Annotated in this window: 49 protein-coding genes (1 of these 49 running past the window's edge); 37 read left to right on the forward strand and 12 right to left on the reverse strand. The window is 64.6% G+C overall.

Annotated elements, in window-relative coordinates; translation table 11 throughout:
• Window positions 1–85 precede the first annotated feature (85 nt).
• From G7045_RS01145 to G7045_RS01190, 10 genes are all read left to right on the forward strand, one after another.
• Window positions 86–964 carry an HlyC/CorC family transporter gene (locus tag G7045_RS01145; protein ID WP_166156127.1) on the forward strand — a complete coding sequence of 293 codons (879 nt, stop codon included), beginning with the start codon at window positions 86–88 and terminating at the stop codon, window positions 962–964.
• Complete coding sequence (gene lnt / locus G7045_RS01150) at window positions 964–2,544, forward strand: apolipoprotein N-acyltransferase (RefSeq protein WP_166156130.1); 1,581 nt, start codon at window positions 964–966, stop codon at window positions 2,542–2,544. Before G7045_RS01145 ends, lnt begins: the two co-directional genes overlap by 1 nt.
• A gap of 98 nt (window positions 2,545–2,642) precedes the next feature.
• The gene (fabA, locus tag G7045_RS01155) at window positions 2,643–3,167 is read left to right on the forward strand and encodes a bifunctional 3-hydroxydecanoyl-ACP dehydratase/trans-2-decenoyl-ACP isomerase (protein ID WP_166156133.1); all 525 of its coding nucleotides are present in this window, start codon (window positions 2,643–2,645) and stop codon (window positions 3,165–3,167) included.
• On the forward strand, window positions 3,164–4,387 hold the full coding sequence (fabB, locus tag G7045_RS01160; protein ID WP_166156136.1) for a beta-ketoacyl-ACP synthase I: 1,224 nt from the start codon (window positions 3,164–3,166) through the stop codon (window positions 4,385–4,387). The genes fabA and fabB overlap by 4 nt, the downstream gene beginning before the upstream one ends.
• 172 nt (window positions 4,388–4,559) lie before the next feature.
• A complete protein-coding gene (locus tag G7045_RS01165) occupies window positions 4,560–5,795 on the forward strand; it encodes a 3-methyl-2-oxobutanoate dehydrogenase (2-methylpropanoyl-transferring) subunit alpha (protein ID WP_166156138.1) in 1,236 nt (411 codons plus the stop codon).
• Window positions 5,796–5,798: 3 nt separating this feature from the next.
• Window positions 5,799–6,833, forward strand: a complete 1,035-nt coding sequence (locus tag G7045_RS01170; protein WP_240919247.1) for an alpha-ketoacid dehydrogenase subunit beta — start codon at window positions 5,799–5,801, stop codon at window positions 6,831–6,833.
• Window positions 6,834–6,837: 4 nt separating this feature from the next.
• Window positions 6,838–8,145, forward strand: a complete 1,308-nt coding sequence (locus G7045_RS01175) for a dihydrolipoamide acetyltransferase family protein (RefSeq protein WP_166156141.1) — start codon at window positions 6,838–6,840, stop codon at window positions 8,143–8,145.
• Window positions 8,146–8,161: 16 nt separating this feature from the next.
• Window positions 8,162–9,559: a dihydrolipoyl dehydrogenase gene (lpdA, locus tag G7045_RS01180; protein WP_166156144.1), complete on the forward strand. Its 1,398-nt coding sequence runs from the start codon at window positions 8,162–8,164 to the stop codon at window positions 9,557–9,559.
• A 191-nt stretch (window positions 9,560–9,750) separates the two neighbouring features.
• Entirely contained in the window at window positions 9,751–10,686 is a 936-nt protein-coding gene (locus G7045_RS01185; RefSeq protein ID WP_166156147.1) for a triacylglycerol lipase, read from the forward strand.
• The gene (locus tag G7045_RS01190; protein ID WP_166156150.1) at window positions 10,686–11,609 is read left to right on the forward strand and encodes a lipase secretion chaperone; all 924 of its coding nucleotides are present in this window, start codon (window positions 10,686–10,688) and stop codon (window positions 11,607–11,609) included. Before G7045_RS01185 ends, G7045_RS01190 begins: the two co-directional genes overlap by 1 nt.
• 95 nt (window positions 11,610–11,704) lie before the next feature.
• Here the strand turns inward: G7045_RS01190 and G7045_RS01195 are convergent, their stop codons facing one another.
• Entirely contained in the window at window positions 11,705–12,799 is a 1,095-nt protein-coding gene (locus G7045_RS01195) for a DUF3592 domain-containing protein (RefSeq protein WP_166156153.1), read from the reverse strand.
• Window positions 12,800–12,937: 138 nt separating this feature from the next.
• On the opposite strand from G7045_RS01195, the gene glyQ reads away from it, so the two are divergent.
• The 9 genes from glyQ (at window position 12,938) to G7045_RS01240 (ending at window position 21,799) form a co-directional block, all read left to right on the forward strand.
• On the forward strand, window positions 12,938–13,891 hold the full coding sequence (gene glyQ / locus G7045_RS01200; protein ID WP_166156156.1) for a glycine--tRNA ligase subunit alpha: 954 nt from the start codon (window positions 12,938–12,940) through the stop codon (window positions 13,889–13,891).
• Between the two features lie 15 nt (window positions 13,892–13,906).
• Window positions 13,907–16,075, forward strand: a complete 2,169-nt coding sequence (gene glyS / locus G7045_RS01205; RefSeq protein ID WP_166156159.1) for a glycine--tRNA ligase subunit beta — start codon at window positions 13,907–13,909, stop codon at window positions 16,073–16,075.
• A gap of 5 nt (window positions 16,076–16,080) precedes the next feature.
• The gene (locus G7045_RS01210; RefSeq protein WP_166156162.1) at window positions 16,081–16,698 is read left to right on the forward strand and encodes a hypothetical protein; all 618 of its coding nucleotides are present in this window, start codon (window positions 16,081–16,083) and stop codon (window positions 16,696–16,698) included.
• 13 nt (window positions 16,699–16,711) lie between these two features.
• The gene (gene gmhB, locus G7045_RS01215) at window positions 16,712–17,278 is read left to right on the forward strand and encodes a D-glycero-beta-D-manno-heptose 1,7-bisphosphate 7-phosphatase (RefSeq protein ID WP_166156164.1); all 567 of its coding nucleotides are present in this window, start codon (window positions 16,712–16,714) and stop codon (window positions 17,276–17,278) included.
• A gap of 85 nt (window positions 17,279–17,363) precedes the next feature.
• Window positions 17,364–18,104 carry a 1-acyl-sn-glycerol-3-phosphate acyltransferase gene (locus G7045_RS01220; RefSeq protein WP_166156167.1) on the forward strand — a complete coding sequence of 247 codons (741 nt, stop codon included), beginning with the start codon at window positions 17,364–17,366 and terminating at the stop codon, window positions 18,102–18,104.
• 1 nt (window position 18,105) lies between these two features.
• Window positions 18,106–18,918: a M48 family metallopeptidase gene (locus G7045_RS01225; protein WP_166156170.1), complete on the forward strand. Its 813-nt coding sequence runs from the start codon at window positions 18,106–18,108 to the stop codon at window positions 18,916–18,918.
• Window positions 18,919–18,939: 21 nt separating this feature from the next.
• Entirely contained in the window at window positions 18,940–19,347 is a 408-nt protein-coding gene (locus tag G7045_RS01230) for a rhodanese-like domain-containing protein (protein WP_166156173.1), read from the forward strand.
• Between the two features lie 108 nt (window positions 19,348–19,455).
• Window positions 19,456–20,910 (forward strand): hypothetical protein, encoded by a 1,455-nt coding sequence (locus G7045_RS01235; RefSeq protein WP_166156176.1) that lies wholly within the window; start codon window positions 19,456–19,458, stop codon window positions 20,908–20,910.
• 106 nt (window positions 20,911–21,016) lie between these two features.
• The gene (locus G7045_RS01240) at window positions 21,017–21,799 is read left to right on the forward strand and encodes a type III pantothenate kinase (RefSeq protein ID WP_166156179.1); all 783 of its coding nucleotides are present in this window, start codon (window positions 21,017–21,019) and stop codon (window positions 21,797–21,799) included.
• 8 nt (window positions 21,800–21,807) lie between these two features.
• Here the strand turns inward: G7045_RS01240 and G7045_RS01245 are convergent, their stop codons facing one another.
• The 3 genes from G7045_RS01245 to G7045_RS01255 form a co-directional block, all read right to left on the reverse strand.
• On the reverse strand, window positions 21,808–22,584 hold the full coding sequence (locus G7045_RS01245; RefSeq protein WP_166156182.1) for a hypothetical protein: 777 nt from the start codon (window positions 22,582–22,584) through the stop codon (window positions 21,808–21,810).
• A gap of 25 nt (window positions 22,585–22,609) precedes the next feature.
• Window positions 22,610–23,272, reverse strand: a complete 663-nt coding sequence (locus G7045_RS01250) for a TetR/AcrR family transcriptional regulator (RefSeq protein WP_166156185.1) — start codon at window positions 23,270–23,272, stop codon at window positions 22,610–22,612.
• 141 nt (window positions 23,273–23,413) lie between these two features.
• Window positions 23,414–24,118 carry a phasin family protein gene (locus G7045_RS01255; RefSeq protein ID WP_166156188.1) on the reverse strand — a complete coding sequence of 235 codons (705 nt, stop codon included), beginning with the start codon at window positions 24,116–24,118 and terminating at the stop codon, window positions 23,414–23,416.
• A 236-nt stretch (window positions 24,119–24,354) separates the two neighbouring features.
• Here G7045_RS01255 and G7045_RS01260 point away from each other — a divergent pair, with 236 nt between their 5' ends.
• The 5 genes from G7045_RS01260 to rfbC all read left to right on the forward strand — a co-directional run bounded on the left by G7045_RS01260 (window position 24,355) and on the right by rfbC (window position 29,806).
• A complete protein-coding gene (locus tag G7045_RS01260) occupies window positions 24,355–26,340 on the forward strand; it encodes an SDR family oxidoreductase (protein WP_166156191.1) in 1,986 nt (661 codons plus the stop codon).
• Window positions 26,341–26,403: 63 nt separating this feature from the next.
• A complete protein-coding gene (gene rfbB, locus G7045_RS01265) occupies window positions 26,404–27,480 on the forward strand; it encodes a dTDP-glucose 4,6-dehydratase (protein WP_166156194.1) in 1,077 nt (358 codons plus the stop codon).
• Window positions 27,477–28,367, forward strand: coding sequence for a dTDP-4-dehydrorhamnose reductase (gene rfbD / locus G7045_RS01270; RefSeq protein WP_166156196.1), 891 nt, complete (start codon window positions 27,477–27,479; stop codon window positions 28,365–28,367). Before rfbB ends, rfbD begins: the two co-directional genes overlap by 4 nt.
• 6 nt (window positions 28,368–28,373) lie before the next feature.
• Window positions 28,374–29,261, forward strand: coding sequence for a glucose-1-phosphate thymidylyltransferase RfbA (rfbA, locus tag G7045_RS01275; RefSeq protein ID WP_166156199.1), 888 nt, complete (start codon window positions 28,374–28,376; stop codon window positions 29,259–29,261).
• Window positions 29,261–29,806, forward strand: coding sequence for a dTDP-4-dehydrorhamnose 3,5-epimerase (rfbC, locus tag G7045_RS01280; protein ID WP_166156202.1), 546 nt, complete (start codon window positions 29,261–29,263; stop codon window positions 29,804–29,806). Before rfbA ends, rfbC begins: the two co-directional genes overlap by 1 nt.
• Before the next feature lie 24 nt (window positions 29,807–29,830).
• Here the strand turns inward: rfbC and G7045_RS01285 are convergent, their stop codons facing one another.
• Window positions 29,831–31,558, reverse strand: coding sequence for a hypothetical protein (locus G7045_RS01285; RefSeq protein ID WP_240919248.1), 1,728 nt, complete (start codon window positions 31,556–31,558; stop codon window positions 29,831–29,833).
• A gap of 292 nt (window positions 31,559–31,850) precedes the next feature.
• Between G7045_RS01285 and G7045_RS01290 the strand changes: the two genes are divergently transcribed.
• The 13 genes from G7045_RS01290 to G7045_RS01350 all read left to right on the forward strand — a co-directional run bounded on the left by G7045_RS01290 (window position 31,851) and on the right by G7045_RS01350 (window position 45,539).
• Window positions 31,851–33,584, forward strand: a complete 1,734-nt coding sequence (locus tag G7045_RS01290; RefSeq protein WP_166156208.1) for a GspE/PulE family protein — start codon at window positions 31,851–31,853, stop codon at window positions 33,582–33,584.
• Entirely contained in the window at window positions 33,577–34,848 is a 1,272-nt protein-coding gene (locus G7045_RS01295; RefSeq protein WP_166156211.1) for a type II secretion system F family protein, read from the forward strand. The genes G7045_RS01290 and G7045_RS01295 overlap by 8 nt, the downstream gene beginning before the upstream one ends.
• A 28-nt stretch (window positions 34,849–34,876) precedes the next feature.
• Entirely contained in the window at window positions 34,877–35,299 is a 423-nt protein-coding gene (gspG, locus tag G7045_RS01300; protein WP_166156214.1) for a type II secretion system major pseudopilin GspG, read from the forward strand.
• Window positions 35,300–35,358: 59 nt separating this feature from the next.
• Window positions 35,359–35,808, forward strand: coding sequence for a GspH/FimT family pseudopilin (locus tag G7045_RS01305; protein ID WP_166156217.1), 450 nt, complete (start codon window positions 35,359–35,361; stop codon window positions 35,806–35,808).
• Window positions 35,808–36,224: a type II secretion system protein J gene (locus G7045_RS01310; RefSeq protein WP_166160311.1), complete on the forward strand. Its 417-nt coding sequence runs from the start codon at window positions 35,808–35,810 to the stop codon at window positions 36,222–36,224. Before G7045_RS01305 ends, G7045_RS01310 begins: the two co-directional genes overlap by 1 nt.
• On the forward strand, window positions 36,221–36,877 hold the full coding sequence (locus G7045_RS01315; protein WP_166156220.1) for a prepilin-type N-terminal cleavage/methylation domain-containing protein: 657 nt from the start codon (window positions 36,221–36,223) through the stop codon (window positions 36,875–36,877). Before G7045_RS01310 ends, G7045_RS01315 begins: the two co-directional genes overlap by 4 nt.
• Window positions 36,878–36,935: 58 nt before the next feature.
• A complete protein-coding gene (locus G7045_RS01320) occupies window positions 36,936–37,739 on the forward strand; it encodes a type II secretion system protein GspK (RefSeq protein WP_166156223.1) in 804 nt (267 codons plus the stop codon).
• Window positions 37,740–37,772: 33 nt separating this feature from the next.
• A complete protein-coding gene (locus tag G7045_RS01325; RefSeq protein WP_166156227.1) occupies window positions 37,773–38,840 on the forward strand; it encodes a PilN domain-containing protein in 1,068 nt (355 codons plus the stop codon).
• A complete protein-coding gene (gene gspM / locus G7045_RS01330; RefSeq protein WP_166156229.1) occupies window positions 38,837–39,391 on the forward strand; it encodes a type II secretion system protein GspM in 555 nt (184 codons plus the stop codon). The genes G7045_RS01325 and gspM overlap by 4 nt, the downstream gene beginning before the upstream one ends.
• 8 nt (window positions 39,392–39,399) lie before the next feature.
• Window positions 39,400–40,023: a hypothetical protein gene (locus G7045_RS01335; protein ID WP_166156232.1), complete on the forward strand. Its 624-nt coding sequence runs from the start codon at window positions 39,400–39,402 to the stop codon at window positions 40,021–40,023.
• Window positions 40,024–40,086: 63 nt separating this feature from the next.
• Window positions 40,087–42,522 (forward strand): type II secretion system secretin GspD, encoded by a 2,436-nt coding sequence (gene gspD / locus G7045_RS01340; RefSeq protein ID WP_166156234.1) that lies wholly within the window; start codon window positions 40,087–40,089, stop codon window positions 42,520–42,522.
• 66 nt (window positions 42,523–42,588) lie between these two features.
• A complete protein-coding gene (locus G7045_RS01345; RefSeq protein WP_166156237.1) occupies window positions 42,589–43,008 on the forward strand; it encodes a nuclear transport factor 2 family protein in 420 nt (139 codons plus the stop codon).
• Between the two features lie 170 nt (window positions 43,009–43,178).
• Window positions 43,179–45,539 (forward strand): hypothetical protein, encoded by a 2,361-nt coding sequence (locus G7045_RS01350; protein WP_166156240.1) that lies wholly within the window; start codon window positions 43,179–43,181, stop codon window positions 45,537–45,539.
• A 65-nt stretch (window positions 45,540–45,604) separates the two neighbouring features.
• On the opposite strand, the gene G7045_RS01355 is transcribed toward G7045_RS01350, so the two are convergent.
• The 7 genes from G7045_RS01355 to G7045_RS01385 all read right to left on the reverse strand — a co-directional run.
• The gene (locus G7045_RS01355; protein WP_166156243.1) at window positions 45,605–47,812 is read right to left on the reverse strand and encodes a hypothetical protein; all 2,208 of its coding nucleotides are present in this window, start codon (window positions 47,810–47,812) and stop codon (window positions 45,605–45,607) included.
• Between the two features lie 350 nt (window positions 47,813–48,162).
• Window positions 48,163–49,056 carry a hypothetical protein gene (locus tag G7045_RS01360; protein WP_166156246.1) on the reverse strand — a complete coding sequence of 298 codons (894 nt, stop codon included), beginning with the start codon at window positions 49,054–49,056 and terminating at the stop codon, window positions 48,163–48,165.
• 2 nt (window positions 49,057–49,058) lie between these two features.
• A complete protein-coding gene (locus G7045_RS01365) occupies window positions 49,059–50,297 on the reverse strand; it encodes an ABC transporter ATP-binding protein (RefSeq protein ID WP_166156249.1) in 1,239 nt (412 codons plus the stop codon).
• Entirely contained in the window at window positions 50,294–51,109 is an 816-nt protein-coding gene (locus tag G7045_RS01370; RefSeq protein WP_370521683.1) for an ABC transporter permease, read from the reverse strand. The genes G7045_RS01365 and G7045_RS01370 overlap by 4 nt, the downstream gene beginning before the upstream one ends.
• 98 nt (window positions 51,110–51,207) lie before the next feature.
• The gene (locus tag G7045_RS01375; RefSeq protein WP_166156252.1) at window positions 51,208–52,128 is read right to left on the reverse strand and encodes a peptidylprolyl isomerase; all 921 of its coding nucleotides are present in this window, start codon (window positions 52,126–52,128) and stop codon (window positions 51,208–51,210) included.
• A gap of 103 nt (window positions 52,129–52,231) precedes the next feature.
• Window positions 52,232–53,767, reverse strand: coding sequence for a cell surface protein (locus G7045_RS01380; protein ID WP_166156255.1), 1,536 nt, complete (start codon window positions 53,765–53,767; stop codon window positions 52,232–52,234).
• A 44-nt stretch (window positions 53,768–53,811) separates the two neighbouring features.
• Window positions 53,812–57,257, reverse strand: the 3' portion of a protein-coding gene (locus G7045_RS01385; protein ID WP_240919250.1) for a methyltransferase domain-containing protein. 445 nt of this gene lie beyond the right edge of the window; 3,446 of the gene's 3,891 nt are visible here — the last part of the coding sequence; its start codon lies beyond the right edge, outside the window; its stop codon occupies window positions 53,812–53,814.

Raw genomic sequence — 57,257 nt, forward strand, 5'->3', positions numbered from 1 at the left:
CCGCTGTGCGCGGCAGGGGGCGCAACACGACGCCACTACACTAGCGGGCTTGTTCCACAACCTGCATGTCCTGCACCCTGTCGCAGTGTCTGAACCCTCTTCTGCGCGTCTTCCAGAAAAAGAAGACAAGCGCTCGTTCTTCCAGCGCGTAGCCGAATTCATCCATCCCGGCCCGGATTCCAAGGACGAGCTGATCGAAACCCTGGCCGACGCCGAGGACAACGAGATCATCGGCGCCGACGCCCGCGTCATGCTCGAACGCGTGATCCGCATGGCCGACATGACGGCGGGTGACGTCATGGTGGCTGCACCGCGCATGGACTGCGTCAACATCGACGCGCCGTTCGACGACATCTTGCAGCTCGTCATCCGCACCGCGCATTCGCGCTTTCCGGTGTACCAGGACGAGCGTGAAAACATCATTGGCACGCTGCTGGCCAAAGACCTGCTCAAGCTGCAGCGATCTCCCGCCCTGAACCTGCGCGCGCTGCTGCGCCCGGCGGTGTTCGTGCCCGAGAGCAAGGGCCTGAACGACCTGCTGCGCGAGTTTCGCGGCACGCGCAACCACCAGGCCATCGTCATCGACGAGTTTGGCCGCGTCGCCGGCCTGGTCACCATCGAGGACGTGATCGAGCAGATCGTGGGCGAGATCGAGGACGAATTCGACATTGCCGAGGACGAGGGCGACATCTTTGCCCTGGCCGACCATACCTTTCGCGTCTCCGGCGACACGCCGGTGGCGCGCGTCGCCGAAGCCTTTGGCGTTGCCATCCGCAGCAGCGACCCGGAGGAAGACTTCGACACCATCGGTGGCCTGATTGCGCACGAGATTGGCCACGTGCCCAAGCGCGGCGAGCAGGTGGACATGGCTGGCCTGCGCTTTGTCGTGCTGCACACCAAGGGCGGGGCCGTGCGCTGGTTCAAGGTGGCGCCGGTGGCGGGTGAGCCTGCGGGCAGTGCCTGATGTGGCGCTCGGTGGCGGGGCGCGGGGCACGCAACTGGCTCTGGCCCCTGGGAGCGGGCTTGCTGCAAGCCTGGTCGATCGCCTGGCCCGGCAGCGGCACGCCGCTGTGGTGGCTGCAAATTGCCTCGCTTGCCGTATGCGCCTGGCTGCTGTGCGACAGCCGCAGCGCCTGGCAGGCTGCAGCGCGCGGTGGCCTGTTTGCCACTGCCTGGCTGGTGGGCAGCTTCTGGTGGCTGTTTATCTCCCTGCACGAATACGGCGGCCTGGCCGCGCCGCTGGCCGCGCTGGCGGTGTTGGCACTGGCGGCATTTTTGGCCACCTACTACGCCCTCGTTTCAGGGTGTTTTTGGGCTCTAAGGCGCACTGGTAAAGCGCAAGCAGCTATTATTTTTGCAGCGCTTTGGCTGCTCGCCGAACTGGCGCGGGGGTGGCTCTGGACGGGTTTCCCTTGGGGCGCAGGCGGCTACGCTCATTTGGATGGGCCGCTGGCGCCGCTGGCGCGCGCGGTGGGGGTGTATGGCATTGGCTTTGTGGCGGCGTTGTTGGCCATGGCGCTGGCGCAGCTGCGCGGGGCCGATTTGCGCCGCCCTGGCGCCTGGGCGGCAGCGCTGGCGCTGGTGCTGGTGTTGGCGGCGGCGGCGCAGCAGCGCCAGGCGGCATGGGCGCAGCCGCAGGCCGTGGGTGCGCCCCTGAGCGTGGCGCTGCTGCAGGGCAACATCGCCCAGGATCGCAAGTTCGAGCCCGGCAGCGGCGTACCCGAGGCCCTGGCCTGGTACGGCCAGCAGCTGCGCGCGCAAGACGCGCAGCTGGTGGTGGCACCCGAGACGGCCATCCCCATGCTGGCGCAGCAGCTGCCGCCCGGTTACCTGGAGGCGCTGCAGGCGCGCTACGAGCGCCCGGACCACCGCCAGGCGGCGCTGGTGGGCATTCCGCTGGGCAGCTTCGCCCAGGGCTACACCAATTCGGTGCTCGGCTGGTCGCCGCAGCAGCTGCAAACGTACCGCTACGACAAGCACCACCTGGTGCCGTTTGGCGAGTTCATTCCGCCGCTGTTTCGCTGGTTTACCGAGCGCATGAACATTCCGTTGGGCGACTTTCGCCGGGGCGGCCTGGGCCAGCCGTCCATGGCCTGGCTGGACCAGCGCCTGGCGCCCAACATCTGCTACGAAGACCTGTTTGGCGAGGAGCTGGCGGCGCGCTTTGCCGACCCGGCGCAGGCGCCGACGATTTTTGTCAACCTCAGCAACATCGCCTGGTTTGGCGACAGCCTGGCGGTTGCGCAGCACCTGGCGATCAGCCAGATGCGCGCGCTCGAATTCGAGCGCCCCATGCTGCGCGCCACCAACACCGGCGCCACCGCCATCATCGACCACCGGGGCCAGGTGCAGGCGCTGCTGCCCGCGCACACCCGCGCCGTGCTGCAGGGCCAGGTGCAGGGCCAGGGCGGCCTCACGCCGTACGCGCGCTGGGCGGCGCGCTGGGGGCTGGCGCCGCTGTGGGCGCTGGCGCTGGGCGTGCCGCTGTGGGCCTGCTGCGGACGTGCGCGGCGCAATTGTGGGCAGGGCCTGCACTTGCTTTGATAATAGGGGGCTGCGCTGCAGGTTCGGCCTGCGGCACACTTGGACAGTTTTTTAGGCAACCGGGGTGCTCCCACCACCCCTTTGGAGCGCGACTGACAATGGCTGAATCCTTTTCGTACGAACAACTGATTGCTTCCGGTGAGGGCCGGTTGTTCACCCCCGACAGCGGGCGCCTGCCCCTGCCGCCGATGCTGATGTTCGATCGCATCACGCACATCGACGCCGATGGCGGCGCGCACGGCCTGGGGAAAATCGTCGCTGAGCTCGACGTCAAGCCTGATCTGTGGTTTTTTGCCTGCCATTTCCAGGGCGACCCGGTCATGCCCGGCTGCCTGGGGCTGGACGCCATGTGGCAGCTCATCGGCTTTTACCTCACCTGGCTGCGCCTGCCGGGCCGGGGCCGCGCCCTGGGTGCAGGCGAGGTCAAGTTCACCGGCGAGGTCGGGCCCGACGTGAAGCTCGTCACCTACGAGATCGACATCAAGCGCGTCATCAAGCGCAAGCTCAACATGGCCATTGGCGACGCGCGCCTCTTGGCCGATGGCAAGGAAATTTACGTCGCCAACGATTTGCGCGTGGGCCTGTTCCTGCGCGAGGGCGATCCAGCGAAGGAAGCAGCATGAACACCCGGCGCGTCGTCATCACAGGCGCAGGCATCGTCTCCTGCATTGGCAACGACCTGGCCACGGTGGAGGCCGCGCTGCGTGCCGGCACCAGCGGCATCAAGGCCGTAGAAAAAATGACCGAGATGGGGCTGCGCAGCCAGGTGGCGGGCGTGCCGGACATCGACATCGAGGCGCGCATCGACCGCAAGCAACTGCGCTTCATGGGCGACGCTGCCGCCTACGCGCAGATTGCGCTGGAAGACGCCATCGCGCAATCGGGCCTCACGCCCGAACAGGTCAGTCACCCGCGCACCGGCCTCATCATGGGCTCGGGCGGCGGCTCGCCGGCCAACCAGATCGAGGCCGCCGACACCCTGCGCGAAAAAGGCATACGCCGCGTCGGCCCCTACCAGGTCACGCGCTGCATGAGCAGCACCGTGTCGGCCTGCCTGGCGACCAACTTCAAGGTCAAGGGCATCAACTACTCCATCACCTCGGCCTGCTCCACGTCGGCGCACTGCATTGGCGCGGCGGCGCAGCAGATCGCCTGGGGAATGCAGGACGTGATGTTCGCCGGCGGCGGCGAGGAACTCTCCTGGGGCATGAGCCTGCTGTTTGACGGCATGGGCGCCATGTCCAGCAAGTACAACGCCACGCCCGAGAAGGCCGCGCGCGCCTACGACGAAAACCGCGACGGTTTTGTCATCGCCGGCGGCGGCGGCGCCGTGGTGCTCGAAAGCCTGGAGCACGCCCAGGCACGCGGCGCCACCATCCTGGCCGAAGTGGTCGGCTTTGGCGCCACCAGCGACGGCGAGGACATGGTCGCACCCTCGGGCGAGGGCGCCATCGCCTGTATGCAGCAGGCCATGGCGGGCCTGGCCGGGCCGATCGACTACATCAACACCCACGGCACCTCCACGCCCGTGGGCGACATGCAGGAAGTGCGCGCCATGCGCGCGGTGTTTGGCGATGCCGTGCCGCCGTTCTCCAGCACCAAGTCGCTCACCGGCCACTCGCTGGGCGCCACCGGCGTGCAGGAGGCGATCTACTGCCTCATCATGCTGAACAAGGGCTTCATCGCCGGTTCGGTCAACGTCGAGACGCCCGACCCGGCGCTGGGCGACATGCCCCTGGTCACGCAAACCCGCGACGCACAGCTCACGCAGGTGCTCTCCAACAGCTTTGGCTTTGGCGGCACCAACGCCAGCCTGGTGCTGCGCCGCTGGCAGGGCGCCTGAGGCCACTGCCGCCCCGGGTTTCCCCGGGGCAAATCCGGGGGTGGCGCGGCAGCCCCCGCTTCTAGAATCCACGGCAGCGCATTGGCGCACCGGGACAGTGCGCCATGATCTGGCGCGTCCTGTCCTGTTCCTAGCACCGCGTCCGACACGATCGGATGCAAGGAGACCGTGGATGACCCCGCATACCCCGTTGCGGCTGCACGTACCCGAGCCTACTGGCAGGCCGGGCTGCAAGACCGACTTCTCGTACCTCAGCATCTCCCCCGCTGGCAGCGTACGCAAACCCCCCACCGACACCGCCCCCGCCGACACCGCCGACCTGGCCACCAGCCTGGTGCGCGTGCTCGATGATGACGGCAAGGCCGTTGGCCCCTGGGCCCCCGCCATCCACCCCGAGCGTCTGCGCCGGGGCCTGCGGGCGATGATGAAAACGCGCCTTTTCGATGCCCGCATGGTGCTGGCGCAGCGGCAGAAAAAGCTCTCGTTCTACATGCAGTGCCTGGGCGAGGAGGCCATTGCCGTGGCGCACTCGCTGGCGCTGCAGGACGGCGACATGTGCTTTCCCACCTACCGCCAGCAGGGGCTGCTGCTGGCGCGCGACGACATCTCCATGGTCGAGATGATGTGCCAGCTCATGAGCAATGTGCGCGACCCGAACAAGGGCCGCCAGTTGCCGGTGATGTACTCGTACAAGCGCGCGGGCTTTTTCTCCATCTCCGGCAACCTGGCCACGCAGGTGCCGCAGGCCGTGGGCTGGGCCATGGCGTCGGCCATCAAGGGCGATACCAAAATTGCCTCAGCCTGGATTGGCGATGGTTCGACGGCGGAGAGCGACTTTCACACCGCGCTCACCTTTGCCCACGTGTACCGCGCGCCGGTCATCATCAACGTGGTCAACAACCAGTGGGCGATTTCGAGCTTCCAGTCCATCGCCGGTGGCGAGGGCACGACCTTTGCCCAGCGCGGCGTGGGCGTGGGCATTGCCTCGCTGCGCGTCGATGGCAACGACTTTCTGGCCGTGTACGCCGCCTCGCAATGGGCGGCCGAGCGTGCGCGCAGCAACAACGGCCCGACGCTGATCGAGTGGGAAACCTACCGCGCCGGGCCCCATTCCACCTCCGACGACCCGAGCAAATACCGCCCTGCCGACGACTGGCAGCGCTTCCCGCTGGGCGACCCGATCGAGCGCCTGAAACAGCACCTGATCGCCATTGGCGAGTGGAGCGAGGCGCAGCACGAAGCGGCGCACAAGGAGCTGGAGGCCGAAATTCTGGCCGCGCAAAAAGAAGCCGAGAGCTACGGCAGCCTGCTCGATGGCCGCGTGCCCAGCGCCGCGACCATCTTCGACGATGTGTACAAAGAGCTGCCGGAGCACCTGCGCCGCCAGCGCCAGCAGATGGGGGTGTAAGCCATGGCAGAACACAAGGACAACCAGGTTCCCATGAGCATGATTGCCGCCCTGCGCTCGGGGCTGGACGTGATGATGGCCAAGGACGACAACGTCATCGTCTATGGCGAAGACGTGGGCTATTTCGGCGGCGTGTTCCGCGTCACCGAAGGGCTGCAGGCCAAGTACGGCAAGACGCGTTGCTTTGACGCACCGATTTCCGAGGCCGGCATCGTCGGCACCGCCATCGGCATGGCCGCCTACGGCCTGCGCCCGGCGGTGGAAATCCAGTTTGCCGATTACGTCTATCCGGCCTACGACCAGATCGTCTCCGAGCTGGCGCGCCTGCGCCACCGCTCGGCGGGCGATTTTTTTGCCCCCATCACCATCCGTATGCCCTGCGGCGGCGGCATTTACGGCGGGCAAACGCACAGCCAAAGCCCCGAGGCGGTGTTCACCCACGTCAGCGGCCTGCGCACGGTCATGCCCAGCAACCCCTACGACGCCAAGGGCCTGCTCATTGCCTCCATGGAATGCGACGACCCGGTCATCTTCCTGGAGCCCAAGCGCCTGTACAACGGCCCGTTCGACGGCCACCACGACAAACCCGTCGTGCCCTGGTCCAAGCACGACATGGGCCGCGTGTCCGAGGGCTACTACCAGGTGCCGCTCGATAAGGCGGCGGTGTTCCGCCCCGGCAAGGCCGTGACGGTGCTGGCCTACGGCACCATGGTCTGGGTGGCCGAGGCGGCGGCGCGCGAATCCGGTATCGACGCCGAAATCATCGACCTGCGCAGCCTCTGGCCGCTGGACCTGGACGCCATCGTCACCTCGGTGCAAAAAACCGGTCGCTGCGTCGTGGTGCACGAGGCCACGCGCACCAGCGGTTTTGGTGCTGAACTGGTGGCGTTGGTGCAAGAGCACTGCTTCTACCAGCTCGAAGCCCCCATCGAGCGCGTGACCGGCTGGGACACCCCCTACCCGCACGCCCAGGAATGGGCTTACTTCCCCGGCCCGGCCCGCGTGGCCGAGGCCCTCAAGCGCACTGTGGAGGCCTGACACCATGGGTATTTACGTGATCCGCGTGCCCGATATTGGCGAGGGCATTGCCGAAGTGGAACTGGTGGGCTGGAACGTGCAGGTGGGCGACAGCGTTGCCGAAGACCAGCACCTGGCCGATGTGATGACGGACAAGGCCACCGTCGAAGTGCCCTCGCCCGTCACGGGCAAGGTGCTGGCGCTGGGCTGCCAGGTCGGCCAGGTCATCGCCGTGGGCGCTGAACTGGTGCGGCTGGAGGTGGAAGGCGCTGGAAACTTCAAGGAAAATTCGGCTCCAGCGCCCGTCCATACAGCGCAAGCAGCTATCAATACAGTAGCAAAACAGCAGGCCGCGCCTGCCGCTGCACCCGTGCCCGCCACAGCGCCTGTGCCCGTGCCCGTGCCAGCGCCCCGCCCGGCCAGCGCCCTGCGCCCCACGGCCAGCGCGCGCAAAGAGGGCGAACGCCCCCTGGCCTCGCCCGCCGTGCGCCGCCGTGCGCAGGACATGGGGATCGACCTGCGCTACGTGCACGGTAGCGGCCCGGCCGGGCGCATTGCCCATGCCGACCTGGACGCCTACGCCGCCCACGGCGGCCAGCCCCAGGGCGTGGGCCGCACGCAGTACGCCGAGCGCCACGGCGAGGAGCACATCCCCGTCATCGGCCTGCGCCGCAAGATTGCGCAAAAAATGCAGGAGGCCAAGCGCCGTATCCCGCATTTCAGCTACGTCGAAGAAGTGGATGTGACCGAGCTCGAAGCCTTGCGCCAGCGGCTCAACCAGATGCACGGCGCGCAGCGCGGCAAGCTCACGCTGCTGCCCCTGCTGGCGCGCGCCATGGTGTGCTGCTTGCGCGATTTTCCGCAGATCAACGTCCGCTACGACGACGACGCGGGGCAGATCACGCGCTACGAGGCCGTGCACCTGGGCATTGCCGCGCAGACCGACGCCGGCCTGATGGTGCCCGTGCTGCGCCACGCCGAAAGCCTGGACCTGTGGCAATGCGCCGCCGGCATCGCCCGCCTGGCCGAGGGGGCCAAGAACGGCAAGCTGGCGCGCGAGGAGCTTTCGGGCTCCACCATCACCCTCACCAGCCTGGGGGCGCTGGGCGGCATCGTTTCCACACCCGTCATCAACCACCCCGAGGTGGCCATCGTCGGCGTGAACCGCATGATCGAGCGCCCCATGCTGCGCGGTGGCCAGGTGGTGGCGCGCCAGCTCATGAACCTGTCGTCCTCGTTTGACCACCGCGTGGTCGATGGCATGGACGCGGCGCGCTTCATCCAGGCCGTGCGCGCCCTGCTGGAAACCCCGGCGCTGCTGTTTGTGGACTGAACCGGGAGGCAAGAACATGAAAGAAATCACCACCAAGCTGCTCATCCTCGGCGGCGGCCCCGGCGGCTACGTGGCCGGTATCCGCGCCGGTCAGTTGGGCATTCCGACCGTGCTGGTCGAAGGCGCGAGCCTGGGCGGCACGTGCCTCAATATCGGCTGCATTCCGTCCAAGGCGCTGATCCACGCCGCGCACGAGTTTGCGCATGCCCGCCAGCAGGCGGGCGGCTCCAAAACCGGCATCCGCGTGCAGGAGCCGCAGATCGACATCGCGCAAACCGTGCGCTGGAAGGACGGCATCGTGCAGCGCCTGACCGGCGGTGTCGGCGGCCTGCTGCGCAAGGCGGGCGTGCAGGTGCAGAGGGGCTGGGCGCAGATAGAGGACGGCAAGACCGTCACCGTCACCCTGGCCGACGGCCAGACCCAGCGCGTGCACTGCGAGCACCTGCTGCTGGCCACCGGCTCCACGCCGGTGGAGCTGCCGTCCATGCCGTTTGGCGGCGCGATCTGGTCATCGACCGACGCGCTCTCGCCCGACGCCATCCCCAAACGCCTGGTCGTCGTCGGTGCGGGCTACATCGGGCTCGAACTGGGCATGGCCTACCGCAAGCTGGGCGCGGAAGTCACCGTGGTCGAAGCCGCGCAGCGCGTGCTGCCGAGCTACGACGAGGAGCTGACCCAGCCCGTGCTGGACGCGCTGCAAAAAAGCGGCGTCGTGCTGCACCTGGGCTGCAGCGTGGCGGGCTGGGACGCGCAGCACGGCGTGCACGTGCGTATCGACGCCCGCGCCGAGGACTTTGCCCTGCCCGCCGACCGCGTGCTCGTCGCCGTCGGCCGCAGGCCGCGCACCACGGGCTTTGGGCTGGAAGGTTTGCAGCTGGACATGGCCGGGCGCCACATCGCCATCGACGCGCACTGCAAAACCTCCATGCGCAACGTCTGGGCCATTGGCGACGTGACGGGCGAGCCCATGCTGGCGCACCGCGCCATGGCGCAGGGCGAATGCGTGGCCGAGCAGATCGCCGGGCAAAACCGGCGCTTCGAGCCCATGGCCATTCCCGCCGTGTGCTTTACCGACCCGGAGGTCGTCGTCGTCGGCAAAACCCCGGGCGAGGCCCGTGCCGCTGGCATCGCCTGCATCGATGCCGCCTTCCCCTTCGCCGCCAATGGCCGCGCCATGACGCTCGAAGCCACCGGCGGCTTTGTGCGCGTGGTGGCACGCGAGAGCGACCACCTCATCCTCGGCTGGCAGGCCGTGGGGCAGGGCGTGGCCGAACTCGCCGCCGCCTTTGGCCAGTCCATCGAGATGGGCGCGCGCCTGGAGGACGTGGCCCACACCATCCACGCCCACCCCACGCTGGGCGAGGCGGTGCAGGAGGCGGCGCTCAAGGCGCTGGGCCATGCGCTGCACATCTGATTTGCAGTGAAATCGGGCTCTAAGGCCCGCCCATCAAGCGCAAGCAGCTATAAAAAGTATAGCTGCTTGCGCTTTTTTGTGTGCCGACAAGCCGGGGTTTCACTAGTTTTGGGCGGTTTTTGTGTTCGTAATAATGAATTGGCGAAACGAACGTTCGTTCTTTTTTGCGCTTACAACACAAGGAGGCTTTCATGACCCGATTTCTGCGCCGCGCCCTGCGTGGCCTGGCCTTGGCCGCTGCCTGCCTGGCGCTGTGGCCCGTTGCCCAAGCCGGCAACAACTACACGCAAACGCGCAACCCCATCGTGCTGGTGCACGGCCTGTTTGGTTTTGACACCATCTTGGGCGTGGACTATTTCTACGGCATCCCCCAGGCGCTGCGCCAAGGCGGTGCCCAGGTTTATGTGGCCCAGGTCTCGGCAGACAACAGCACCGAAGTGCGCGGCGAGCAGCTGCTGGCCCAGGTCAAAACCATTTTGGCCCTCACTGGCGCACAAAAAGTCAACCTGATTGGCCACTCGCACGGCGGCCCGACCGTGCGCTACGTGGCCGGCGTGGCGCCGCAGCTGGTGGCCTCCATCACGTCGGTGGCCGGCCCCAACCGGGGCACGCGCCTGGTCGATGTGATCTTGGGCCTGGCCCCCCATGGCAGCGTGCAGGAAAAAGTCGTCACCGGTGCCATGAGCGCCTTGACGGGCTTGGTCAACCTGGGCACGGGCAATAAAAACCTGCCCCAAAACCACGTGGCGGCGCTTGAATCTTTGAGCACCGCCGGCTCCCTGCGCTTTAACCAGCGCTTTAACGCCGGCGTGCCCACCAGTGGCTGCGGCGATGGCGCCGAGCTGGTCGATGGCGTGCGCTATTACTCCTGGACGGGCAACAAGCCCAGCACCAACTTGCTCGATCCCAGCGACGCCATGCTGACGGCCACGAGCCTGCTGTTCAGCGAGCCCAACGACGGCCAGGTGCCGGTGTGCTCCTCGCGCCTGGGCAAAACGATTGGCACTTACGCCCACAACCACTTTGACGAAGTCAACCAGGTGCTGGGGCTGCGCGGCCTGTTCTCGCCCGACCCCGTGGTGCTGTACCGCGAGCACGCCCATCGCCTGCAAGCCCAGGGGCTGTGATGGCGATCCAGCGACTGTGGCGGTATGGCGCCGCCGGCCTTGTCGGGGCCGCCGTGCTGTGGTGGTGGCTGGCGCCGCAGGCGCTGCCCGATGTGTATTCAGGGCTGGGCGGCGCTGCGGCGCCCGCCTCTGGCGCTGCAGAGCAGGCGCGGGCGCAGCGCTCACCGGTAGAGCAGCAGGCCCATGAGGCGCTGCTGCGCCGCCCCGGCCTGCGCTACGCCCTCGAAGCCTGGCTGCTCGCTGCCGACCCCAGCGGCGACCGCGCCACCTTGCGGCAGCGGCTGCAAGCGCTGGCGGCGCAGCACTTTCCACCGCCGTACACCGAAGCCGCCCAGGCGCTGATGGTGCGTTACCTGGACTACCGCGAAGGCTTGCAGCAGGTTGAGCCGCCCAAGGACTTGCAAGACCCCGACGCCCTGCGCCAATCCCTGGCCAAGCTGCGCCAGGTGCAGCTCAAGCACTTTGACGCCGAGGAGTACGACGTCTTGTTTAGCGACCAGCAGCAGCTCGACGACTACACCCTCGCGCGCCTGGACATTGCCGGCAATCCCGACTTGTCTCCGGCGCAAAAGCAGCAAGCCTTGCAAGAGGCCCAAGCCCTGCTCGCCCCCGCCGAGCGCGCTGCCCGCGCCCAGGCCCAGGCGGCTTTGGATGCGGTCACCCAAACCGCCGCTTTTGAGCAACAAGGCACTGACGACGCCACGCGCCTGGCCCAGCGCAGCAGCGCCTACGGTGACGAAGCCGCCCAGCGCCTGGCCCAGCTCGACCAGCAAGAGCGCGCTTGGCAGGCCCGCGTGGCGCAATACGCCCAGGCCCAGGGTCAAGACAGCGCCAGTCTGGCGCAGCTGCGCGAACGCCTGTTCACCCCCCAGGAGCAGCTGCGCCTGGACGCAGCGCTGCGAATGCGCAAAGAGGCAAAGTAGGCAAAGCAGGCAAAGAAGAAAAATAGTAAATAAGGGCTCTATCCCTTTGTTGGTCAGCGCAAGCAGCTATCAAAAATATAGTGCTTGCGCTGTTTTTATTTCCGCTGGGGGGCGATGGGGTAGCCCGTTTCCTGCACCAACCGGCGCAGCAGCTGCTGGCCCAGGTGCTGTGCGGGCAGGGCGCTGGCGAGCGTCACCGTCGCGCCGTTGTCTAACTGGGCCAGCACTCGGTAGTACGCAATGCTGCGGCGGGTTTGGTGCAGGGTGTAATGCGGTTGCAACGCCAGGTGAATCAGTGCCTGCGGCGGCCATTGCTGCCAGCGCAGCGGCAGGCCCAAGAGGCGCTGCTCAATCCGCAGCCCTTGCTGGCCGAGGAGCACCACGCGGCTGTGCGCCAGGCGAAACAAGGCCAGCAACACCGCGCTGCCCCCAGCCAGGCCAAACACCACGGCAAACCACCCCGGCGTGGCGCCGCGCATCCACTGCTGCATCCCCAGAAAAACCATCCCGGTGAGCGCCAGCGAAAACAAGGGCCGGCGCCCATGGCGGCTCGTCTTTTGCTGCAGCTGCAGGCCGCCGGGGTAGGGCGTGAGTTGGCACAGATCCTCCAGGGCCAAGCCCTGCGCGGTGTACGCTGGCGCCGGTGTGGGGGTGGGTTGATCTTCGGCCTGCTCTGTTGCGTTGTAGCGCCAGGCAAACACCAGTATGGCGATCCCCGCACCGCCAAACATCACCACAAACACCAGCTTGAAGGCCAGCAGCCCGGGGCGCAGGCTGCGGTCGAGCACCGCTTCATGCGGGGCGCTGGGGTTGACCCAGGCCGTCACCGGCGCGCCCTGCGCCAGGGCCTGCTCCAGTCGCTGGCCCAGCTGCTGCTGAAAATTGCCAATGTTGTCCGCCCCGCCGCCAATGGCCACGCGCTGCCCGGCGTAGGGCTGGCCGGCAAAAAGATAGCGGTATTGGGCATGGGCCAGGTAGGTGGTGCTGGACTTGCTCCCGCTCTTTTTGCGCAGCTCGGCCACCAGCAGCTGCGCTGGCACCGGCTCCCAAAATTGCATACGCGCCCAGTCGTACAGCGTGGGCAGCACGCTCAGCAGCAACATGCCCAGGCCAATGGCGGCAAAGGGCAGGGCAAACAGGGTCAGCAGCCAGCGGCCAGTGCGCGAGGCAGTCGGTGGGGTATGGGCCATGGCTGCAGAGCTTACGCCGCAGCTGCCATGGCCTGCATGGGGGCGATCGCGGTGGCGCCCGCAGCAGAGGGCGCCCAGGGCGCCCTAAAATGTCCGGTTCGCGTGCGTTTTCATGGCACGCCTACCGGATTGCCCGCCATGCTCACCTTCCAACAAATCATCCTCAAACTCCAGTCCTACTGGGCCGACCAGGGTTGCGCGCTTTTGCAGCCCTACGACATGGAGGTCGGCGCCGGCACTTCGCACACCGCCACCTTTTTGCGCGCCATCGGCCCCGAGCCTTGGCGCGCCGCCTACGTGCAGCCCAGCCGCCGCCCCAAGGACGGGCGCTACGGCGACAACCCCAACCGCCTGCAGCACTACTACCAGTTCCAGGTGGTCCTGAAGCCCGCGCCGGCCAACATCCTGGAGCTGTACCTGGGCAGCCTCGAAGCGCTGGGCTTTGATCTGAAGAAGAACGACATCCGCTTCGTCGAGGACGACTGGGAGAACCCCACGCTCGGTGCCTGGGGCCTGGGCTGGGAAGTCTGGCTCAACGGCATGGAAGTGACGCAGTTCACCTACTTCCAGCAGGTGGCCGGCATCGACTGCAAGCCCGCCACCGGCGAGATCACCTACGGTCTGGAACGCCTGGCCATGTACCTGCAGGGCGTGGACAACGTCTACAACCTGACCTGGACGGAAGGGCCTGATGGATCCAAGTTGAGTTATGGCGACGTGTACCACCAGAACGAGGTCGAGCAGTCCACCTACAACTTCGAGCATTCCGACGCCGACTTTTTGTTCACCGCCTTTGGCGCGTATGAGAAGCAGGCCCAGCATTTGATGGCCGAGCAGCTGGCGCTGCCCGCCTACGAGCAGGTCTTGAAGGCCGCGCACACCTTCAACCTGCTCGATGCGCGCGGGGCGATCAGCGTCACCGAGCGCGCCGCCTACATTGGCCGCATCCGCAACCTGGCGCGCGCCGTGGGCAAGAGCTACCTCGACAGCCGCGCGCGCCTGGGTTTTCCCATGGCGCCGCGCGCACATGCCGATGAGGTGCTGGCCGAGCTGGCCAAGGCCGCCGAACAACAAAGCAAAAAAGCCGCCTGAGCCGGAGAGAACCCCATGACCACCGCTAATTTGCTCGTTGAACTGTTCGTTGAAGAACTGCCCCCCAAAGCCCTGCAAAAGCTGGGCGACGCCTTTGCCAGCGTGCTGCACGCCCAGCTCGTGGCCCAGGGCCTGGCGGCGCCAGATGCCGCCTGCACCGCCTACGCCTCGCCGCGCCGCCTGGCTGCGCACATCACCGGCGTGCTGGCGCAGGCGCCGGACAAGGCCGTGTCGCAAAAACTCATGCCCGTGGCCGTGGGCCTGGCTGCCGACGGCCAGGCCACGCCCGCGCTCTTGAAAAAACTCGCCGCCCTGGGCGCCGATGCCAGCGCCGTGGCGGGCTTGAAGCGCGTGCACGACGGCAAGGCCGAGGTGCTGTACTTTGAAAGCACCGCCCAGGGCGCCACCCTGGCCGAGGGCCTGCAAAAAGCGCTGGACGAGGCCCTGGCCAAGCTGCCCATCCCCAAGGTCATGCGCTACCAGCTGCAGGACGGCTGGAGCAGCGTGCACTTCGTGCGCCCGGCGCACGGCCTGGTGGCGCTGCACGGCAGCAGCGTGGTGCCGGTGCAAGCGCTGGGCCTCACGGCGGGCAGCCACACGCAAGGCCACCGCTTTGAAGCCAAGGCCAGCCCCGTGGTGCTGCAAAACGCCGACAGCTACGCCCAGCAGCTGCGCGATGAGGGCGCCGTGATTGCCAGCTTTGCCGAGCGCCGCGCCGCCATTGCCGAGCAGCTCCAACAGGCTGCAGCGCAGGTGGGGGGCGGGGTACGTGCTATCGAAGATGAAGCGCTGCTCGATGAAGTGACCGCCCTGGTTGAGCGCCCCAACGTGCTGGTGTGCCAGTTCGAGGAAGAATTCCTGGCCGTGCCGCAGGAATGCCTGATTCTGACCATGAAGGCCAACCAGAAGTACTTCCCGCTGCTGGACGCCGAAGGCAAGCTGACCCACCGCTTCCTCATCGTCAGCAACATCGCACCGCAAGACGCCAGCGCCGTCATTCAGGGCAACGAGCGCGTGGTGCGCCCGCGCCTGGCGGATGCCAAATTCTTCTTCGACCAGGACCGCAAAAAGACGCTGGTCAGCCGCGTGCCGCAGCTGGCCAAGGTGGTCTACCACAACCAGCTGGGCACCCAGGGCGAGCGCGTGGAGCGCGTGCGCGCCATCGCCCAGGCCATTGGCGCGCAGCTGTTCGCGGCCCTGGCCGCGCGCCATGCGATTGACGGCACGCAGGACGCCGAGGTGGTGCAGGACTATTTGATGACCTGCGTAGACAACGCCGCGCTGCTGGCCAAGACCGACCTGGTCACCGACATGGTGGGCGAGTTCCCCGAGCTGCAGGGCACCATGGGCGCGTACTACGCCGTCAACGACGGCCTGCCCGACGACGTCGCCCACGCCATTGAAGACCACTACAAGCCGCGCTTTGCCGGCGATGCCCTGCCGCGCAACAACGTCGGCCTGGTGGTGGCGCTGGCCGACAAGCTCGAAACCCTGGTGGGCATGTTCGGCATCGGCAACCTGCCCACCGGCGACCGCGACCCGTTTGCGCTGCGCCGCCACGCGCTGGGCGTGATCCGTATGCTGGTCGAGAAGGACTTGCCGCTGAACGTACCGGCGCTGCTGGCCGCTGCCGTGCCCGCCTTTGGCGACAAAATTCAAGACCCGACGGCGGCGCTGCAGGATTTCATCTACGAGCGCCTGGCCGGCAGCCTGCGCGAGCAGGGCTACAGCGCACAAGAGGTGGACGCCGTGCTGGCGCTGCGCCCCGAGCAGCTCGCCCTGGTGGGCCAGCAGCTGGCGGCGGTGCGCGCCTTTGCGCAATTGCCCGAGGCGCCCGCGCTGGCGGCAGCCAACAAGCGCGTGACCAACATCCTGAAAAAAGCCGAGGCCGAAAGCCCGGTGGACGCCCACGTCAACCCCGAGCTGCTGCAGGAGCAGGCCGAGCAGGATTTGTACGCCCAGCTGCAGCGCTTCGTGCCCGAGGCCGACGCGCAGTTTGCCGCTGGCGATTTCACCGCCAGCCTGCAGACCCTGGCCGTGCTGCGCGCGCCGGTCGATGCCTTCTTTGACGACGTCATGGTCAACGCCGAGCAACTGGACGTGCGCCTGAACCGCCTGGGCCTGCTCAAGACCCTGCACCAGGCCATGAACCGCGTCGCCGACCTCTCACGCCTGGCGGCCTGAGCACCATGACCGTCCCCACCACCGCCCCCGAACGCGCGCGCGCGGCGCCGCAGCTGCTGTGGCTGCTCTGGGCGCCGCCGCTGGCGCTGGTGGCGCTGCGCTGGGTGCTCGATTGGCAGGCCGAGCGCTACCCGAGCGCACCCGTCTGGCGCCTGCAGCCCTTTGTGGGCACGCAAGACCCCTGGGCCTGGGTGGCCCCGCTGGCCGGGGCGCTGGTGGCGCTGGCGCTGCTGACCCTCTTGTTGCGCGCGCTGGTGCGCCGTGGCCAGGGGCGCTGGGTGCGGCGGGGGCTGCTGGCGGCGTGGTGGCTGGTGTGTGCGCTGGGGGCGGCGGCGCAGCTCCTGGGGCCGCTCAATCTGCGGGGGCTGCAGCCGCAGGCGCCGCTGCAGGCCGAGATCGTCGGCCGCCATGTGCAGGCGCCGTCGCTGCGCTCCACGGGTGGCACGCTGCTGGTGCTGCGCCTGGCGGGGCAGGATGCGCAAGATGTGCAAGGGCCGCTGGTGCAGCTGCTGCTCGACGACCCGGCCGCCGCCGCGCTACCGGTGCACCAGCAGCTGCAGCTGCAGTGGGCGCTGGGGCGCTGGCAGGGGCGCTACGTCACCGCCTGGCAACCGCTTTCCTGAATAATCGCCGACCATGAAAATCGCCATCTTTGACCGCGACGGTACCCTCAACCAACTGGGCGAGGAGTACATCACCCGGCCCGAAGAATGGCAGGCCGAGGCCGGCGCCCTGGAGGCCGTGGCGCGCCTGAACCGTGCCGGCTGGCATGTGGTGGTGGCCACCAACCAGCCGGGCCTGGGGCGCGGGCTGCTCGACACCGTCTCGCTCAACGCCATCCACGCCAAGATGCTGCGCCAGCTCAGCAGCCAGGGCGGGCGCATCGACGCCATCTTCTACTGCCCCCACGTGCCCGACGACGCCTGCAGCTGCCGCAAGCCCGCCCCCGGCCTGCTGCTGCAGATTGCCGAGCGCTACGGCGTCGAGCCGCGCGAGCTGCGCGTCGTCGGCAGCAACCCCACGCACCTGCAGGCCGGCGCTGCCATCGGTGCGCAGCTGCACCTGGTGTGCACCGGCCTGTCGGCCCAGCTGGCGCCGGGCCAGCCGCTGCCCAGTGAGGTGCCCGCTGGCACCCAGGTGCACGCCGACCTGCAGGCCTTTGCCGACAGGCTGCTGCAAACCGCAGCAGCAGACGTGGTTTAAGGTTTGTATTTACTATTTTTACTATTAAAACAATAGCTGCTAGCGCTTGTCGTTATTGGGCTAGAGGCAAAAAACACCCCTATTTATGTCCCTGCTGCGCTCCTTGGCCCATCTGCTGTGGATGGGCGTCACGATTGTTCCCTATACCCTGGCGATCTTGCTGTGCTCCTGGTGCGGGCTGCGCGGGCCGCGCCTGTACCGCATCGCCCGCGCCTGGCTGGCGCTGAGCGTCGATGGGGCGCGCTGGATTCTGGGCATCCGCGTGCGCATCAGCGGCATGGAGCAGCTGCCGCAAGACCCGCAGCAGGGCGTGGTGCTGCTGGTCAAGCACCAGTCCACCTTCGAGACGTTCTTGATGCCGGCCATCATGCCGCGCCCGCTGGCCTACGTGTTCAAGAAAGAGCTGCTCCAGATTCCGTTCTTTGGCTGGTCGATTGGCAGCCTGGACATGATCCACATCGACCGCAGTCAGCGCGCGCGCGCCTTCGTGCACGTCATCCGGCGCGGCAAGGAGCTGCTGGCGCAGGGCACCTGGGTCATCATGTTCCCCGAGGGCACGCGCATGGCGCGCGGCACCACTGGCGAGTACCAGGCCAGTGGCGCGCGCCTGGCGATCGAGGCCGGCGTGCCCGTGGTGCCGGTGGCCGTGACCTCGGCCAAATGCTGGCCGCGCAAGGCTTTCATCAAGACGCCGGGGCTGGTCGATGTCTCTGTTGGCGCGCCCATCGCCACCGCCGGGCGCAAGTCCGACGAGCTCATGCGCGAAGTGCAAACCTGGATCGAGGCCGAGATGCGCCGCCTCGACCCCGAGGCCTACCGCGACTGACATGGCCAGCTGGGTGCAGCAGGTGCTCGCGTGGCTCGACGCGCCCGCGCCGCCCCCGGCAGCGGGCGTTGGGCCGCGCCCCCAGGCCCGCCGCGAGGTGCTGCTCGCCGGCCAGCGCGTGCCCTATCGCCTGCAGCGCGCGCGGCGCAAGAGCATTGGCATGACGGTGGGCGCCGACGGCCTGGCCGTGCGCGCGCCCAGCGGGGTCACGCTCGCCACCATCGACGCCGCCTTGCAGGAAAAAGCCGACTGGATCGTGCGCAAGCTCGGCGAGGTGCAGCAGCGCCAGCGTCTGCAGGAAGCGGCGCGCATCGTCTGGCAGGCCGGCGCGCAGCTGCCCTACCTGGGCGCGCCGCTGACGCTGCGCCTGGACGCCACGCAGCGCCGGCGCCAGCAGCTGCTGCACAGCGACGCTGACGGCGGGGCGCAGCTCTTTCTTGGTCTGGCGCAGGACGCGCAGCCGGCGCAAATCCGCGACGCCACCCAGGCCTGGTTCTTGCGCCAGGCGCGCAGCCACTTTGATGCCCGGCTGGCGCACTTTGCCCCCCAGCTCGGGGTGCAGCACAGCCGCCTGCGCCTGTCGGGCGCGGCCACGCGCTGGGGCAGCGCGCGCAGCGATGGCAGCATCATGCTCAACTGGCGCCTGCTGCACTACCGCCCGGCGCTGATCGACTACGTGGTGGTGCACGAGCTCTCGCACCTGCGCGTGATGGACCACAGCCCGCAGTTCTGGCGCATCGTTGCCACCTTGGTGCCCGATTACGCGCAGCTGCGCCAGCAGCTGCGCGCACAACCCGCCCCGCCCTGGGATTGACTGTTTTTTGGAGCTTTTGCCATGACCACACCGCACCGCCCGGCCTACGCCGGTGACGTCACCCCCGAGCAAGCCTGGCAGTGGGTGCAAGCGGGCGCCGCCGTGCTGATCGACGTGCGCACCGACGCCGAGCGCGCCTGGGTCGGCTTCGTGCCCGGCGCCGTCGCCGTGGCCTGGAAGCAGTGGCCCGGCATGGCGCTCAACCCCGCGTTTGACGACCAGTTGCGCGCCGCCGTGCCCGCCGGCATGAAGGCCGTGCTGCTGTGCCGCAGCGGCGTGCGCTCGGTGGCGGCGGCCGAGCGCGCCGCTGAGCTGGGCATCAATGCCTACAACATCCTCGAAGGCTTCGAGGGCGAGCGCGACGAGCACGGCCAGCGCGGCCAGCGCAGCGGCTGGCGCCAGCGCGGCCTGCCCTGGCAGCAGGGCTGAGCGGCAGGCTCAAGCGCCGGCATTTTTGGCCGATAAGGGGGCAGCGCCTGCCGCCCTCGTCCTTGCTGTGCCGGTTGCTCTCTTTTTCTTCCCGATAGGAGCCCCGGCATGTCCGCCATCACCCCGGTTTTCAGCAGCCCCCTTGTCGCTCCCAGTGCGGTTCTGCGCCCGCCTCTGGCGCAGGCCGAGCCGGCACAGGGCAGCGAGGATGGGCGCGCCAGCACCCGCGTCAGCCTCTCGGTCGCCAGTGCGCCCGTGGTGTACCCCAAACCCAGCCTGCCCCAGCGCAGCACCGAATGGGCGGCGCGCAGCGACGACAGCCTGAGCCGCCAGATCGAGAGCAACGTGCAGGCCGGCTCCAGCCTGGCGCAGCGCTTCAAGGGCCTGGGCGGGGCGCTCTTGACGCAATTTGCCCGCACCGGCGAGGACTATGCCCAGACCCTGGCGTTCAACGTCGATCGCCGCCAGGGGCTCGATGCCCAGCTGCAGGGCCTGCGCGAGGGTGCGGCCGAGGTCACGCTGCAGCTCAAGACCCGCGCCGGCCAGAGCGTGGAGCTGCGCATGAGCTCGCGCGGCAGCGGCGGCGCCGATGGCGTCTTCGGACTGCAGGTGCAAATGAGCAGCCAAGGCCCGCTGGGCAGCAGCGAGCGCCAGGCCCTGGGGCGCCTGGCCGAGGGCCTGGACAAGGCCCTGGCGGGGCTGGTCCAAGACGGTGGGCCGGAGTTGGCGCTGCAGGATGTGCTCGGTTTTGACCGCAGCCAGTTCGCCAGCCTGCGCCTGGAGATGAAAGTGCCGCCGGGCGAGGGCCCGCAGCGCAGCTTCAGCCTGCAACTGGGCGAGCGCGAAAACCGCCTGGCCTTGAAAACCGAAAACGGCGAGGTCAACCTGCGCCTGGACAACGCCGGCACCCTGGCCAACGCCGCGCCGGCGCAGCGCCAGGCGGCCATTGCGCGCCAGCTGCGCGCGGTGGACGAGGCGGGCGCGCGCGGCCATGCCGACGATGCCACGGTGGCGCTGTTCAAAAGCGCGTTCGCGCAAATGCACGGGGCGGCGCTGGAGTCGGCCCAGGCCAATGCCCCGGGTGTGCGCGCGGCGCCGCTGCACCTGGCGCCGGCCCTGGCGGCGCGCACGCAGGAGCTGGTCAGCGGCCTGGCCGATTTCGAGGCCAGCTTCAGCAGCGACGCCTCGCGCCTGAACGACGACGGCGTCCTGACCGAGAAAAGCCACACCGACTACCGCCTGAGCCAGAAAACCGAAGTCGTGCAGCGCCGCCCTGGCGACGTGCGCGTGCAGCAGGTGCTGGACATGCAGCTCAAGGCCACCCTGATGCAGGCGCGCAACGGTGGGATGCTGATCCCCAGCGAGGGCAACTACGACGTGACGCAGATCGACGACCGGCAGACACAGCGCACCACCATCGAGGCCGTGGCCGGCGAGCTGGTGCGCGCTGCGCGCGACACCGAGCGCCAGCAGCACACGCTGTGGAAGCGACTGGAGCAGCACCGCGCCGTAGAGCAGCGCAGCACGCCCGATCAGCAGCGCTTTGTGGAGCTATTGATTTGATAGCTGCTAGCGCTTGCTGAGTAAGCGCTAGAGCCATTTTTAATCAAAGTCAAAGGGCTGGGTTTTTCTCGGGGCGCGGCGGCCAGTCGTGCTTAAATCGCGCCCTATGACTTTTCTGGCCATCGACGTGGGCAACACCCGCCTGAAATGGGCGTTGTACGAGCAGCCCGGCCCCGGCGCCGCCGTGCTGGCGCAGGGGGTGGAATTTTTGGAGCACATCGAGCGCCTGGCCGAAGACAGCTGGGGGCACCTGCCCGCGCCGGCGCACATGCTCGGCTGCGTAGTGGCGGGCGACACCGTCAAGCGCCGTGTGCAGGAGCAGCTCGAACTGCTGCCGCCCTGGGACGTGGTGCCGCAGTGGGTGGTGCCGGCGCTGCAGGAGGCGGGCCTGGTCAACGGCTACGACCACCCGCTGCGCCTGGGTGCAGACCGTTGGGTGGCCATGATTGGCGCGCGCCACCGCCTGCTCGCGCGCGGCGAGCGCCAGCCGCTGATCGTCGTCATGGTCGGCACGGCGGTGACGGTGGAGGCGATCGACACCGAAGGGCGCTTTCTTGGCGGCCTGATTTTGCCCGGCCACGGCATCATGCTGCGCGCGCTCGAATCGGGCACTGCCGGCCTGCACGTGCCCACGGGCGAAGTCACGCTGTTTCCGACCAACACCAGCGACGCGCTCACCAGCGGCGGCACCTACGCCATTGCCGGCGCCGTCGAGCGCCTGTTCCAGCACCTGGCGCAGCACTGCGGCCAGGAACCCGCCTGCATGATGACGGGCGGCGCCGGCTGGAAAATGGCGCCGAGCATGACGCGGCCGTTCGAGCTGGTCGATAACCTGATCTTCGACGGCCTGCTGGAAATCGCCGCGCGCCGCTTTGGCGCGCCGGCGTAGTCAGCGCTTTAATCGTCCGAGAGTTCGGCGCGCGCCAGCTCCACGTCGAGGAACTCCATTGCATCCTGCGGCACGCTGGCAGCGGCCTGCTCGTACAGGGCGGTGGCTTCTTTCATTTTCTTGTCGCCATCGAGCATGACCAGGGCGTTGGCGTATTCGATCTTGGCAATGGCCGAATCGGGCCGCAGGCGCAGTGCCTCCTTGAAGTGCTTGAGGCCCAGGTCTTTCTTCGCGCCGTAGGTCATGCCGCCGATGAGCGCGCCCACCTTGTCGATGACCTCGGCATGGAAGGCGCCCAGGGCGATGTGCGCCTCGGCATGGTCGGGCGCCAGCGCCAGGGTTTGCTCCAGCGCCTGCTTGATTTTTTGCCCCAGCCCCTGCGCCAGCGCCTTGGCCACGCTGATGCCCTGGCTGTAGCGGCCCAGGGCGTAGGCCACCTGGTACCAGGCGTTGGCGTTGCCGGGCTCGCTCTCCGTCAGTGCCTGGGCGCGCTCGGCAATGGCCTGGAACATCTCCAGGCGCACTTTTTCCTTGGGTTCGAGGTAGGTGGCGTAGATGGCCTGCGCCTTGTTGGCCGCCACTACGCCGGCGTTGCCAGCGGCCAGGCCGGTGGCGGTGGCCTGCTCGAACTGCCCGCTGTGGAACAGCGCCCAGGCTTCCAGGGCTTTTTTGTCGCTCGGGCAGGGCTCGCAGTCGCCGGCGTGCAGCTGTGCCCAGTGCTTTTTCACGCTGGCAGCGGTGAAGGGGAAATCGCTGGTCTGGGGAAAGGCGGTCCAGGCGGCCATGGTGTGCAGTCTCCGTCGGTGGTGGTTATGGATTCGGGGTCTGGTAGGCGCTCGCCAGGGTCAGCAGGTGCTGGCGCTGGCTGCCTTCGAGGTAGGGCATGAGCAGGTTGAGCACGTGGTGCGCGCCGCGCAGCAGGGCGGTTTGGGCGCTCTCGGGTTCGAGCGCGCGGCGCGGATCGCGCACGTATTCAAAGCTCAGCCAGTAGGTCAGCACCACCACCATGCTGGTGGCGGTGGGTTCGAGTTCGCGCGCTTCGATCTCGATGGCGCCAGCGTGCTGCAGGCCATCGAGCAGCTGGCGCATGGCGCGGGTCTTGTGCTTGAGCACGGCCTGGAAATGCGTTTCCAGGCGGCGGTTCTTGGACAGCAGGTCGTTGAGGTCGCGGTACAGAAAACGGTACTGCCAGATGAGCTCGAACAGGGTGTGCATGAAGAACCAGGCGTCTTCCACATTGCGCACGCTGGAGCTGGCGCCCAGCAGCTCGCCCAGGCTGGCGTCGTAGCGGTCGAACAGGGCGTTGATGAGTTCGTCCTTGGCCGGGTAGTGGTAGTACAGGTTGCCGGGGCTGATGCGCAGCTCGGCGGAGATCAAGGTGGTGGAGACGTTGGGCTCGCCGAAGCGATTGAACAGATCGAGCGTGGTTTCCAGAATGCGTTCAGCGGTGCGGCGCGGCGCTTTTTTGACCATGGGGCGAAGTCCTCAGGTTGTTCCCTGGCGGATAACTCTAACCGACGCTGCGGCGCTGTCAGAAAACTGTCAAAAAAACGGCTGCCACACCGCGAGGTGGGCAGCCGCAGGGCAGGGCGGGCCTGCCGGATGAGGGCCTATTTAGGCTGCGGCGGCCGGGGTGTCGGCAGCGGCAGCAGCAGCTGGCTCGACCGCGCGCGGTGCCACTTGCGGGAACGGCGGGCGCTTGGTGGCAGCGGGCTTGGCAGCTGCTTTGGCTGCAGGCTTGGCGGCGGCCTTTTTGGCGGCGGGCTTGGCCGGGGCTTTGTCGGCAGTGGCGGCCTTGGCAACAGGCTTGGCAGCGGCTTTGGTGGCAGGCTTCTTCGTGGCAGCGGGCTTTTTGGCAGCGGCGGGCTTGGCAGCAGGCTTGGCACTTTCCTTGGCCGGGGCCACGGGCGGGGCCTTGCCCAGGCTCTTGGCCAGGGCGTCGATGCGGGCGTTGAGGGCTTCGATGTCGCGCGAGGTCGGCACGCCCAGGGTGGACAGGGCCTTGGCGACGCGGTCTTCAAAAATGGATTCGAGCTTGTCCCACTTGCCAGCGGCGCGCGAGCCGATGTCGTTGGCCATGTGCGTCACGCGGCTGGTGGCTTCGGTGATTTTTTCTTCGGCCACGGCCTGGGTCTTGCGCTGGATCGACAGCCCTTCCTTGACCAGCGATTCAAACACCTTGTTGCCTTCTTCCTGGGCCTTGGCAAAGGCGCCCAGACCGGCGAGCCAGATTTGCTGTGCGGATTCTTTGATGGCGCGTGGCAGTTCGGCGCTGGGCTTTTTCTTGTCGTCGCTGATTTTTTGCAATTTTTTAACCATGGAAAACCTCCGGGGTAATGTGGATGGTGGATGCCAGATTTTTGTATTCCGGCGCATGGGTTGGCACTGTACGCCGCTGCCCGGCGCGGGTGTAGGTGACGGTTTCTAAAAACCATAGAGCCGCACCTCTAGGGTGGGGGCAGGCCGGGGCCGCTAGCATCGACGCGGGTTTTTTCTGAAGCTGGCAGCGCCGCTGCCGGGCAAGAATGCGCGAGTTTAAATAAGGAGCTTTTTCTATGCGGTATTTCGTGACGGGGGCGACGGGTTTTATCGGTAAACGGTTGGTCAAGAAGCTGCTCGAACGCAAGGGCACGGTGGTGTACTTTTTGCTGCGCCCCGAGAGCGCCGACAAGGCGGCTGAGCTGCGCAAGTATTGGGGCGTGACGGCCACCCGGGCGATTGCTGTGGCCGGGGATTTGACGAGCAAGAAACTCGGCGTCAGTGCCGCTGATGTCAAGGCACTCAAAGGGCAGGTCGATCACTTCTACCACCTCGCTGCAGTCTACGATTTGGCCGCTGGCACGGAGACCCAGGTGGCGGTGAACATCGACGGCACGCGCAACACCCTGGAGCTGGCGCGCGCGATCGAGGCCGGGCACTTTCATCACGTTTCCTCGATTGCCGCTGCTGGCCTGTACGAAGGCGTGTTCCGCGAGGACATGTTCGAGGAGGCCGAGGGGCTGGATCACCCCTACTTCCAGACCAAGCACGAGAGCGAGAAGCTGGTGCGCCAGGACGCCAAGCTCACCTGGACGGTGTACCGCCCGGCCATGGTGGTGGGCGACAGCCAGACCGGCGAGATGGACAAGATCGACGGTCCGTATTACTTTTTCAAGGTCATCCAGCGCATCCGCCAAATCCTGCCGCCGTGGATGCCGTCCATTGGTCTCGAAGGCGGGCGTGTGAACATCGTGCCGGTGGACTATGTTGTGGATGCAATTGCTGCCATCAGCCACCAGGACAAGATTGCGCAGCGCTGCTTTCACCTCGTCGATCCGGTGGGCTACCGCGTGGGCGACGTGCTCGATATTTTTTCGCGTGCCGCCCATGGCCCGCGCATGAGCGTGTTCGTCAACGCCGCGCTGCTGGGCTTTATCCCCAAGGGCGTGCGCAAGGGCATGATGGCGCTGGCGCCGGTGCGCCGCGTGCGCAACGCCGTCATGAAGGATTTGGGCCTGCCCGAGGAGATGCTCACCTTCGTCAACTACCCCACGCGCTTTGATTGCCGCGAGACCACGGCGGCGCTCAAGGGCACGGGCGTGTCCTGCCCCAATCTCAAGGACTACGCCTGGCGCCTGTGGGACTACTGGGAGCGCCACCTCGACCCTGAGCTGCACATCGACCGCTCGCTCAAGGGCGCGGTGGCGGGCAAGGTGGTGCTGATCACCGGTGGCTCCTCGGGCATTGGCCTGGCGGCGGCGCACAAGTTTGCCGAGGCTGGCGCCACCACCCTCATCTGTGGGCGCGACCAGGACAAGCTCGACGCCGCCTGCGCCGAGGCGCGGGAGAAAGGCTATGCCTTTGTGGCCTACGCCGTCGATATTGCCGACATGCAGGACTGCGACCGCTTCGTGCAGCAGCTCACAGCCGAGCATGGCGGGGTGGATTTCCTGGTGAACAACGCCGGGCGCTCCATCCGCCGCGCCATCGAGGGCAGCTACGAGCGCTTCCACGACTACGAACGCACCATGCAGCTGAACTACTTTGGCGCCCTGCGCGTGACCATGGGCCTGCTGCCCAAAATGGTGGAAAAGCGCAAGGGCCATGTGGTCAACATCAGCTCCATCGGCGTGCTGACCAACGCACCGCGCTTCTCGGCCTACGTCGCCAGCAAGGCCGCGCTCGATTCCTGGACGCGCTGCGCCGCCAGCGAGTTTGCCGACCAGGGCGTGACGTTCACCACCATCAACATGCCGCTGGTGCGCACGCCCATGATCGCGCCGACCAAAATCTACGACAACGTGCCCACCCTCAGCCCTGAAGAAGCCGCCGACCTGATCGCCCAGGCCTGCATCTTCAAGCCGGTGCGCATCGCCACCAAGCTGGGCATCACCGGCCAGGTGCTGCACGCGCTGCTGCCGCGCGTGGCGCAAATCACCATGAACACCAGCTTCCGTATGTTCCCGGATTCGGATGCGGCGCAGGGTGGCAAGGGTGGCAAACCGCAAATCGCCGCTGAAGCCGAAGCGCTCAAGCACATGATGCGGGGTATTCACTTCTGATCGTCGGCGCGGCGGAGGGGATGGGATAATTACGGGTTACCTCGTACCCCCCCTCTGCACACCATGATCCTCGTCACCGGCGGCGCCGGCTTCATCGGCGCCAACTTCGTGCTCGACTGGCTCGCCCACAGCGGCGAGCCCGTGCTCAACCTCGACAAGCTCACCTACGCGGGCAATCTGCACAACCTCGCCAGCCTGCAGGGCGACGCGCGCCACGTCTTCGTGCAGGGCGACATTGGCGACCGCGCGCTGCTCGACCGCCTGCTGGCCGAGCACCAACCCCGGGCCATCGTCAACTTCGCCGCCGAGAGCCATGTGGACCGCTCCATCCACGGCCCCGAGGATTTCATCCAGACCAACGTCGTCGGCACTTTCAGGCTTTTGGAGGCTGCAAGGCACTACTGGAGCGCGCTACCAGCTATCAAAAAAGAAGCGTTCCGCTTCCTGCACGTGAGCACCGACGAGGTCTACGGCACGCTCGCGCCCACCGACCCGGCCTTTACCGAAGAGCACAAGACCGAGCCCAACAGCCCCTACAGCGCCAGCAAGGCCGCCAGCGACCACCTGGTGCGCGCCTGGCACCACACCTACGGCCTGCCGGTGCTGACCACCAACTGCAGCAACAACTACGGCCCGCTGCACTTCCCGGAAAAACTCATCCCGCTGATGATCGTCAACGCCCTGGCCGGCAAAAGCCTGCCGGTGTATGGCGACGGTATGCAGGTGCGCGACTGGCTCTATGTGCGCGACCACTGCCGGGCGATTGCCCGCGTGCTCGACGCTGGCCGCCTGGGCGAGACCTACAACGTCGGCGGCTGGAACGAAAAGCCCAACATCGAGATCGTGCAGACCATCTGCGCCCTGCTCGACGAACTGCGCCCGCGTGCCGACGGCGCGAAGTACGCCAGCCAGATCACCTACGTCAAAGACCGCCCCGGCCACGATCGCCGCTACGCCATCGACGCCCGCAAGATCGAGCGCGAACTGGGCTGGAAGCCTGCAGAAACCTTCGACACCGGCATCCGCAAAACCGTGCAGTGGTACCTGGACAACCCCGGCTGGGTGGCCACCGTGCAGTCCGGCGCCTACCGCGACTGGGTGGCCAAGCAATACGACGAAACCGACGGGGCTGGCGCATGAACATCCTGTTGCTGGGCAAGGGCGGCCAGGTCGGCTGGGAGCTGCAGCGCAGCCTGGCCGTGCTCGGTGCGGTGACGGCGCTGGACTTTGACAGCCAGGAGCACTGCGGCGATTTTTCCAATCCCGAGGGTGTGCGCGAGACCGTGCGCGCGCTCAAGCCCGACGTCATCGTCAACGCTGCCGCCCACACCGCCGTCGATAAGGCCGAGAGCGAGCCCGAGCTGGCCCGCTTGCTCAACGCCACCACCCCCGGCGTGCTGGCCGAAGAAGCGGCCCGCCTGGGCGCCTGGTTGGTGCACTACAGCACCGACTACGTGTTCGACGGCAGCGGCAGCCGCCCCTGGCAGGAAACCGACACGCCCGCCCCGCTGTCGGTCTACGGCCGCACCAAGTGGGAGGGCGAGCAGGCCATCCAGCAATCGGGCTGCCAGCACCTGATTTTGCGCACCAGCTGGGTGTACGCCGCACGCGGCGGCAACTTTGCCAAGACCATGCTGCGCCTGGCCCAGGAGCACGAGCGCCTGACGGTGATCGACGACCAATGGGGCGCGCCCACCAGCGCCGAACTGCTGGCCGACGTGACCGCGCACGCCATTCGCCACCTGCAGCGCCACCCGCAAGACGGTGGCCTGTACCACTGCGCCGCCGCAGGTGAAACCAACTGGCATTTGTATGCAAAACACGTGCTGGCGCTTGCCAGTCAAGCGCCAGCAGCTATCAAAATCAAAGCAACCGACATCGCCCCCATCCCCACCAGCGCCTACCCCACGCCGGCCCAGCGCCCGCACAATTCGCGCCTGGACTGCAGCAAACTGCAAACCACCTTCGGCCTGACACAGCCGCACTGGCAGCAGGGCGTGGCGCGCATGTTGACCGAAATTCTCTAAAGCACCATGACACAGCAACGCAAAGGCATCATCCTCGCCGGCGGCTCCGGCACCCGCCTGCACCCGGCCACGCTCGCCATCAGCAAGCAACTGCTGCCGGTGTACGACAAGCCCATGATTTACTACCCGCTCAGCACCCTGATGCTGGCGGGCATCCGCGAGATCCTCATCATCAGCACGCCGCAGGACACGCCGCGCTTTGAACAACTGCTGGGCGACGGCAGCCAGTGGGGCCTCCACCTGCAATACGCCGTGCAGCCCAGCCCGGACGGGCTGGCGCAGGCCTTCCTGATCGGCGAGCAGTTCTTGAACGGCGCCCCCAGCGCTCTGGTGCTGGGCGACAACATTTTCTACGGCCATGACTTCCAGCCGCTGCTGCAGTCCGCCAATGCCCAGGCCAGCGGCGCCACCGTGTTCGCCTACCACGTGCACGACCCCGAGCGCTACGGCGTGGTTGCCTTTGATGGCCAGGGCAAGGCCGTCAGCATCGAGGAAAAGCCCAAGGCGCCGCAATCGAACTACGCCGTCACCGGACTGTACTTCTACGACAGCCAGGTGGTCGATATTGCCAAGGCCGTCAAGCCCAGCGCACGTGGCGAGCTGGAGATCACCAGCGTCAACCAGACCTACCTGGAGCAGGGGCAGCTGACGGTGAAAACCATGGGCCGGGGCTACGCCTGGCTTGACACCGGCACGCACGAGAGCCTGCTCGAAGCGAGCCAGTTCATTGCCACGCTGGAAAACCGCCAAGGGCTCAAGGTCGCCTGCCCCGAGGAAATCGCCTGGCGCAGCGGTTGGATTGATGCTGCCCGGCTCGAACGCCTGGCCCAGCCCCTGGCCAAGAACCGCTACGGCCAATACCTGCTGCAACTGCTTCAACACAAGGTCTACTGATGCGCGCCACCCCCTTGGCCATTCCCGACGTGCTGCTGATCGAGCCCAAGGTGTTCGGCGACGCACGCGGCTTTTTCTTTGAGAGCTTTAATCAAAAAGCCTTCAACGAAGCCACCGACACCAATTACCAGTTTGTGCAAGACAACCACAGCCGTAGCAGCCGTGGCGTGCTGCGCGGCCTGCATTACCAAATTCAGCAGCCCCAGGGCAAGCTCGTGCGCGTGGCGCGCGGTGCCGTGTGGGACGTGGCGGTAGACATCCGCAAAAGCTCGCCCACCTTTGGGCAGTGGGTGGGTGCGGAACTGAGTGAGGACAACCAGCACCAACTCTGGGTTCCGCCCGGTTTTGCCCATGGTTTCGTGGTGCAGAGCGAATCGGCTGATTTTTTGTACAAAACCACGGATTACTACGCACCGCAGTTTGAGCGCTGCATCGCGTGGAATGATCCGCAGCTAAAAATTGAATGGCCCCTTGCCGAGCCGCCCCAATTGTCGGCCAAGGATGCACAGGGGGTGTTGCTGGCGCAGGCGCATCTGTTTGTTTGATGGGGTGAGCCTCCAGGCGTGCATCTACGGCTGGATGCTTTGAATCGATCGATACAGCGCGGCCGATCCAAACTTGTCATTGCTGGGGTCGAAGGAAAACAGGTTATGGCTGCGCGCCACGGCCTGCCCCTGCCAATAAGGCTCTAGAAAGAACGATAAAAACTGCGCGCCCCGTGCCGCATGGGTGTCGAACACCTGCTGCAGCGCGGGTGCATCGAGTGCCTTGAGCGGGTGAAACTCCGTAATGCCGTAGCTGCTACGTCCCGTTCCCCGGTACCAACGACTAAAGCCAGAACCGTAAGCGGCGTCGCCATACAAACTCACGCCCAGACGGATGGTGCCTGTGTCGCGCAGTGAGGCATCAATGGCAAATTTATTGCTATCCCAACCCGGGTTGGTAAACGGAATGATCTGGTGTGTGTAGCGCGGTGTGTTTGCCAGGCAGGATGTGCTGAGCGCGCCATCAAAAAAGTGCAGGTAGTCCACCACCTGCTGGTTGCGAAATGCGTGCCATAGCGGTACCAGCGGGTTGTAGTAATAGGACTGCAGTGGCGCAGGCATGTCGATATATGCTTGCAAGTGCAGGGGGGCGGGAGTGCTCGGCGGTAGCGGGCGCTGCGGCTGCAGCACTGGCTGCCTTTGGTCTTGGCCCATGATGGCAATATCGCGCTGCCCCAGAGGCATGAGTTTGCCGGGTGCAGTTTCCAGAAAAAGATCCAGGCGATGCAGCCCGCTGGGCAGTTGTCGAAAATCCATGTCCAGGCGCCAGCCGGTATTGGCGTCGCCAAACTCCGGCTTTGCCTGTAGCACATCCTGGCGCCCCTGGTTGACCGCCGCCTTGCCGATGAAAGTGCCATTGCGGTACACATGCACCCAGGCTTTGCGCCCACCCGGTACATAGGCCCAGCCTGCAATGGGCAGGCTGCCGTGGGCGTAGGGATCGATATGTTCGCTATAGCGCTGCAGGGGCTCGCTGCGAATGTCGCGGGAGGGCGGTTGTACCGCCCCAAAGTGGGGGTAGTCGCTCCCCAGGACGCGGTTGAGTTGATCAATCGTATGAAATTGGGTTTTCAGATACTGCTGAAATCCTGTGGCTGAGGCTTGGCTGTAATCCGTAATGCGGTATGGTGGCGCATAGCCCATACCGGCTTGAAAATCTGGAAACAACTGGTGCAGCTCGCCCAGCAGGGTGATGCCTCGGATTTTGGCGCGATCCTGCGCCGGCAACTGGCACAGAGCGTTCAGCAGCGCCGTGGTGGCCTGCACGCGCCGCACGGACAGCGTGTTGTCGGCGCGCGCCACGCTCCAGGGATAGACCGGATCGCCGTAATAGCTGTCAATCGGTAGTGGGCCGTCGCGCGTCTGCGCGAGGTTGCTCCGATCGCGGGCCAGTACGGGCTCAATGGGCGCGTGTTGTCCAAAATGCGTGGAAAACAAATACAGGATCAGTGGCCTGGCGCTGTCTTGTACGGTACGTGCCAGCCGCTGCACGCGCTCTGCATCAATCACCCAATCCTCGCCTTGGGCGCGAAACAACTGCAGCAACGGCACTGGGAGGGTGTAGCCCAGTGGGTAATGGCCGGAGGATGCGGCATGGGGCTGTAGCTGTGCCAAGGTGGCGTCGATCAGCGCTGCAGCCGAGCCCTGCTCACCCGTGCAGCGCTGCGCGAGCGAACCTGGCGCAGGCTGCGTGCTGGGGGCTGGTAGTGCAATGCAGGTGTCGATGACGCCCATCATGGGTGCCAGCAGCATCGTGCCTGCAGGGGTAGCCGTTACCGGCAGGGTTTGGCGAAACCACCACGCGCCAGCGGCGCCTGCCACCAGAACGGCGCAGGCGGTGGCTAGGCAGACGAGAGGGCTGCGTTGAGGATCAGACGATGACATGAAACAGACGGGGTGCAGCAGGGTACAGCGGGCGGCACGGTGTGCAAACCAAGCATCCTACCAAGCGGCGTGCATGGTTCTGGGCGCTTCTGCGGCGCTGCGTTGCCGGGCATTACACTCTCGCCCATTCATGCCTCCATCGTGTGTGAGGCGGTTTCCCATGACGACACAATTTTTATCCGACCCGACGCCCGCGCAGGCGGAACCGGTCGCCAGCCTGCGTCCCTATCTGGGCGAGTTGCTGGTGCAGGCCGGCAAGCTCAGTGCCCGCGATCTCGATCGCGCCCTCTCCGCCCAGCAGGAAATGGGTGGAATGCTCGGGCGCGTGCTGGTGCGCCTAGGGTTGGTGTCCGAGCTGGACGTGGCACAGACCCTGTCGCGCCAGTTGAACGTGCCGTTGGTAGCGGCGGAGTCATTCCCCGAACTGATGCCCGAGGTGGACGGCCTACTGCCTGAATTCCTGCACGCCCATGCTGCATTCCCGCTGCGACAAGAGGGCCAGGAGCTGCATGTGGCGCTGGCGGTGCCGCAAGATGCGTTTGTGCTCAAGGCGCTGCACCTGGCCACCGGTTGCACCATCCGGCCCTACCTGGCGCTCGAAGGTGACATTGAAAAAGCCCTGGCCGAGCCCGAGGAGCAGGAGCAGCAAGAGGAAGAGGGCGGGTTCTCCGACGGCCTCGATGGTGGTGATTTCGTCGAGCACCTGAAAGATCTGGCCAGCGAGGCACCTGTCATCCGCCTGGTCAATACCATCGTTGGTCGCGTCACCGATTTGCGCGCCTCCGACATTCACCTCGAACCCTTCGATGACGGCCTGCACGTGCGCTACCGTGTCGATGGCGTCATTCACCCCGGTGAAATTGTGCCCCCGCGCCTGTCCGCTGCTGTGGGCTCGCGCGTCAAGCTGCTGGCACACCTGGACATCGCCGAGCGTCGCCTGCCGCAAGATGGCCGCATCAAAACCCGTGTCAAGGGCCGCGAACTCGATCTGCGCGTCTCCACCGTGCCGACCGTGCACGGTGAGAGCATCGTCATGCGTGTGCTCGACCGTGCCAGCGTGCGCCTGAACCTCGACACCATGGGCTTTGCCCCCGATACGCTGGCACGTTTTAATGCCCTGTTGGCGCGGCCCCACGGCATTGTCCTCGTCACTGGCCCCACCGGCTCGGGCAAAACCACTACCTTGTACGCAGCGCTGTCCAAGATCGATGCCCAGGCCAACAAAATCATTACCGTGGAAGACCCGGTCGAGTACCAGCTCGAAGGCATCAACCAGATCCAGGTGCACCCGCAGATCAACCTGACCTTTGCGAACGCGCTACGCTCCATCCTGCGCCAGGATCCCGACATCATCATGATCGGCGAAATGCGCGACGGCGAAACCGCGCAGATCGCCGTGCAATCGGCCCTGACCGGGCACCTGGTGTTGTCCACGCTGCACACCAATACGGCCGCAGGCGCCGTGATTCGAATGCAGGACATGGGGGTCGAGAGCTACCTTATCACCTCCTCGGTCAACGGCGTGCTGGCGCAGCGCCTGGTTCGTACTCTGTGCAACCATTGCAAAGAGGCTTACACCCCCGATGAGGAGCTTCGCCAGCGCACCGGCTTGGCACGCTTTACCGCTCCGGGGCAGGCCATTTACCGCGCAGTGGGCTGCGAGCATTGCCGCCAGTCGGGCTACCGGGGGCGAACCGGCATCCATGAGCTATTTGTGCTCGACGAGCCTATGCGCCGCGCCATCATTGATGGCAAAGACGCCAACGCCCTCAATGCACTCGCTGCCCAGGGTGGAATGCTGAGCTTGTTCGAAGACGGTTTGCGCAAGGTGACCGCTGGCGTCACCACGCTCGATGAACTCGCCCGCGTGACCCAGGACCAGTCCGATGCCTGATTACGCCTGGCGGGCCGCCACAGCGGCGGGCAAGGTCGAAGAAGGCCACCTGAGTGCTGCCAGTGAGGCTGCAGCCCTCAAACAGTTGCGCACCCAGGGGCTCACCCCGCTGCGGCTGGAAGTGGCGACTGCCGTGGGCGCTACTGGCATGGCAGCGCCTGCGCAAACGGCGCGTGGTAATGCATCTCCCGTTTTACCGGCATCATCCCCATCACGGATAGACAAGGGGCCGGTCACTGCGGCCGATGTGCACGCACTCACCGCCGAGCTGGCCATCATGCTACGTGCCGGCCTGGCACTCGATAACGCGCTGCGCGTGCTCATCGACATGGCGCACAAGCCGCGCCTGCGTGAGCTGGTGCAGGGCATCCTCGATGCCGTCAAAGGCGGCACACCGCTGTCGCGTGCGCTGGGCTCACACCGGGAATTGTTTGGCGATTTTTATATCAACATGGTGCGCTCGGGCGAGATCAGCGGCCAGATGTCTGCTGTGCTTGACCGCCTGGTCGAGCACCTCGAACGCCAGCGTGCGCTGCGCGAGAGCGTCGTCTCAGCCACCATCTACCCGGCCATCTTGCTTGGCGTGGCCGTGCTCTCGCTCGTGGTCATGCTCGGCTTTGTCGTGCCGCAGTTTGAAAAACTCTTCACCGACATGGGCGATGCCCTGCCCCTGCCCACCCGCATCGTCATGGAAATGGGCCACGCCTTTCGGCGGTATGGCCTGGTCATGGCCATCACTGCGGCAGGGGTCGTTATGCTGTTACTGCGCTGGCTGCGCTCCCCTTCCGGTTTGCAGTGGTGGCAAACGCGGCTGTTGCGCTTGCCGCTGGTGGGGCGGCTGACCCTCCGGTACCAACTCACACTGTTCTCGCGCTCACTGGGCACGCTGCTGGGCAATGGGGTGCCCATGCTGACAGCGCTGCACATCGCCACCGACACCGTGAGCAACACCGTTTTACAGCAGGCCCTGGCCAAGGTGGCCCCCATCGTCAAAGAAGGCGGCAAGGTGGTGCACGCCATTGCTGCAACGGGCATTTTTGAACCTTTGGCCATCAACCTGATCCGAGTAGGCGAGGAGACGGGCCGCGTTGGCCCCATGATGCTGGAGCTGTCGAACATCCTCAACCGTGAGGTCGAAACTGGTATCAAGCGCCTGCTCACCCTGGTCGAGCCCGTGCTCATCCTGGTGCTGGGTGTGCTCATTGCCGCCATCATCATCTCCATCTTGCTCGGTATTCTGTCGATCAATGACCTCGCCGTATAATTTTCGTTTGCCCAAGAAAGACCGTTCCATGGTGAGTACCCGCTCCCGTCGCCGCGCGCGCGGCTTCACGCTGATTGAACTGCTGGTCGTGCTTGCCATCCTCACGCTGCTTGCGGGCCTGGTGGGGCCGCGCGTGCTCGGTCAACTCGGTGGCGCCAAATCGAAAACGGCGGCAGTGCAAATTGCCGACCTGGATAAATCGCTCGAACTCTTCAAACTCGACGTAGGCCGCTACCCGACGACAGAAGAAGGGCTCGACGCCCTGGTCAAAAAACCTGGCAGTGCCAATGCCTGGAACGGCCCCTACCTCAAAGGTGGTGTGCCGACCGACCCCTGGGGCCGCGTCTACCAGTATGCGAACACCGGCGGCAAAATCGCCATCGTCTCGCTCGGTGCGGATGGCGCCGTGGGCGGCGAGGGTGAGGACGCTGATATTCGTAACATTCCTTGATGTCTTATCCTGTCTGGTAGGTGCGACTAAGGCCGTTCGTACGATGGGGAGATAGCACCATGCGACGCGTCCAAGGCTTCACGCTGATCGAGCTGCTGGTAGTGTTTGTCATCATGGCGCTGCTCGTTTCGGTCGTACCTGCTGCATTCGATCGGATGCGCGAGGCTGTGCAATACCGCGACACCTTGCGCACTATCCAGGCGGATATGCGAAAGGCACGCCGCGAGGCATTGATGACCGGCAAAGAAACACGCTTCACCGTGGACATGCGCCAAAGGGTTTATGGACTGCAAGGGGAGCAGCGGCACGAGGTGCCTTCATCGCTGGAGTTGCGTGCCATTGTCGCGGGTGTCGAATCGAGCCCCTCGGGCATCGCTTCGATTCGTTTCCTGCCGCGCGGCGGAGCGACGGGTGGCAGCATCGATGTCCTGCGCGCGTCGGGATCGGGGGTGCGTCTGCGCGTTGATTGGCTCTCGGGTCTGGTTGCCCAAGAGGCGCTAACCCCATGATGGGAGGCTGCGCTCGCCGAAGTCGTGGCATGACCTTGTTGGAGCTCTTGGTGGCTGTCGCAATCATGGCCATGTCCTTGGGTATGCTGTACCGCGCCTTGGGCGGCAGCGCCCGTGCTGCGGGTGATGTCGGTCGCTACCAGGAGGCGGTTTTCGTGGCTGAGAGTTTGTTGTACGCGAACGCCGACCTCCCTGAGGGCGGCTGGAATGAACAAGGCCAGTCTGGGGTTTTTCGCTGGAGCGTGCATTCCCGGCCCTATGCGACGGTGGTGCAGAGCAGCAGCCCGGATGCTGTGCCGTTGCACGCTCTGCAAGTCACGGTTGATTGGGAAGAGCAGGGCCGTGCGCGTTCGGTCGTATTGGGTATCCTAGTTCCGCAGCGGCCGCCACCATTGGTCAACGGAGGTGCGCGATGAGGCGTGCGGATCACCAGTCCGGTTTCACGCTGATCGAAATGTTGATCGCAATGGCACTGCTGTCCTTGCTTGCGCTGGGTATGGTTTTCGCGATGCGCACCATGGGCCAAACGCAAGACCGCATTGATCAGCGTTTCGCACGTGCCGATGAACTTCAGTCGGTCACTGCTTTTGTCCAGACCGTCTTGGAGCGTCTTTCGAGCAGGCGTGCAGGTTTGCAAGAACCGGGCAAAGCACTGCTTTTGTTCAGCGGCACGCAGCAGTCGATCGAATGGTTGGGCATCATGCCCGCCCGACATGGCATGGGCGGTCGGTATTTTTTTCGGCTCGCCGTCGAGCCGGCGGCATCAGCCCAGGCCCTGGTGCTGCGCTACCAACCCTGGCAGGGCGAGGTATCCCTGCCCGACTGGTCGGCCGCCCGTTCGCGCATTCTTGTGTCCGACGTAGTAGGCATGGACATCGGCTACGGTGGCAAGGAGATGGCGCCTCAGCAATGGGTGCCCGTTTGGGCGCAGACAGAGTCATTGCCCGTGCGCATACGGCTAGGCGTGACTACGCGCGATGGGGCCTGGCCGTTGTGGATCGTCGGGACACGCGCCCTGTCGCCGGGTGGGGGGCGTTCAAGTATGTATTCCCATGGGCCAGGAAGCTAGCGTGCATGGGGTGTATTCCATGGTGATGTACGCATTTCACCGATCCACGCAGCGGGGCATGGCACTCATCATGGTGCTATGGGTCACCGCTGCGTTGGCTATCGTCGTCACCAGCATCGGGTATATGGTGAAGGGCGAGCTGCGCCAGGTCGCCGCCGTGCGCACCGGCGCTGCAGACAGGGCCATGGGTCGGGCCGCGATGGCGCTGGCGCTCCAGGAACTGGACGCCAGCAACCGCAGAAGGCTGGAGCGCCCCGAGCGACACACTTACTTGTTCGAGGGCACCGCCGTGGACGTTTTGGCGCTGCCGCTCAATGGTCTGCTGGACATCAACCGGGCGCCGGTAGCACTCCTGGCCGCGCTGTTTCAACATGCGGGCGGCTTGGCGCCGGACGCTGCCCAGAACCTTGCAGCAGCGCTGATCGAAATACGCTCGGCACGTACGCCACAGGGCGCAACCGCCCAGTTTGACGCCATTGAAGACCTGCTCCAGCTACCGGGAGTGGACTACGAGCTTTATGCTAGACTCGCGCCGCTCATAACAGTCAATGCGGGAGGCAGCAGTCAGGTCAATCCCTATGCCGCTCCCCCAGCATTGCTGAGAGTTCTAGCAGAGGGAAATCAGGCGGCGGTCGCAGCCTTCGAGGCGGGCAGAGACTCTGGCACTGCCGACCAGTCTGGATTCAACCCCGCATTCCTCACTTCCAGCGGTTCCAACAGGTTGCGACTGTATGCCCAGCCAGCTGAGAGTGCGCAAGCTATTTCCACGGTGGCTTGTGACGTGACTTTTTTCGGTCGCAGATCTGGTGCGCTACCGTGGGAAAGCCAGCAGTGCGATGCCCCAACAACTCCGATGTGGTGAACAGTCTCCCTTGCGCACATAATGGCAGAAAATATGGAAAACGACCGCTTTCTAGGTCTGCGCTGGCGCAGCGTCTGGGCTGCGGTAGCCAAACCTTGGCAGCAGGCCCCCGGTTGGTTTTGGGTGCGCGCGTTGACCCCCTCGGTTCCAGTTACTTTGGTGGGGGTAGATGGCGGGAAGGTGCTGTGGGTAGCATCTTTGCATGGGGATATAACCGGCCCGCAGTCACAGGGCCGTGCAGACCATGCCGCTGTGGAATTGCCACAGGCATTGGTATTGCACAGGTGCGTGACGCTGCCGCAGCTGGAAGAGAGTGAGCTGCAGCGTGCCATCGAGCTCGAAGCCATCGCCAGTAGTCCTTTCCCGGCGGGGGATCTGTGCTGGGGGCATCGTGCTATTCACCTCGTCCAGGGAGCGGTTAGCCAAGTAGAAGTAGAACTTGTGCTCGCATCGCGTCGTCAGGTTGAGGAGTATCTTGCTGGCCGTGGAGCGTTGTTGCCCGACGTCAGGTGTGCGCCTGAAGTTTGGGCGAGGTCGGAGGCGACACCGGGGCAATATTTGGTTTTTCAGGGGTTTGGTGAACAGGCCCGACGGGCGCAACACCGTTTGGGTCGCACCCTGAATCTGATGATTGTTGGGTTCATCGTGGTACTTGTGGTATTGATTGCGATCACCCCCACCTTGCAGCTGCGTGCACGTGCCATTGAGGCCGTGAAGGCGTACGACGATCTCCATACCCGATCGCGCAATGCGGTCGCTAGCCGCGAAGCTCTGGTGCGCTCGTCCGAGCGTGTTCAGCAGATAGAAAACCTGCTCCACGAAACGCTTGATCCAGTGCAGGCCCTGAATCTGCTGACTCGGGCGCTGCGCGACGACACCAGCCTTACAGCTCTATATTTCAAGGGGCGGAAGGTGACGTTGGAGGGACAGACCACCAATGCCGCAGAGCTTATGCAACTACTGGGCAAGCAGCCAGGCTTCGAGGATGTGGTCGCACCCGTTCCGGCTACACGGGGTTTTGGTAGCAACAAGGATAATTTCAAGATTGAATTCATGCTCGATGCATCGCGTGCTGCCGCGTCCGAAAGGGCTACGCCATGAACCTGCAGGTCGTCAAAAGCAATTGGGTTCTTGTTGCCACCGCGCTGGTGTTGCTCGCGTCGATCATTGGCGGGGGCGTTTATGTATATCAAAAGCACCAGTGGGCCACTGTCCGGCTAGCAGAACTCGAGCCTCGCTATGCGCGCTTGGCGGGTATCTTGGCTGCTGAATCCGGGCTTGAGCAGGCGAACCAGCAAGCCGACGCTATGCTGGGCGCTTACCTGTATCCAGCTGACAAAGTGCTCAATCAGGCCGGCAACGAAATGCAGCAGCAGGTGCGCGATGTGTTGTCCGCAGGTGGTTTGCGTGTGGGCAGTAGTCAGGTGCTGCCGCCGAAAGCGGACAGCACCAGCCTTGATCGTATCCAGTTAACCATCAAGGCTGAAGGTGAATTGTTGGCCCTGCAAACGGCCATGATCGGCCTCAAGAGCATTAAACCGGCAGTTTTCGTCGACAGCCTGTCGGTAAGTGTGATGGGCGCCGCGCGCGTGGAAGTGCCGCAAAATCTTTCCATACAAATGGAGCTTTCTGCGTGGCGGGTACATCCATGAGGCCGCATATGCTTCGGACGAGCTTACTATTGTTGGGTCTCGCACTACTGGTGATCCTGCTAACCCTATGGGTCGATACCCAGGGGAAGATACGCCATATCCATTGGGCGCAGCCTGAACCTAAGAGCCTGGACGTTGCAGGCCTGATTACGCCCCTGCCGGTGCGTAATTTTGAGCAGGGCCAGTTTCTTGAAACCTTGGACAGGCCTTTGTTTTCTCCATCGCGCCGCCCGCCACCGCCGCCACAGCCGTCCGCACCCCCAGAAGAAGCAGCCTCGCCCTTGACGGGTGTCCATATTTATGGAATTTACGGCACAGGCAGCCAGGGCGGCGCAATCCTCGGCGTTGACGGCAAGAATCTTCGCCTTGCCGTGAATCAGGCCGTCAAAGGTTGGCAGCTCGTTTCCATTGATGGCAATCGCCTGACATTCCGTCGTGGTACGCGTCAGCATGTGCTTGAACTCGTGCACTACATACCGCCCAAAGGTGCTAAGGTTACTAGCGTTGCGCCGGCACAGTCCGTGCCGCAAATTTCAGTACAGGCGCCTGCTCAGCCTGAGCAGCCGGTTGCGTCAACGCCACCCACGCCGGCATCCCCGCCGCAATACGGCGGAATTCAATCCCGAAAATGATGGATTGCGTTGCAATCATGCGCTGCTGCATGCTCACCCGCAGTTGATAAAAGATTTAAAGTCATGACATTCAAGCGACCTGCCATCCCATTGGCCGTGCTGGCCCTAGCTGCCTGCGCCGCACCTGCCGACAAGTCGGCAACGCCGGCTGAGGCGTCACCGCCCCCGATTGTTGTCAAGGCCGCTCCCGAGCCGGCCCCTGCGCCGCAACAGCCTGCGAGCCCGGCTGCGGCGAAAGAGGGTGCAGTTGATACTGGTGTGCCAAACAAGCAGGAATCGCGGCTTGAACCCCGCATCATCAAGGGTGACGATCAGGTTATTGCGCCGCCTCGTAACGTGCCCAGCCTCGAAGGGCCTGCCAGCGCTTTCAAATTTGAAGACGCCCCAATCAGTGAAGTCGTGCACGTGATGATGCGAGACATTTTGAAGGTGGGCTACGAGTTGCATCATCCTGTAGCCGGCTCTATTACGCTGGATACTCGTGTTCCCGTCACACCTGATAATGCCGTCGCTATGCTGGAATCGGCCTTGTTGGCCAACGGGTTGATCCTGGTGCGCGATACGCGCGGCGTATTCCATGTGGGCAAGCCCGATGTGCTGCGCAACATCGGCACTTCGGTGCGCCAGCCTTACAAGGGCGGTCTGCCCCCGGGTTATGGGGCCATCGTTGTGCCGCTGCAGTACATTGGCGCCTCGGAGATGGCAACGATTCTTAAGCCTCTGATGCCTACCGAGGCACTTGTGCGGGTAGACAACGTACGCAATCTTCTGGTGCTGGCGGGCACGCGCGTACAGGCTGAAGGCTGGCTTGATTTGGTCAACACCTTCGATGTGAACATGCTCAAGGGCATGTCGGTAGGTGTATTTCCCCTGAAACACGCCAGCATCGCCGAAGTCGAAGCGGCTCTGCAATTACTTGGTTCGGCCAGTGGTGCTGGCTCAGCTGCTGGCGGTGCGCCGGCCGTTGCACGAACTGGCGCTGCGCAGCCAGCGGGTGCAGTCACCCCGGCACCGGCTGCCAGTCCTGTTGTCGCGATTGATGGCGATAGTTTTCCGCTGCGCGGCGCGCTGCGCATTCTGCCCATTGCGCGGATTAACAGCATCCTCGTGGTAACGCCGCGTGCTGCGTACTTGGAAGAGGCGCGTCGCTGGATTGAGAAATTGGATCAACCGAGCGACAACGGTGCCGATCCACAACTGCACATTTACAAGGTGGAAAACGGCAATGCCAAACACCTTGCGGGCGTGCTTGCCGGTATCTTTGGCGGTACTGCGGCCGGCGGTACACAACCCACGGGTGTGGCACCTGGTCTCAACAGTGCGGCCAGCAATACCTTTGGCCAGTTCGGTAACAACTTTGGTGGGAATTGGGGTAACAATTCCGGTGGCACTTTCGGGACTAGTGCTGGCAACTCCTTTGGTCGTCTGAACTCGGGGGGCGGTGGGCTCGCCTCGCAGAACCGCCAAGGCCTGGGTGGCACCGCTGGATTCCCGGCTGGTACTACGGCCACCCCGATTGTCGCCAACATCGGTAGCGTCCGAGTTATGGCTGACGAACTCAATAACTCCATCCTCGTCTGGAGCACGCGCGCCGAATTTTTGAAGATCGAATCTACCCTCAAGCGCCTGGATCTACCGCCCACACAGGTGCTCATAGACGCCTCCATCATTGAAGTCACCCTCAACGACAGCCTGCAATACGGCCTGCAATGGGCCTTTAGTGGCGGTACTGGCGGCGGGCGTACGGGCATTGGCCAGCTATCCACCGGCAGTAACAACCCGAATAACAGCGGCAGCCTCAACGTCGCGGCGGGCAGTGGCTTTTCCTACTCACTCATCAACTCGGCGGGCAATGTGCGCGTTGTGCTCAACGCCTTGGCCAGCCAGGATTTGCTTAAGGTCATCTCTAGCCCTTCATTGATGGTGTTGGACAATCACACCGCCACTATGGCCGTGGGCGACCAAGTGCCAGTTCTCACCAGCACTACCGACATTCTCACCACCACCGGCGCCGTCACCAGCACCGTGCAATACCGCGACACCGGCGTCAGCCTGGCGGTGACGCCCTCGGTGAACTCTGGCAACTTGGTCACTATGCAGATTGACCAGACCATGACCGATCAGTCAGCCAGTGTGGGCGCTAACAACCAGCCCATCTTCCTGCAGCGCCAGATTGGCAGCAAAGTCGCGGTGCGCAGCGGCGAGACCATCGTGCTCGGTGGCCTCATCAAGGACAATCGCACCTCGGGCAAGGCCGGCGTTCCGGTTCTCAAGGACGTCCCGTTGCTCGGCAACTTGTTTAGTAACACCAACGACACTGGCAAGCGCACCGAGCTGCTCGTTGTCATCACCCCCAAGGTGGTGCGTACCGACCCTGAGATCCGCGAGGTCAGTGAAGAGTTACGAGATCGCCTCAAGGGTTTAGGCATCATTGAAATGCGTGATCGTGCCAAATCAACACCCGCTAGCTCGGCCCTCCAGCCCTCGCCACCGCAGTGAGCCCTTCGTGGTTAAAGCTACCTTCTATGGTTAGCTAAATCATCATCCTTGACACAGAAGAAAACTATGCCGATGAGCCTCCTTTCCTCTTCCGCGTTGCGCCTTATTGCAGCCCTTGCTGTCGGAACACTATTTGCTGGTTGCGCATCCTTCCAGCCTGCTACGCCAGAACAAGCCGTTACTGCGCGTGCCGACCAACGTTGGAAGGCACTCATGGCGGCGGACTGGGCGAAAGCGCACACCTTCCTCACGCCAGCTTTCCGTACCACCATGCCGGTCGAGCGCTACCGGGAACGCTTCGTGGGCGTGCCGCGCTGGAAGAACGTCATCGTCCAATCTGCGAAATGCGAACCCGAAAAATGCACGGTCGTCGTGCGTATCGAAGCACAGTACGGTGGACGCGCTGGTCTGGAGACCCTGAGCACGGACATGCCTGAAACCTGGCTGCAAGAAGACGGCCAGTGGTACAAGTACGAACCCATGTGACGCCAGAAGAGGCCATCCCTCTTCTTCTTCAGCGGGGGCTATCGTGTGGCCGACAATGCCGCCTCATGAGCTCCGTAACGACAAACCGCTGGCTTCTGTGCCTTGCGGCCCTCCTGGTATCCCTGATCTGCAACATGCCCACCATGGCGTCCGTCCTAGGCGGGCAGGGTATGGTGGACGCCGCCACCCTTGATGCCGAACGGCGCGAGCTGACTGTTTTGGGCTGGATGGGTTCGGAACAGCCGCAGGTTTTCATCACCAATCTCAGGATTGCTCTGGCGGAACGCACCATCTACCGTGGGCGCTGGCAAGGTGCACAGCGCCCCGATGTGGTTCAGGCGACACAGCGTCCGGACTGGTTGGAATCGGGGTTTCGAATTGTGGCACGCATACCCTGGGATATGCCGTCCGGTACTTATCCTGTGCGGGTTTTCGCCCATCTGGGTGATGGGAAGGAATTTGAGCTTCGTCATACCGAGGCGGTACGCACCGTCACCATCGGCGATGCAAGCCCGTGGTTGCTGCCTGTTTGGGCCATCTTTGGGCTGCTCGCCCTGCCTGTCGGGGTGGTGTTGCTGCATCTGGCCCTACCTCAGCACACATCGGCCCGTCGCTGTTGCTCGCCTGGGGTGTTCGCCAGCACGGTCGCGTTGGCGTTTTGCGCACTCGTACTCAGCGGTACCACCGGCTCATCTTTGCCACTGTTACTCCAAAATGCGGGGCCCGTGGCCGCTGATGCACCTCTATGGATGGGGCAGGCACGCTCCGTGCGTAGCGACGAGTGGGAAGTCATCACACCCATGGCCCTGAGTCAGCGGGCGCATCAGCCGCCCTATCCCGTCGAGAACCAGAACCTGGGTACCGGCGGGCACAACATGCTCGTTGTGGGCATGAGTGGTGTGCCTGTCGCCCATGTCAGTAGCTTGGCAAAGCCTGCTACCTGGGGGTTTTTCCTGTTGCCGCTGCCTCAGGCTCTGGCCTGGTACTGGTGGTTTCCCTTCTTCGGTTGTTTTGCTGTCCTCTGGCTCCTGTTGCAGAGGGCTGCTGCGATGGACTGGCGGGCTGCTGCCGCATGGTCAGCGGCCGTCGCGTATTCGCCCTATAGCGTGGCATTCTCGGGCTGGCCCGCTTACCTGGTGTTTTTCGGTGCGGCCGGTGTGCTGTGCAGCATGTACATCTTGCAGACGGCCCATAGGCGATCCGCCGTGCTATGGGGCTGCGGTCTGGGCATCGCGTTCACCGGCTACGTCCTCATCCTGTACCCTGCTTGGCAGATTTCGGTCGGTTACCTGCTGGCTGCGTACCTGGCAGCCTGGGCCTGGAACAATAGACATACGCTTCAATGGGGCATTGCCCAATGCTTGGCGTGCGCAGCCGCCCTCGGGGGGAGCGCCGTGCTGCTCGGTGCGTGGTGGCATGGCGCCGCACCAGCCGTGCACGCTATACAGGCCACCATTTACCCCGGTCAGCGCAGCACCAGCGTGGGCGGCGACATAGACCCCTGGTACATGATCAAGGGCCTGCTGAGCACCAGCACCATGTACCAGACGCCGGTGCTTATGGACGCCAGCGACGCCGGCGCCATTATCTGCCTGCTTATCGCGCTGCTTGCCTGCGTGGCCTTGCACTGGTGGCAGCGTAAGCGTACCGACGCTATCACTCTGGCCCTGGCGAGTTATCTGACCTTCCTTATGTACTACCTGTACGTTGGCCTGCCCGAGCCGCTGGCCCGCATCAGCCAGTGGGGCCGCGCCACCAGCTATCGCATGGATCTTGCATTGGGGCTGGCGCAGGTTCTGCTGCTGGCCACCCTGTGGCGTGCAGCCTATACGGGCTCGCGTTGGTTGGGCATGGTTGCCGCCGCGTTGAGTTTTGCAGCCGTGGCTTGGTGCTATCAAGCACTGCCCGCCCTCATTGCTGACGCACTGTCGCCCGCCTTCCTGTGGCTATCGGCCCTGGCATGGGGTTGGGCCGCCTACTGGCTGACTGCGGGACGTTTCCCCGTAGCGACGGCGCTGCTCACTGTGTGGACGCTGGCCACCGCCATCCCCTTTCACCCTATGGTAAGGGCCCCCCAGCGCCCCATCTTGACTCCCGCAATCGCAGGCCAGATAGCGGCAGATGACCGGGTCGCCGTCATCGGCCAGCGTCGCTGGTCGCTGCTGTTGCCCGCTGCCGGTGTAGCCGTCGTTAATAGCGTGCACTATCACCCGCCGCAGGCGCTATGGCGGCAACTCGACCCTGAAGGCCGCGATGCCACCATTCACAACCGCTATCAGCGCCTGTTGCTGCGCCTGCAAAGCCAGCCGGCCCATGCTCGACCGTTCGCGCTTGAAACCCCACGCCTGGACGAAGTGGTGTTATCACTCGATCCCGCCCGATTCCCATTTGAAACCCTGCAGGCCAGTTTGGTTCTGGCCCCGCTGGGCGATATGCCTGCTTTGCAGGCGAACCCCGGCCTCACGGCGGTGGCCAGTGGGGCGGATTGGGTGCTGATGCGAGTCACCCCGGCGGCGCCAGGAAGCAGATGAAAATTGCCTGTAAGGCTTGTATAGCAAGCGTAGACAGCTATCAAATATGAATTTTTTCGCCGCCCTCAGCGCACCGCAAACCATGTGAAGCCCGCGTGCGAGCCCAGCTCTTGTAGGCCAGGGTTACCGCGCAACAGCCCTGCCGATTCTTCTTGCGCAGTCACGCGGCTTGCGCCTGTGCTTGTAAAGTCAAAGCGCAAGGCGTCAATGGTGACTCGCACAAAATCCATGTTTCCTTGCGCCTTGAACGGAGCCTCGTCCGGGGGGTGTTTGCCTACCGTAAAAATCAGATGCTGGTAACGGTTCACTTCGCTCCAATCTTTTTGCGTCAGGCCCATGCGTTGCCACAGCTGCGGGTGTGGGTAGTACAAGACGCTGTTCACCACCGGCACCCCGGCGGCTACCAGCGTCACGGCCGCCTTGGCGTCGTCGCTGATGACTAGCGTACGCTGCAGCCGGCCCTGGTCTGCTGCCAGGGCAGTCACGCCGGGCGCCAGCTGCATCGAATGCGGCGCCAGTGACCAGGGGTTGAAGCCCAGCGTTGCCACTAGGTTCAGCAGCAGTAGCAGCCCAGCCGCAGGCCGCATACGCCCGTGCATCACCCACCATGCGCTATAGCCTATCGCCAGTGCGATGGCCCAGTGCAAGGGTGCGCTGTCGACCGGCAGCAAGCCCCGGGGCATCCAGCTGAATTCCAGGGCCACTAGGCCTGCGCTGGACAGGGCTATGCCAGCGTACCCCAGCCGGCGCAGCAGCACGCGCCGAGGTGACGAATCTGTTGGCGCGGCTGGCCTATCCATCCACAGCAGCGCGAACAGGGCCGTGCAGGTCAGGCCCAGAGCCAGATCCAGCCGAATCGACGGCACATAGCTCCACAGCGTGGACTGGGCCAGCCACAGCGGCACCCCGGCAAAACGAAACACCAGCCAGAACAAGACAAACACCATGCAGGCCCGCAGCGTCCAGCGGTGACGCTGTGGCCGCACACTGCGCCACAACCCCAGCAGCAGCAATGGCAAGGGCAGCAGGATGTAGGAGCTCATCTCGCTCTCGTTCACATTCACCGAAGGCGTGAGGATCTGTGCGTCTGTTCCCAGCCCAAAGGTCAGCGTCTCGGTATTCAGGTAGCCGCGCAACGTCCACCAAGGCGCGCCGGTAATCTCTGCCCCTTGCAGGGCTGTGCGGGCGCCGGGGTAGACCGTGGCCCGCATACGTGCGATAGCGTCACTGGTATCCAGCCACCAGCTGGCCAGCAAGGCCGTTGCCACGGCCAGCATCAGCGCTAACGCGAGCCACTGCGGCGTGCGCCACTGCAATTGGGCACGGTGATCCAGCACCCAGCCCAGCGTCAGCAAGGTCATGCATGTGCCCACCGTGATCTGCCAGGGCGGGTATAGCACCAGCACCCAACCCGCCAGCAAAAAACCCATCGCCGTACCCAGCGCTAGCGCTCGCCCGGTCTTGTTGCTCTGCAGCAGCGCTGCCAGGGCAACGAACAGCGCCACGGGAAAGAAGGAGGCATACAGCGGCCACAGCGACCAGCCCGCCGCGTAGGGCGCAACGCAGAACGTCACCGCCAGTGCCAGGTTGAACCCTGGTCGGCCCGGCAGCAGCAGGGCCAGCGCCCGCCACAGCGCCAGCAGACAGGCAAAAAATGGCAGCTGCCAGTGCCAAGCCATGGCTTGCGACAAGGGCAGGAAAAAATACCCCCAGGTTGCCGGGCGCGCCAACGCTGCCCACTGTGCAATGGGTACGCCCGTCATCCCGATCACGCCCATGTTCTGCCCCTCGGGGCCCAGATTGGCATTGACCACCGGGAAGGGCGGCAGGTGGTTCCACTGTGCAAGCACATTCGTGGTCAGAATGGCCCACTCGTCGGATCGGATGTAGCGCGGTGCAAACATATGCAAGGCATTTGCCTGGAATTGCACCAGCCCCCCTTCAATCCCCTGGGCCAGTAATTGCCATGAGCTGCCCGTAACGCCCAGAGCCACCAGCAGCACGAACAGTGCCACCAGCGCGGCCGCCGTCCGCTGCGTGTGGCGTGCCACGGCCGCACCCAGACGCTCGCCCCAGGAAACCGTCTGGGGCATCCAGGCGAACGCAATCCAGACCACCACCAGAACCAGCAGCATCCAGTGGCGTGTCGGTGTGACAGCTGCCTGCACGCGCACCTGGCCCGCCTGGGCTGTGGGCAGCAGCAGCTGTGTGCCATCGGGCCATACGGCGGTCACCGCCACCGGGTAAACACCCTCGGACCAATCCGTCGGCAAGGGTAATGAGGCTGCAAAACCTGCTTGTCCAACCGAAGGCCCCAAGGCTGCGCGTACGTCGACGCGGTTTGTGCGGGTCAGTACGTCCACAGCGTAGCGCTGGTTGCCCACCACTACCTGCAGGTCGGCTGCAGGCTGTCCGCTTGCGATATCCCAGGCCCAGCCCTGCACCTGCAAGCGTTGTGTTGCCGGCATATAGGCCAGTGCATCCACATGGCCGACTGGTTCGACTGTAACAACCTCGGCCGCGCCGGCCGTACGTCCATGTAGTGCCAAGGCTAACAGTGCCACACACGCCAGCCAGTGCAGGACAAGCGGCAACCGCCGTGGGCGTACGCTGGCCCGGCGCATCATGGGTTGTGAAAGAAACGCGGGGCCTCGCCCCAGAAATGCCAGGCGGCGGGCTCCGCCTGGATGGCGTGATCCAGCGTCTGGAATACTTCCCGCGCCAGTGTGCCCACGTCATCGCGCACGCCCAGGGTCTGAACGCGCACAAAGCGCTTGCCGGTGGCGAAATCCAGGCCAGTCAGGTACAGCGTCATGGGAATGCGTTGCTCCACCGCCAGTCGCAGCAGCGCTTTTGGCATGAGGGCGCGCAAGCCTAGTAGCGTTACAGGCTCGGATGCTGCTACTTGGTCTGATGGTACGTCGATGGCCGCCAGCACCTGTTCGTCCTGGCGCAGCGCGCGCAGCGCTGGACGTAGGCTGGCGGATACATCCAGCGTTGGACAACCCAGGGCACGGGCCACTTCTGCCGTGCGTGCACGGGCATACCAGTGCAGTACCGCGCGGCCCTTGAAATGGGCGCCCTCCAGTGCGGCCACCAGTGCATGGGCGACAAGCCCTTGGGCATGTGCATGGCGCAGGCCCCACATGCCGGCCCCCCAGTGAAAGGTACACAGCAGGCCGCTGGCGCCGGGGGCCGGCCAGGTACCCTCCACACGCAGGTGGCGCGCCATCCAGGCATCGCTGCGTGTGCGCCCCAGATAAAAGTCCGCATGATCCACGAGCGTTATCAACCGGCGCTTGAGTAGCCAGTCCGCTTCGTCCAGTGCCCAGCCGTGTGCGCGAGCCTGCGCGAGCGCGGTATGGCAGGCGTTGTGGTACAGCCAGTCCCAGCGTGCCAGGCGCCGGAAGATGCGAAAGCACAGCGGCCAGGGCAGCACCGCTGCCAGGCCCGGCAGCAATATCAGCTCCAGCAGATCGCGCAACTCCGTGCGCAGGCGGCTAGTGGCGCGCGCCATCGTCAATCCCACTCGTGGGGTAGGCGCACCAGGCCCGGCATACTCTGCGCATACACATGGCGGAAATGTACGCAGCGCATCCACTGCTCATACACCACAAGTCCCTGCGAATCGAACAGATACACGCTTAGCACATACTCGCCTGTGTGCACCGCCAGGGCGGGAAAGCGTACGCGGGCACGCCACAGGCCCTGGCCCAGCGGCTGAGGGGTGGCGCCATCGTTGTGCGTGGTGACCGAGGTAATTCCCACCCCATGCGCCTGCTCCAGCATTACGCCAATGCTCGGACATTCGCCGTCCGGCGCTTGTGCCACCACCGTCACCTCTAGGTCGGGGCCTTGCAGTATGGGCACAGCGCTGCTGTCGAGCTGCGCCACATCCACCGACACGATACCAGCCGTACCCGGTGCGGGCTGGCCGCTGGTGCGCGGGGCGTCGCCCTGGGCGGCTGCAGCAGCAGCTCCGGCTGAAGGCGCTGCGTCACCGCCTTCCTGCGCGCGCACGAAAGCCTCATAGGCGGCCAGCACCTCTTCGGTCGGGCCGAAGGCCTGCTGCGCGCCCTTGTCCAGCCACAGCGTCGCATCGCACAGCTGGCGCACGTGGTACAGACTGTGCGAGCAAAACAAAATCGTGCAGCCGTTGCGCCGGAACTGCTCGATGCGCTCCACGCATTTTTTCTGGAAATGCTGGTCGCCCACGGCCAGCGCCTCATCGATGATGAGCAGGTCAGGCTCCACCGCCGTTACCAGCGCAAACGCCAGGCGCACCGCCATACCCGATGAATAGGTTTTCACCGGCCGATCTATAGCCTCGCCCAGCTCAGAGAACGCCACGATCTCCGACTCCAGCGCGCGCATGGCCTGTGCGTCGATGCCGATCAGGCTGCCGCCGAAGTACAGGTTGTCGCGTCCCGTGAAGTCGGGGTGAAAGCCTGCGCCGAGCTCAAGGATCGCCGTCACACGCCCTTGGCGCTGCAGCAGGCCGGTGGAAGGGTGCATGGTACCCGCCAGCATCTTGAGCAGTGAACTCTTGCCTGCCCCATTGTTGCCAATCACGCCCAGGCACTGACCGCGTCGTAGCTCAAACGAAACGCCGCGTAGGGCCCAGTGGCTGCGGTGCGTGGGGCGCCCCGTCAGCAGGGCCTTCAGGCGGCTGCGTGGCGAGGCATACAGGCGGTATTCTTTGCCCAAATCTTGCACTTGAAGCACGGAAACCTGTGTTGGTTGCAGGGATGCGTTCATAGCCAATCCACCAGCTGCTCATGGCTGCGCCGCAACAAGATTTCTAAAACAATAGCGCCTAGCGCAAGCCAGGCAAGGGCTGCAAGCCAATTTTGCATCAAAGGCCATGCTCCCTGGAGCAACACATCCTGGTAGGCTGTGACCCAGGGCGTCATAGGGTTGAGCCAGAGTACCCAACGCCAGTCTTGCGGAAACATGGTCATGGGAAACAGCACGGGTGAGACAAAAATACCGACTGACAAGGTAAATCCCACCAGCTGCGCCGTGTCGCGCAGCGCTGCCGCCAAGATGGCGAGCACATAGCCCCACAGCAGGCACAGCGCGAGCTGCAGCAACAACAGCGCCGGCAGCGTCACCAGCGCGGGGTGGAAGTGGTGCAGAGGCCCGTAAAACAACGCCAGCGCTAGCAACAGTGGCGCATGGATGACCGTGCTGGCCAACACCGAGCGGGCCACAAACAGCACCGGAGGCAAGGCATTTTTTTGTAGCACGCTACCCGCTTCCAATAGGCTGTTCATGCCGCGCGACAGCGCTTCGCAAAAGGCCATCCAGGGCAACATGCCGGCAATCAGGTAGGTGCCGACGGCGCGTGTCGGTGCATGTTCGCCCAGGCGCATGGCGAACACCACGTCGAATACCAAGTAATACGCTGCCGCCGTGAGCAGCGGCTGGGCATAGGCCCAGGCTACGCCGGCGGCTGTGCCAGCGTAGCGCGCTGTTACCTCGCGTTGCGCCATGACCCACAGCAGGCGGCGCGAACTCCAGAGCGACTGCAGGTCGCGGGTGAGCCAATGCATTGGATCGGGCGCCATGACGTTCAAATTGGGTGTTTTTTAACCAGAATTCACGGCTAAAGCCGCTCTGGCCTGTGGCAAGCGGCGCGCAGGAATAATTTCAGCTGCCAACCGCTTCAGTTGCGGTAGCTGGCAGAAAATGCCTCAATGGCCTCCACATGCGGCGTGGCCGACTCCAGAATGGGGCGTGCCAATTCTTGGCGTGCGGCTACGCCTACGCCACCGGCGGCTTCTTCTACCAGCCTGTCCTTGACTTCGTCGAACGGCTGCAGCCCGGCGGGGCGCTTTTCCACCAGCTCGATGACGTGAAAGCCAAACTGCGTTTCCACCACGCCGCTCAGCTGGCCGGGCTGTTCCAGCGCGAAGGCGGCCTCTTCAAAGGGCGCCACCATCTTGCCGCGTGTAACGAAACCCAGGTCGCCGCCTTTGGCAGCCGAGCCTGGATCCTTGGAATGCTCGCGCGCCAGCACCTCGAAGCTCGCGCCCTGCTGTAGCTGCTGGCGCAGGGTTTCGGCTTGGGCGTGTGCATCGGTGGCGTCGGCAGGAATCAGGATATGGCGCAGGTGCAGGCGCTCGGGCTGCTGAAAGCGCTGCGGCATGGCCTTGTAGTTTTGTTCAGCCAGTTTTTCCAGTACCGATTTTGGCTGCGCTGCGCGGGCTTGCGCTTCAACTTCGCGTGTCAAGGCGTCGGCGAGCACGCGCTCGCGCACAATCTGCAGCACGCGCTGTACCTCGGTTTTTTCGTCGATTTTTTGTTCAATAGCGCGCGCACTCAGACTGCGGCGCAGGTAAATGTCGGTTGCCATGCGCTGCACGGATGCCGGCGACGACAGCACACTGGCCCGGTTGGCGGCATTCAGGGGCTGGGTCTCGGCAAGTATGTCGGCTGCCGTTACGGCCTGCGGGCCTTCGCCCAGCAGCGCAGGGGCGGCCTGGGCTGTTGCTGCTCCGTGTAGTCCTAAGAGGGCTGCGGCCAGGCAGGCGCTGCGCGCGGCATAAGATGCACAAAGGGACAGGGGCTGGAGCAGGGCGGACATAGTAGATACAAGGCGCGATAGGCGCGGAAACAAAACTCAGAATGCTGAGCAGAAAAAAAGGGCGGAAGTTCCGCCCTTTTTCAGCTAAACCGCAAAAAGCGGATTAGGGTGCAACGACGATGTTCGTCTTGCTGGTGCGGTGCTTCCAGATGCCGCCCAGGCTGACGCTGTTGCTGGTCAGGGCCTTGGCGAAGGCATGGCCGATCACCGGCAGGCCCAGGGTGCCGCCGGCGACGGCGTTGCCCGGAGTCTTCAAGGCCATCCAGCCGTCGGTGTACACGTCGGTCGAATTGGCTTTGCTGGTCATTTGCAGGCTTTGGCGTGCAATCATTGCGCCCAGCACAGGTGTGCCATCAGCGTCAACCAGAGTCTTGTTGAACGTCAGCACACTGGTTTCACCGCAGAATGCCAGGGTGGGCGTTGTGCCAGGTTTCTGGGGCGAAATCACATAACCGCCAGGCGTCGCAACCTTAACGTTTTCGCTGGTATCGAAGTAAGACAGGTCGTCAAACTTGGAGCCCACGCAAATTTGTTGCTTGACGCTATCCCAGCTGGTATTGGCGATCGTGAAGTAGGCACCGCCAGTAGCAAACACACGCTTGTCGCCCGACGCAGCATAGTCTACAGCCACGTTGTAGCGGCGCGCAGGCATGGAGAAAGTCCAGTCGGTGGCGAAACCAACGTCAGGGCTGGTCATGTATTCGTTGGTAACCGATGCCGTAGCCAGTGCGTTCGACAGGAAGTGTGCCTGGGCCAATGCAGCGCCTGCGCCGGAAGCGGTGACATAAGGCGTGGACAGGTCGGGGAAATCGTAGTTCTTCGCGATCAGCTTGCCTTGGGCCAGCAGCGGATCTGCCGTCAGGAGGGCGGCCTGTGCTGGCGTGACGACAGCATCCTCCTCCTGGGGCGAGAACACGATATTGGCTGCTTTGCCAGGGCCCGTTGCCTCGATAGCTGTTGCTTCGCCGGTAAACGAACCAGCCTTGCCCAGGTTCATAATCATCCAGTTGGCCATCAGACCACCGGTGGGGTTGGCGTAACCACGTGCAGCGGCATCCGAGCCATCAGCAGCCAAGTCTGTCTTTTGGCTAGGCATGTTAGCGCAGGGAGCAACGCCGTTGACGTGCTTGATCGAGTTATACAGGGCCGAACCTGAAGGGATGTCGGCCATGTTCAGGATTTCGATATAGCCTTCGAGCGTACCGGCACCAGTGTCAGTGGGGGCTAGACGGGCCGTACCAAAGCTGGCATTGACGTTGGCGGGCAGCGTGCAGCTGTTGTCCTTGGTCACCAGGGTGGAAACGCCGTCCTTTTGGCTCACGTTCGCCGACCACATGTCGCCAGGCGACAGGAAAATGGTGATGTCGTAGATATCGTCAGAGTTGGCGGCGCCACGGTAGCGCAGCTTGACGGCCTTGCCGTTGACTGTGTCGGTGTTGGTAATGTTCAGCAACGAGACGTTGCCGTTTTGCGTGCTGAAATAAGGCACCAGCAGAATGTGACCTACGCCCGTGGGGCTCACCTGCAGCGTGTTGGCGGTTGTGCCAGCTGTGATAACGGTGCCGGCGGATGCAACGCCGGCGAGGCCCAGGCCGCCGATCATGGCAGCAATGCTCACGGCGAGAACGTTCTTTTTCATAAACACTCCAGATAAAAGTTGATAAGCGCAACTACCAAGATCGATTACGCTGATAAATCGTAGCACAGCACTCTAGGAGAGAGGTTGTATGGATGCATAAGGGGAAGGGGCTGTTGAAGAAATACAACATGCCAACCTAAGGCGCACTCAACCTCGACTCCTTCGTCGCTGGGGTGCGAGTGTATGCGAAACTGCCCAGGGTTCCTAGCTACTTGAGTAGCCAATTCTTTACCTTGCGCTGCCAGTGCGTGGGAATGGCTTGGGCAGCATGGCTCAGTACAGGCATTCCTCGTAAGTAGCTCAAGGCACCTACCGTGCGGGCTTGCAGAGGAGGGGGGCGCGATGTGCAGGGATAGGCGCTGTGCATCGGGCAGCATGTCGGTACTGGGGTGGTGTTGTGGGAATCCTGCAAGGTAGTGATGAAGGTAGCTCCAGCCATCTGCTGCTTTAAAGCTGGGGGGGGCGAGTGGCTGCTTTGGTGCGTTGCCAGTGCAAAAGTGCTGGCTGCGGATGTGGTTAAAGAAATCAATCCATGTCGTAGGCGCTCCGCTCCAGGGGCAGACCCAACTCCAGGGGCGTCCTGTAACGCGTTCGGCAAAGGCGCCGATATCGGGCACCACCACAGGCAAGCCGGCCTGCAGTACTGCGCTCAGGGTGTAGCTATAGGTTTCGGGCCACTGGGCGGGGAACCACACCGCATCGGGTTGTAGCCACTGCAGCAGGCCGGGCAGGTCTTCATCCTGGTATTCGCCGTGCACCGTCAGGCGTGCGCGGGGCTGGGTTTGCAGGTGGCGGTAGCAGTAGCCCAGCAGGTGCAGCTCCAGAGGGGTGTTGCGCTTGGCGGCTTCGAGGGCCACGGCTTCGAGGACATCGGCGCCCTTGATGACGCTGAGCGCGCCAATGACGACGATTTTGAGGGGGCGTGCACCTTGGAGGGGGGCTGGCTGGGGTTCGGGCAGCTGTGTGTCGGGGGTGATGTCGGTGTGCGGAGCGGTCAATACCTTGGCTGCTGGCGCAAAGGCGGCAATGCGCCGGGCGCAGTCGTGGCTGGGGGCGAATACGTGGCGTGCGCCATTCAGTAGTTCGGCGTTGGCGCCGCGCCATTGGGCGACGGTGCCAAAAAGCGGCTCTGTCATGCTGGGGGGGCAGCAGCCGCATTGGCCTGGGGCGGGTTCGGTCACCAGGTGGCCGCTGTTGCCTGTGAGGCTGATGTGGGTGCAGTAGCTGTAATAGTCGTGTGCCGTGAAGTCGTAGGGTACGCCTAGCAGTGCGGCGAGTTCACGTACTTCGGTACCGTGGCCGAGCAGGTGGTGGTAGTGCACGTGGCAGATGCCCAGGGTGCGCAGTATGTGCAGCAGGTCGTCGAACTGGTCTGCCAGGCGGAAGGTGAGCTCAAAGCCTTCGTTTGCAGCGGTCATGCGCAGCAGCACGCTGGCGTTAGGCGCTGGCGTGAGCGTGAGAAATTGTGCCTGTGCCGCCAGGTGCTGCGCCAGTTCCCGTACGTGGCGCAGCGTGCCACCTGCGCGGTTGTGCAGCACGGCAAGAATGGTGGGCAGGCCACTTGTTTGCAGGCGTGCCATGTCCAGCCGCAGGCGGTAGGGGCGGGCCGGATCGGCTTGTACGAATTGGTGGACTTGGTGTGCGTAGCGTGGGTGCAGGCGTGCCAGTGTAGCCATGGCGGCTTGCTCGCGTGGGCTTTTACTGTCGCCAAAGCTCACGCCCCCGGTGTGCAGCACAAAGGTGTCGAGCAAGTGCAGGTTGCGCCAGCCTTTGCTGGCAGCGCGTTGGCAGAAGTCGTTTTCCTCGCCGTAGCCTTTGCCGAAATTTTCCGTGTCGAACAGACCCACTTCGAGCAGACTGTCGCGGCGGATGTACATGCAAAAGCCTACGCCGGTGGGCACATCCACCACCACGCCGGGGTTGGTGTGGGCGCACAAGGCATCGAGGTGCGCCGTGTCGTAACCGGGGGGCAGGGGATTGTCCTGGCAAAAGCGTGGGTAGCTGCAAATGGTGGCGTTGGTCGAGAGGGGGGTGACGCTGGCGATGCGCTGGTCGCCGTAGGCGGCGGCACGGATGCGGTCGAGCCAGTCGTTGGCGACTTCGGTGTCGCTGTTGAGCAATAAAACGTCGTTGTCGCCAGACAGTGCCATCCCCCGGTTGACGGTGCCGACAAAGCCCAGGTTTTCGGTGTTTTCCAGCAGGGTGATGCGCTGGTCTTGCGCTGCGCGTTCGCGCAGCCAGGCGGTGACTTCGGGTTCCGGGCTGCAATCGTTGATGACGATGAGGCGATACGGCGTACGTGTGGGTGCCGCCAGGACGGAGTCTATGCACAGGCGGGTATCGCTCAGGCTGCGATAGACCGGCACGATGATGTCCACCGGGTGTGGGGGGCAGGGCAGGGGCGTGGCCGGTGGAGCCGATGGGGCCGGGGCGGGGCTGCGGCCCAGTAGGCGGTCGAGGCGCATCTTGGCGTGTACCAGTGGGCGCGTGGCCCGAAAGATGGTGGAGTTTTCGAGGTTTTGCAGGTGCTGCGCCAGTTGCTGGTATTCCGTTTGCAGGCGGGTATGGGCCTGGGTGAGGGTGTGGCGGTGCTGGCGGAGCTCCTGGTTTTGGGCTTGGGCAGCAGAAAGAGCCGCACCAAGTGATGTATTGGCGTGTTGTAGTTGTGCCTGGGTGTTGGCGAGCCGCTCGTGTGTATCAGCCTGGGAGCTCTCTAGAGTCAGGATGCGGTCTTGTAGTGGCTTGACGGTGCTAGACAATATGGCGTAATCGGCTGACATCGGCCAGCCAAGCTCTACCTCCAGGTGGGTGCTGCTTGCCACTTGGGCGGGGGGGGCTGCGAGGATAAACCAGGGGTCGTCACCGGTGAGCAGAAGCAGCAGTGCGTCACTTACGCTGGGCAAGAGGGCCTGCGCAACGATCTGGCTGGGAGGGGCTGGAGACCACAGGGCAGAGGGGCCATCGCTGGCTTGCCAGTGCCAGCAGATGTCGCCACCTGCGGTGCGCAAGGTCAGGCGATGCAGGTGTAGGAACCCCGGGCGATCCGCTGGATCGAGCCGGAGTTGGGTGGTGGGGCCTGGTGGTAGTTCAAAGCGCAGGATTTGTCGCGCTTGGCCGATGGTGCCGGTGCAGGTGAGTTTGCGCTCTTCGTCGAAGCCATCAGCCTGGCCGAGGTACAGCTGAGCGGTGAAATGTGCGGTGCCAGGCCAGGGGGGGGCGTCGGCCAGGGGCGGCTCTACCTGTGCTGCTGGCTGGGCGCAGCCGATGAATTGGTAGGTGAGCGCATCGGGACTCGCAAGCAGGTGCCGTGCCATGGCTGGCGGCAGGCTGTCGAATGCGACGCGAAATTCCGATTCCGGCAGGGTGCGCTCGATGGTGTCGATTTGGGTGATTTTCCAGCGCTGGCTGCCTAAAAAACGGCTGAGGGAGCGGCGGGTGAAAAAGCGCAGGTGGGTGCGGTCAAGAATACCTTCGTTACGGTATTCGAATT

It is taken from the genome of Acidovorax sp. HDW3 (genome assembly GCF_011303755.1).
Lineage (GTDB): Bacteria > Pseudomonadota > Gammaproteobacteria > Burkholderiales > Burkholderiaceae_C > Paenacidovorax.

What these genes read in the sequence shown, in the direction of transcription:
- lnt (WP_166156130.1), top strand. Translation starts at nt 964, where the DNA reads ATGTGGCGCTCGGTGGCGGGGCGCGGGGCACGCAACTGGCTCTGGCCC.
- fabA (WP_166156133.1), top strand. Translation starts at nt 2,643, where the DNA reads ATGGCTGAATCCTTTTCGTACGAACAACTGATTGCTTCCGGTGAGGGC.
- fabB (WP_166156136.1), top strand. Translation starts at nt 3,164, where the DNA reads ATGAACACCCGGCGCGTCGTCATCACAGGCGCAGGCATCGTCTCCTGC.
- G7045_RS01165 (WP_166156138.1), top strand. Translation starts at nt 4,560, where the DNA reads ATGACCCCGCATACCCCGTTGCGGCTGCACGTACCCGAGCCTACTGGC.
- G7045_RS01170 (WP_240919247.1), top strand. Translation starts at nt 5,799, where the DNA reads ATGGCAGAACACAAGGACAACCAGGTTCCCATGAGCATGATTGCCGCC.
- G7045_RS01175 (WP_166156141.1), top strand. Translation starts at nt 6,838, where the DNA reads ATGGGTATTTACGTGATCCGCGTGCCCGATATTGGCGAGGGCATTGCC.
- lpdA (WP_166156144.1), top strand. Translation starts at nt 8,162, where the DNA reads ATGAAAGAAATCACCACCAAGCTGCTCATCCTCGGCGGCGGCCCCGGC.
- G7045_RS01185 (WP_166156147.1), top strand. Translation starts at nt 9,751, where the DNA reads ATGACCCGATTTCTGCGCCGCGCCCTGCGTGGCCTGGCCTTGGCCGCT.
- G7045_RS01190 (WP_166156150.1), top strand. Translation starts at nt 10,686, where the DNA reads ATGGCGATCCAGCGACTGTGGCGGTATGGCGCCGCCGGCCTTGTCGGG.
- G7045_RS01195 (WP_166156153.1), bottom strand. Translation starts at nt 12,799, where the DNA reads ATGGCCCATACCCCACCGACTGCCTCGCGCACTGGCCGCTGGCTGCTG.
- glyQ (WP_166156156.1), top strand. Translation starts at nt 12,938, where the DNA reads ATGCTCACCTTCCAACAAATCATCCTCAAACTCCAGTCCTACTGGGCC.
- glyS (WP_166156159.1), top strand. Translation starts at nt 13,907, where the DNA reads ATGACCACCGCTAATTTGCTCGTTGAACTGTTCGTTGAAGAACTGCCC.
- G7045_RS01210 (WP_166156162.1), top strand. Translation starts at nt 16,081, where the DNA reads ATGACCGTCCCCACCACCGCCCCCGAACGCGCGCGCGCGGCGCCGCAG.
- gmhB (WP_166156164.1), top strand. Translation starts at nt 16,712, where the DNA reads ATGAAAATCGCCATCTTTGACCGCGACGGTACCCTCAACCAACTGGGC.
- G7045_RS01220 (WP_166156167.1), top strand. Translation starts at nt 17,364, where the DNA reads ATGTCCCTGCTGCGCTCCTTGGCCCATCTGCTGTGGATGGGCGTCACG.
- G7045_RS01225 (WP_166156170.1), top strand. Translation starts at nt 18,106, where the DNA reads ATGGCCAGCTGGGTGCAGCAGGTGCTCGCGTGGCTCGACGCGCCCGCG.
- G7045_RS01230 (WP_166156173.1), top strand. Translation starts at nt 18,940, where the DNA reads ATGACCACACCGCACCGCCCGGCCTACGCCGGTGACGTCACCCCCGAG.
- G7045_RS01235 (WP_166156176.1), top strand. Translation starts at nt 19,456, where the DNA reads ATGTCCGCCATCACCCCGGTTTTCAGCAGCCCCCTTGTCGCTCCCAGT.
- G7045_RS01240 (WP_166156179.1), top strand. Translation starts at nt 21,017, where the DNA reads ATGACTTTTCTGGCCATCGACGTGGGCAACACCCGCCTGAAATGGGCG.
- G7045_RS01245 (WP_166156182.1), bottom strand. Translation starts at nt 22,584, where the DNA reads ATGGCCGCCTGGACCGCCTTTCCCCAGACCAGCGATTTCCCCTTCACC.
- G7045_RS01250 (WP_166156185.1), bottom strand. Translation starts at nt 23,272, where the DNA reads ATGGTCAAAAAAGCGCCGCGCCGCACCGCTGAACGCATTCTGGAAACC.
- G7045_RS01255 (WP_166156188.1), bottom strand. Translation starts at nt 24,118, where the DNA reads ATGGTTAAAAAATTGCAAAAAATCAGCGACGACAAGAAAAAGCCCAGC.
- G7045_RS01260 (WP_166156191.1), top strand. Translation starts at nt 24,355, where the DNA reads ATGCGGTATTTCGTGACGGGGGCGACGGGTTTTATCGGTAAACGGTTG.
- rfbB (WP_166156194.1), top strand. Translation starts at nt 26,404, where the DNA reads ATGATCCTCGTCACCGGCGGCGCCGGCTTCATCGGCGCCAACTTCGTG.
- rfbD (WP_166156196.1), top strand. Translation starts at nt 27,477, where the DNA reads ATGAACATCCTGTTGCTGGGCAAGGGCGGCCAGGTCGGCTGGGAGCTG.
- rfbA (WP_166156199.1), top strand. Translation starts at nt 28,374, where the DNA reads ATGACACAGCAACGCAAAGGCATCATCCTCGCCGGCGGCTCCGGCACC.
- rfbC (WP_166156202.1), top strand. Translation starts at nt 29,261, where the DNA reads ATGCGCGCCACCCCCTTGGCCATTCCCGACGTGCTGCTGATCGAGCCC.
- G7045_RS01285 (WP_240919248.1), bottom strand. Translation starts at nt 31,558, where the DNA reads ATGCTGCTGGCACCCATGATGGGCGTCATCGACACCTGCATTGCACTA.
- G7045_RS01290 (WP_166156208.1), top strand. Translation starts at nt 31,851, where the DNA reads ATGACGACACAATTTTTATCCGACCCGACGCCCGCGCAGGCGGAACCG.
- G7045_RS01295 (WP_166156211.1), top strand. Translation starts at nt 33,577, where the DNA reads ATGCCTGATTACGCCTGGCGGGCCGCCACAGCGGCGGGCAAGGTCGAA.
- gspG (WP_166156214.1), top strand. Translation starts at nt 34,877, where the DNA reads ATGGTGAGTACCCGCTCCCGTCGCCGCGCGCGCGGCTTCACGCTGATT.
- G7045_RS01305 (WP_166156217.1), top strand. Translation starts at nt 35,359, where the DNA reads ATGCGACGCGTCCAAGGCTTCACGCTGATCGAGCTGCTGGTAGTGTTT.
- G7045_RS01310 (WP_166160311.1), top strand. Translation starts at nt 35,808, where the DNA reads ATGGGAGGCTGCGCTCGCCGAAGTCGTGGCATGACCTTGTTGGAGCTC.
- G7045_RS01315 (WP_166156220.1), top strand. Translation starts at nt 36,221, where the DNA reads ATGAGGCGTGCGGATCACCAGTCCGGTTTCACGCTGATCGAAATGTTG.
- G7045_RS01320 (WP_166156223.1), top strand. Translation starts at nt 36,936, where the DNA reads ATGGCACTCATCATGGTGCTATGGGTCACCGCTGCGTTGGCTATCGTC.
- G7045_RS01325 (WP_166156227.1), top strand. Translation starts at nt 37,773, where the DNA reads ATGGAAAACGACCGCTTTCTAGGTCTGCGCTGGCGCAGCGTCTGGGCT.
- gspM (WP_166156229.1), top strand. Translation starts at nt 38,837, where the DNA reads ATGAACCTGCAGGTCGTCAAAAGCAATTGGGTTCTTGTTGCCACCGCG.
- G7045_RS01335 (WP_166156232.1), top strand. Translation starts at nt 39,400, where the DNA reads ATGCTTCGGACGAGCTTACTATTGTTGGGTCTCGCACTACTGGTGATC.
- gspD (WP_166156234.1), top strand. Translation starts at nt 40,087, where the DNA reads ATGACATTCAAGCGACCTGCCATCCCATTGGCCGTGCTGGCCCTAGCT.
- G7045_RS01345 (WP_166156237.1), top strand. Translation starts at nt 42,589, where the DNA reads ATGCCGATGAGCCTCCTTTCCTCTTCCGCGTTGCGCCTTATTGCAGCC.
- G7045_RS01350 (WP_166156240.1), top strand. Translation starts at nt 43,179, where the DNA reads ATGGTGGACGCCGCCACCCTTGATGCCGAACGGCGCGAGCTGACTGTT.
- G7045_RS01360 (WP_166156246.1), bottom strand. Translation starts at nt 49,056, where the DNA reads ATGGCGCGCGCCACTAGCCGCCTGCGCACGGAGTTGCGCGATCTGCTG.
- G7045_RS01365 (WP_166156249.1), bottom strand. Translation starts at nt 50,297, where the DNA reads ATGAACGCATCCCTGCAACCAACACAGGTTTCCGTGCTTCAAGTGCAA.
- G7045_RS01370 (WP_370521683.1), bottom strand. Translation starts at nt 51,109, where the DNA reads ATGGCGCCCGATCCAATGCATTGGCTCACCCGCGACCTGCAGTCGCTC.
- G7045_RS01375 (WP_166156252.1), bottom strand. Translation starts at nt 52,128, where the DNA reads ATGTCCGCCCTGCTCCAGCCCCTGTCCCTTTGTGCATCTTATGCCGCG.
- G7045_RS01380 (WP_166156255.1), bottom strand. Translation starts at nt 53,767, where the DNA reads ATGAAAAAGAACGTTCTCGCCGTGAGCATTGCTGCCATGATCGGCGGC.